General features: G+C 42.1%; 47 protein-coding genes and 1 pseudogene (1 of these 48 only partly in view). 8 read left to right on the forward strand and 40 right to left on the reverse strand.

Translation table 11 applies throughout. From position 1 onward, the window contains the following. On the forward strand, positions 1 to 904 hold the 3' portion of the coding sequence (locus tag R7P64_RS19875; RefSeq protein ID WP_318123870.1) for an ABC transporter permease. The gene continues 263 nt to the left of window position 1, outside the view; 904 of the gene's 1167 nt are visible here — the last part of the coding sequence; its start codon lies beyond the left edge, outside the window; it ends in the stop codon at positions 902 to 904. After that, positions 901 to 2052, forward strand: a complete 1152-nt coding sequence (locus R7P64_RS19880; RefSeq protein ID WP_033906182.1) for an ABC transporter permease — start codon at positions 901 to 903, stop codon at positions 2050 to 2052. Before R7P64_RS19875 ends, R7P64_RS19880 begins: the two co-directional genes overlap by 4 nt. 286 nt (positions 2053 to 2338) lie before the next feature. On the opposite strand, the gene R7P64_RS19885 is transcribed toward R7P64_RS19880, so the two are convergent. The 6 genes from R7P64_RS19885 to aspT form a co-directional block, all read right to left on the reverse strand. Continuing rightward, the gene (locus R7P64_RS19885) at positions 2339 to 3247 is read right to left on the reverse strand and encodes a LysR family transcriptional regulator (protein WP_318123871.1); all 909 of its coding nucleotides are present in this window, start codon (positions 3245 to 3247) and stop codon (positions 2339 to 2341) included. A 143-nt stretch (positions 3248 to 3390) separates the two neighbouring features. Further along, entirely contained in the window at positions 3391 to 3819 is a 429-nt protein-coding gene (locus tag R7P64_RS19890; RefSeq protein WP_047102715.1) for a hypothetical protein, read from the reverse strand. A 17-nt stretch (positions 3820 to 3836) separates the two neighbouring features. Then, positions 3837 to 5006 carry a patatin-like phospholipase family protein gene (locus R7P64_RS19895; RefSeq protein ID WP_017634571.1) on the reverse strand — a complete coding sequence of 390 codons (1170 nt, stop codon included), beginning with the start codon at positions 5004 to 5006 and terminating at the stop codon, positions 3837 to 3839. A 210-nt stretch (positions 5007 to 5216) separates the two neighbouring features. Further along, the gene (gene pdxY / locus R7P64_RS19900; protein WP_005377109.1) at positions 5217 to 6074 is read right to left on the reverse strand and encodes a pyridoxal kinase PdxY; all 858 of its coding nucleotides are present in this window, start codon (positions 6072 to 6074) and stop codon (positions 5217 to 5219) included. Positions 6075 to 6199: 125 nt separating this feature from the next. Further along, the gene (locus tag R7P64_RS19905; protein WP_258494810.1) at positions 6200 to 7795 is read right to left on the reverse strand and encodes a bifunctional aspartate transaminase/aspartate 4-decarboxylase; all 1596 of its coding nucleotides are present in this window, start codon (positions 7793 to 7795) and stop codon (positions 6200 to 6202) included. 95 nt (positions 7796 to 7890) lie between these two features. Continuing rightward, positions 7891 to 9606 carry an aspartate-alanine antiporter gene (gene aspT, locus R7P64_RS19910; RefSeq protein ID WP_318123873.1) on the reverse strand — a complete coding sequence of 572 codons (1716 nt, stop codon included), beginning with the start codon at positions 9604 to 9606 and terminating at the stop codon, positions 7891 to 7893. A gap of 426 nt (positions 9607 to 10032) precedes the next feature. On the opposite strand from aspT, the gene R7P64_RS19915 reads away from it, so the two are divergent. The 6 genes from R7P64_RS19915 to R7P64_RS19940 all read left to right on the forward strand — a co-directional run bounded on the left by R7P64_RS19915 (position 10033) and on the right by R7P64_RS19940 (position 18244). Continuing rightward, positions 10033 to 10245 (forward strand): DUF1656 domain-containing protein, encoded by a 213-nt coding sequence (locus R7P64_RS19915; RefSeq protein WP_005377106.1) that lies wholly within the window; start codon positions 10033 to 10035, stop codon positions 10243 to 10245. A gap of 10 nt (positions 10246 to 10255) precedes the next feature. Next, positions 10256 to 11119, forward strand: coding sequence for an HlyD family secretion protein (locus tag R7P64_RS19920; RefSeq protein WP_318123874.1), 864 nt, complete (start codon positions 10256 to 10258; stop codon positions 11117 to 11119). Positions 11120 to 11132: 13 nt separating this feature from the next. Continuing rightward, on the forward strand, positions 11133 to 12488 hold the full coding sequence (locus R7P64_RS19925) for an FUSC family protein (protein WP_318123876.1): 1356 nt from the start codon (positions 11133 to 11135) through the stop codon (positions 12486 to 12488). A 301-nt stretch (positions 12489 to 12789) separates the two neighbouring features. Then, positions 12790 to 14442 (forward strand): hypothetical protein, encoded by a 1653-nt coding sequence (locus tag R7P64_RS19930; RefSeq protein WP_318123878.1) that lies wholly within the window; start codon positions 12790 to 12792, stop codon positions 14440 to 14442. A 209-nt stretch (positions 14443 to 14651) separates the two neighbouring features. Next, entirely contained in the window at positions 14652 to 16691 is a 2040-nt protein-coding gene (locus tag R7P64_RS19935; RefSeq protein WP_318123880.1) for a carboxylesterase family protein, read from the forward strand. A gap of 101 nt (positions 16692 to 16792) precedes the next feature. After that, complete coding sequence (locus R7P64_RS19940; protein WP_213915351.1) at positions 16793 to 18244, forward strand: phospholipase D family protein; 1452 nt, start codon at positions 16793 to 16795, stop codon at positions 18242 to 18244. A 58-nt stretch (positions 18245 to 18302) separates the two neighbouring features. On the opposite strand, the pseudogene R7P64_RS19945 reads toward R7P64_RS19940, so the two are convergent. The 34 genes and pseudogenes from R7P64_RS19945 to R7P64_RS20115 form a co-directional block, all read right to left on the reverse strand. Then, a pseudogene (locus R7P64_RS19945) lies at positions 18303 to 19961 on the reverse strand (autotransporter assembly complex protein TamA). Positions 19962 to 20295: 334 nt separating this feature from the next. Next, on the reverse strand, positions 20296 to 20760 hold the full coding sequence (locus tag R7P64_RS19950) for a DUF2846 domain-containing protein (protein ID WP_005377099.1): 465 nt from the start codon (positions 20758 to 20760) through the stop codon (positions 20296 to 20298). Between the two features lie 169 nt (positions 20761 to 20929). Continuing rightward, a complete protein-coding gene (locus R7P64_RS19955) occupies positions 20930 to 21556 on the reverse strand; it encodes a LysE family translocator (RefSeq protein ID WP_033907480.1) in 627 nt (208 codons plus the stop codon). Between the two features lie 327 nt (positions 21557 to 21883). After that, on the reverse strand, positions 21884 to 22510 hold the full coding sequence (locus R7P64_RS19960; protein WP_005387183.1) for a LysE family translocator: 627 nt from the start codon (positions 22508 to 22510) through the stop codon (positions 21884 to 21886). 129 nt (positions 22511 to 22639) lie between these two features. After that, positions 22640 to 22993, reverse strand: a complete 354-nt coding sequence (locus R7P64_RS19965) for a DUF1428 domain-containing protein (protein WP_017821465.1) — start codon at positions 22991 to 22993, stop codon at positions 22640 to 22642. Between the two features lie 97 nt (positions 22994 to 23090). Further along, positions 23091 to 23696 carry a hypothetical protein gene (locus R7P64_RS19970; RefSeq protein WP_170893431.1) on the reverse strand — a complete coding sequence of 202 codons (606 nt, stop codon included), beginning with the start codon at positions 23694 to 23696 and terminating at the stop codon, positions 23091 to 23093. An 81-nt stretch (positions 23697 to 23777) separates the two neighbouring features. After that, complete coding sequence (locus tag R7P64_RS19975; RefSeq protein WP_031781322.1) at positions 23778 to 24074, reverse strand: antibiotic biosynthesis monooxygenase family protein; 297 nt, start codon at positions 24072 to 24074, stop codon at positions 23778 to 23780. Positions 24075 to 24217: 143 nt separating this feature from the next. Beyond that, positions 24218 to 24505 (reverse strand): putative quinol monooxygenase, encoded by a 288-nt coding sequence (locus R7P64_RS19980; RefSeq protein WP_158173947.1) that lies wholly within the window; start codon positions 24503 to 24505, stop codon positions 24218 to 24220. Between the two features lie 137 nt (positions 24506 to 24642). Continuing rightward, entirely contained in the window at positions 24643 to 25284 is a 642-nt protein-coding gene (locus tag R7P64_RS19985; RefSeq protein ID WP_005377082.1) for an alanine--tRNA ligase-related protein, read from the reverse strand. 142 nt (positions 25285 to 25426) lie between these two features. Beyond that, a complete protein-coding gene (locus tag R7P64_RS19990; RefSeq protein WP_025768089.1) occupies positions 25427 to 25972 on the reverse strand; it encodes a GNAT family N-acetyltransferase in 546 nt (181 codons plus the stop codon). Positions 25973 to 26224: 252 nt separating this feature from the next. Then, complete coding sequence (locus R7P64_RS19995) at positions 26225 to 26788, reverse strand: sugar O-acetyltransferase (protein ID WP_053306980.1); 564 nt, start codon at positions 26786 to 26788, stop codon at positions 26225 to 26227. 143 nt (positions 26789 to 26931) lie between these two features. Continuing rightward, positions 26932 to 27345, reverse strand: coding sequence for an RDD family protein (locus R7P64_RS20000; protein WP_021707760.1), 414 nt, complete (start codon positions 27343 to 27345; stop codon positions 26932 to 26934). 141 nt (positions 27346 to 27486) lie between these two features. Then, complete coding sequence (locus R7P64_RS20005) at positions 27487 to 28095, reverse strand: pyridoxamine 5'-phosphate oxidase family protein (RefSeq protein WP_005389306.1); 609 nt, start codon at positions 28093 to 28095, stop codon at positions 27487 to 27489. Positions 28096 to 28238: 143 nt separating this feature from the next. Next, positions 28239 to 28640: a DUF2007 domain-containing protein gene (locus tag R7P64_RS20010; RefSeq protein ID WP_137282082.1), complete on the reverse strand. Its 402-nt coding sequence runs from the start codon at positions 28638 to 28640 to the stop codon at positions 28239 to 28241. Positions 28641 to 29200: 560 nt separating this feature from the next. Beyond that, on the reverse strand, positions 29201 to 29566 hold the full coding sequence (locus tag R7P64_RS20015) for a T6SS amidase immunity protein Tai4 family protein (RefSeq protein ID WP_053306977.1): 366 nt from the start codon (positions 29564 to 29566) through the stop codon (positions 29201 to 29203). Positions 29567 to 29718: 152 nt separating this feature from the next. After that, on the reverse strand, positions 29719 to 30240 hold the full coding sequence (locus R7P64_RS20020; protein WP_137282083.1) for a GNAT family N-acetyltransferase: 522 nt from the start codon (positions 30238 to 30240) through the stop codon (positions 29719 to 29721). A gap of 177 nt (positions 30241 to 30417) precedes the next feature. Then, complete coding sequence (locus R7P64_RS20025) at positions 30418 to 30684, reverse strand: hypothetical protein (RefSeq protein ID WP_213886816.1); 267 nt, start codon at positions 30682 to 30684, stop codon at positions 30418 to 30420. Positions 30685 to 30861: 177 nt separating this feature from the next. Continuing rightward, a complete protein-coding gene (locus R7P64_RS20030) occupies positions 30862 to 31167 on the reverse strand; it encodes a hypothetical protein (RefSeq protein WP_064368480.1) in 306 nt (101 codons plus the stop codon). A gap of 137 nt (positions 31168 to 31304) precedes the next feature. Beyond that, a complete protein-coding gene (locus R7P64_RS20040; protein WP_213886815.1) occupies positions 31305 to 31703 on the reverse strand; it encodes a DUF6232 family protein in 399 nt (132 codons plus the stop codon). A 136-nt stretch (positions 31704 to 31839) separates the two neighbouring features. Beyond that, positions 31840 to 32439 (reverse strand): glutathione S-transferase family protein, encoded by a 600-nt coding sequence (locus tag R7P64_RS20045; protein ID WP_213886814.1) that lies wholly within the window; start codon positions 32437 to 32439, stop codon positions 31840 to 31842. A 148-nt stretch (positions 32440 to 32587) separates the two neighbouring features. After that, entirely contained in the window at positions 32588 to 32884 is a 297-nt protein-coding gene (locus R7P64_RS20050) for a hypothetical protein (protein ID WP_213887012.1), read from the reverse strand. Between the two features lie 1282 nt (positions 32885 to 34166). Further along, a complete protein-coding gene (locus tag R7P64_RS20055) occupies positions 34167 to 34454 on the reverse strand; it encodes a type II toxin-antitoxin system RelE/ParE family toxin (protein WP_137282146.1) in 288 nt (95 codons plus the stop codon). After that, positions 34451 to 34732, reverse strand: coding sequence for a type II toxin-antitoxin system Phd/YefM family antitoxin (locus R7P64_RS20060; protein ID WP_000086647.1), 282 nt, complete (start codon positions 34730 to 34732; stop codon positions 34451 to 34453). The genes R7P64_RS20055 and R7P64_RS20060 overlap by 4 nt, the downstream gene beginning before the upstream one ends. A gap of 168 nt (positions 34733 to 34900) precedes the next feature. Beyond that, positions 34901 to 35389 (reverse strand): hypothetical protein, encoded by a 489-nt coding sequence (locus R7P64_RS20065; protein ID WP_213987458.1) that lies wholly within the window; start codon positions 35387 to 35389, stop codon positions 34901 to 34903. A 151-nt stretch (positions 35390 to 35540) separates the two neighbouring features. After that, a complete protein-coding gene (locus R7P64_RS20070; RefSeq protein WP_005386969.1) occupies positions 35541 to 35972 on the reverse strand; it encodes a T6SS immunity protein Tdi1 domain-containing protein in 432 nt (143 codons plus the stop codon). A 169-nt stretch (positions 35973 to 36141) separates the two neighbouring features. Then, a complete protein-coding gene (locus R7P64_RS20075) occupies positions 36142 to 36552 on the reverse strand; it encodes a hypothetical protein (RefSeq protein WP_241750515.1) in 411 nt (136 codons plus the stop codon). A gap of 156 nt (positions 36553 to 36708) precedes the next feature. Continuing rightward, positions 36709 to 37242, reverse strand: a complete 534-nt coding sequence (locus tag R7P64_RS20080) for a DUF6817 domain-containing protein (protein WP_213912355.1) — start codon at positions 37240 to 37242, stop codon at positions 36709 to 36711. Positions 37243 to 37385: 143 nt separating this feature from the next. Then, positions 37386 to 37922 (reverse strand): nucleotidyltransferase family protein, encoded by a 537-nt coding sequence (locus R7P64_RS20085; RefSeq protein ID WP_213912354.1) that lies wholly within the window; start codon positions 37920 to 37922, stop codon positions 37386 to 37388. A 143-nt stretch (positions 37923 to 38065) separates the two neighbouring features. Continuing rightward, the gene (locus R7P64_RS20090) at positions 38066 to 38350 is read right to left on the reverse strand and encodes a MazG nucleotide pyrophosphohydrolase domain-containing protein (protein WP_017449629.1); all 285 of its coding nucleotides are present in this window, start codon (positions 38348 to 38350) and stop codon (positions 38066 to 38068) included. A gap of 214 nt (positions 38351 to 38564) precedes the next feature. Beyond that, positions 38565 to 39008: a hypothetical protein gene (locus R7P64_RS20095; protein WP_025613234.1), complete on the reverse strand. Its 444-nt coding sequence runs from the start codon at positions 39006 to 39008 to the stop codon at positions 38565 to 38567. Between the two features lie 298 nt (positions 39009 to 39306). Further along, entirely contained in the window at positions 39307 to 39546 is a 240-nt protein-coding gene (locus R7P64_RS20100) for a hypothetical protein (protein ID WP_318123893.1), read from the reverse strand. A gap of 751 nt (positions 39547 to 40297) precedes the next feature. Continuing rightward, complete coding sequence (locus R7P64_RS20105; protein ID WP_258478922.1) at positions 40298 to 40918, reverse strand: hypothetical protein; 621 nt, start codon at positions 40916 to 40918, stop codon at positions 40298 to 40300. 717 nt (positions 40919 to 41635) lie between these two features. Continuing rightward, positions 41636 to 42118 carry a tetratricopeptide repeat protein gene (locus tag R7P64_RS20110; protein ID WP_050907311.1) on the reverse strand — a complete coding sequence of 161 codons (483 nt, stop codon included), beginning with the start codon at positions 42116 to 42118 and terminating at the stop codon, positions 41636 to 41638. A 147-nt stretch (positions 42119 to 42265) separates the two neighbouring features. After that, a complete protein-coding gene (locus R7P64_RS20115) occupies positions 42266 to 42862 on the reverse strand; it encodes a DJ-1/PfpI family protein (RefSeq protein ID WP_318123896.1) in 597 nt (198 codons plus the stop codon). Between the last annotated feature and the right edge of the window lie 93 nt (positions 42863 to 42955).

The following is a 42955-nucleotide window of genomic DNA, read 5'->3' on the forward strand; positions in this document are numbered from 1 at the left end:
AGGCGATATCTACGCTTACGCGGTCATCCCATCTAAGTTCGACCAAGATATTCTCCAGCACCGCCAACCTCAACTTTCTGTCTTTTACAACAGTCAGTACATTTTGGTAGCGAAACTGATCAACTCTGCCGTTGCGCAAGCACAAGGCTATTTCGACGCTCAGGTTGAAGTAATGGGCAACTTGGCTAAGGGTAACACCACAACGTTAGCAGCGGCTGGACAGGCTGTACCCGTGTCGACACAAATAACCGCATTATTTAACCGTAACAATAACTACGCACAATTTTTGGTAACGGCTATCGTGCCAGCCATTTGGCAAATATGTATTGTAGTAAGCACTATTTTGATTCTTGCCGCGCACTTTCGCATTTATGGTGGAAAGAATAGCTTTGCATTTTTGGGCGAAAAGCCATACGCCAGGCTCACTACCTTATTAAGTCAGTACATTCCGGTCTTTATGGCGCAAGGTGCGTTGTTCTTGTACTGGTTTTATTCCGTGCTTGATTGGCCAATGGAAGGCAGTTTTGTGGTTATGCTACTAGCACAATTGGCGACGGTTATCGCCTGTATCATTATGGGAGCGTTGTTCTTCTTCTTGTCGATGGATCCTGCACGTGCGATGAGTTTTGCTGGCGCGTTTACGGCTCCAAGTTTCGCGTTCATGGGAATTACATTCCCAGTTTCTGAGATGAACACGCTCGCTTATGCATGGCGTTCATTATTGCCGATTACCCATTACATTGAAGTACAAGTGAGTCAAGCAAGCTATGGAGCATCGGCCGCACAATCTTTAAGCTCGCTATGGCCTATGATTGGTTATGTTGTGCCCCTGCTCATTACCGCAGCCTTGATGGGTAAACATCGAACAGCTTCATCAACACGCCAAGCGAAGGAGGCGGTATGACATTGTGGCAACTGATTAAAGCGGAACTTAAGGCCGTTCTAACCAATCCAGTCGTTACGTTGACCGTGTTTGGTGGTGTCGTATTTTACTCGTTTTTATACCCTTTGCCTTATGCACAACAAACGCCTCGTGAACAACCAATCGCGATTGTTAATTTAGATGGTAGTCAGACGAGTTTAAAGCTGGAACGTATGGTTGATGCCACCCCACAAGTCAACGTAGTCACTCGACTTCATACGATTGCCGATGCAAAGCAAGCATTTTTACAACGAGAGATCACCGGTTTTTTAGTCATACCAGAACACTTTTACAAAGACCTAATGCTAGGTAAAAGCCCGACTCTGGCCTACGCTGCGGACGCCTCGTATTTTCTCGTGTACGGAACCGTGGTAGAAGGATTGGCCCAAGCGGGAGGCACATTAGGGGCCCAAGTGAAAGTCAGTAAAATGGTGATAGATGGTGTGCCCATGAGTATGGCTAGCCATAATTACTCTGCTATTAAGCTTAATATGAAACCAACGTTCAACCCAACCATGGGTTACATCGAATACGTAGTGCCGGCAGTATTTGTTCTGATTTTACAACAAACGTTGATCATGGCGGTTGGATTACAAACGGGAACACAGCGTCATGGTCGTGGCTATTGGTCACAAGTATCAACGGGATCGCTGCTGCTTGTGAGAACGTTAGTATTTGTGGCAATTTATTATTTACTCGGCGCCTATTATTTTGGTTTTAGCTTCGAACGTTTAAACGTAAACCATATCGCCAATGCGGGCGAATTGCTGGCTATGTTGTTCCCGTTCTTTTTAGGTTGTTGCGGACTAGGCTTCTGGCTAGGTTACTTATTACCTCGGCGTGAACTTGTCACCTTAGTCGTCTTAGTGAGCTCTATGCCACTCATTTTCTTGGCTGGTTTTATTTGGCCAATTGAAGCCATACCTACTCCCTTATTATGGATTGCTGATTTAAGCCCAAGCACTTGGGCGATAAAAGCTTTCTTAGCGCTAAACCAAATGGGGGCAACCTGGCAACAAGTCGCTCCACATTGGACGGCGCTTTGGGCACTCACCGTGCTTTGGGGTAGCGTTGCGTACTGGATTGCTAAGCGAAGTAACAAGCCTGTTGTAACAGAGAGCTTGGGGTGACAGCTGACATTTTTTATTACTATAAAAAAAGCCGGGTAACTAAACCCGGCTGAAAATCTGCGTCCTTGCAGCGGACATATGGTAAAAACACTTTTTGCTCTGGGCTTACCCATTGAGCGAGGTTAGATTAAGCCAAAAACTATGGACTCCATACTCTCATATAGAGGGTTATATCCTTCCAATAGACATTAGCTCTTCGCTAGAACGATAACGTTTTTCAGACACAAAAAACAAGACTCACATTGAGTCTTGTTGTTGATAGGGATGAGCAGGATACATGTCGCCGCTAAGTCATATCACGGATTATTTTCTCTCGGTATTCTGTAACGACCTTCATGATTGAATTTTTTACATCACCGACTTGCTTAGAGGGTTGGCACCATAGGCCAAAACCAAACTTAAAACCTTCCAATAATTCAGAAGCTTCCACTGGCTCTATATGATTATTAGAAAACTCCGAATGGGCAAACGTTCTGGGGAGAATCGCCCATCCTAAACCTGCTTCAACCATTTTCACTACAAGGGCCAATTGGTCGACCTCTTCATGGTTCGAACTTACGATGACTTTTTCGCCCATTCCCTCTTCAATAAGAGACCGCAGTACAAATTGTTTACTATTCCTCAAGGCTGTCAATACTCGATCTGGTGCCACAAAAGCGAGTTCACCACCTTTCTGGACGAAAGGAACAAATTCAAAATGACCTAAAAACGTCGCATCCAAACTATGTATTGCTCGACTATCATGTACATTGACAATACCGAATTGATACTCACCATTCTGTAAACCCTCTTTAATTTCGTTGCGATTACGAACAAGAAAGTTAACTCGCATCATCGGAAAATCTGCTGCTAATTGAATACGAAGCAATACAAGAAAACGGTGTGGTATAGCGCTTGAATAGGCGATACTAACATTCTCTAACCCACCGTAAGCCAGACTTAATGCGACTTTATCGAAAGTACGTGCTTGTTCGATGGTTTGCTTAGCATAGTGGTAAAGAAGATGACCATCTTCTGTCGGTTCTACCGAGCGCCCCACTCGCTCAAACAGGTTGACCGCCAGTTGATCTTCAAGATTGGTAATCACCTGCCCTATTGTAGTTCGGTGCTTATTGAGTTTGACCGCCGCCTTACTAAACGAAAGCTGTTCATAAACGGTTACGAACGCGAGAAGTTGTTCAAAACTAAAATTCATAGGTTGTGCTTACTTTTTAGAGTTATCTAATTAAATTACCACAAGATCGTAGAATTGCTACTTGGTAACGGTAACAATCTGCGTTTGAATTCCTTCTCGACAACACAAAAAAAACCTACTAGCGTCAGTAGGTTTTCTCTAACTTAGTTGTACTCAACGACACGAGCTAAATAGTTGAATTCTCCTGAGTCACCATGGTAATCACGGTAGACATCGACACTGAAATATTTAGGTTGATCAGCGTAAATGTGGTCAACGACTTTTTGCTCAAGTGACTCCAACGTTTCACCGACCTGAGAGTACACGAACTGCTTGTTCACTTTTTCCAATTTACGTTGTTTCGCTTCTTTGTGTGACACATAGTTGTTGATCTCTTCCCACTTTCCCACGAACTCGACCGCCACGTAACTCGAGTTCTCGTCAATCATAATAAAGGCTGCACCTTCTTCTTTGATTGCAGACAGTTGCTGCATATCACTATCCACTTTTTGCTGGTCAAGATGGGCTCCACTTTGGGCGAATGCAGTCGCGGAAGCGGTAAGCATCATGAGTGTAAGAACGGCTTTTTTCATTGTATCGTTTTCCTGTATTAAGGGAGTTCAGTTACCCAAAGTTGCCCTTGGGTGGCTTTTTTGAATCCATATTCGTAAATCGTCAGCAAGTAGCGGTGATCGAACATATCTTTCGTTACTTTGGCGTATCTGAAATCTTGATCAATGTAGGTAAACTGCATCTCGATATCGTTGATTTCACTGATGTATTTCATTCGATAGAGATCACCACGAGTTTGCGCTAGCGTAAGGCTTGAGACACTCTTCGATACCAAGTCCAAACCTTTGTCTTTTAGTGGACGATACGGCGCTTTTAACGCACCATTGCGAATCACATCCAACTGAGGCGCTTTTTCTAACCCCAAAGCATCTGAGATTTGTTGATAGTTGAAGTTAGACGGATTAAAGAACACCTGCGCTGCGAGACCGCCATCTACGTGTAACTCCTCAAGTGTTTCTCCATCATGTTCAACATCGATAAATTGTGGAGGGAAAACACCAGGGATCGATGCGCTCGCAGCAAGCACCTTGTAAATAAGTTCAGATTTGTCCGCTAAATCACTGTTCGCAATCGCACCAATATTCCAAATCACCAGTTCGCCTGAATCAAAATGGGTACTGCCAATAAAGAGGCGTTTACCATTGCGGTGTTGCTGCGCCATCGCCTCGATCATGGGCTCAGGGTAAGCGTCTGCGATGAAATCATAGAGGTTCTCACCATCGGTAAACGCGTCCTTAAACAGGGTATTTAAGAAGTTCTTCTTACCCAAAATATTCTTATCATTGATGTTGAGCATGACTTCTTTCATCTTTGGCATCGCATCACCGCCAATGAAAACAAAAGGAGCGATTAGGGCACCCGCACTGACTCCAGTAATGATGGCATAATCTTTTAGCTCCCCCTTTTCCTGTAGCCCCATCAAAACGCCGGCCCCGTATGCGCCGTTTACGCCACCACCCGATAAGGCCAAAATATTGAGCTGTTCACCCTCTACTTTGATCGGTGTGGTTTGATTGTGCGCTGAGTAGAGAAAATCCGGCGCTTCATTGGCCCACATTCGAAGTGGCTCATTTGGTGTCGAACTCGCGATCTCGACATCTTTATAGTTGCTTTGAGAAACACGAACATCCAGCGTATGAGGTGAACTACAAGCTACTATCAGCAGCGAAAGTGCAACCGTCACACCAGAGGAAATTAAACGATTCATAATCAGTCTCATTTAATGTTCTCTGGCGTATGACCAGAGACTCAGTTTGAAGTTAATTGGGTCAAAATGAAGTCCGTTTCGTTGTTTGGAGTTACTATAGCTAGGCACGACTAAACCCCATAATCGCGATTGTAGGATGCTATCCATCAAAGCAATTATGCCAAGTTTCTATATGCTAACTTTACGCTTCTCCGTTAATTAGGTACTGCGCTAAGCAATTTTCACGACGTTGAACTCATGCGTCGGTTCGACAAATTCGTATTGGGCATTGATCGTCTGTAGCTCCCATGTGCCATAGCCTTTGGTGATCTCCAATACACCGTAAACGGCGTTATGTGTATGACGAAAGGCTGCGACAGGAGACATCTTCTTCACCAAACAAGAGGTAAAAATCGCAGAAATTAAATCACCGACACCGACTGGCTGCATAGCAAATTCAACACTAGGGCGTTGGGCCAAATAGCTTGCTTTCGGCGTCGCTAAAATCATACTGAAGGCGTCATCTGTTAGTGCATGCAGGTGTTTCACCAATACCATTTTCGGTCCCAGCTCTAGGGCTTTTTTACATGCAGTGACCGCATCATAAAGAGAGTCAATTTTCACACCTGTTAACTCGCTCAGTTCAAACTGGTTAGGAACAATCACATCAGCGATGGGCAACAAGCTATGGCTTATCGCTTCTTTGACACCGTCTGCCACAATGCAACCTTTGTCTGGATCACCCATAACTGGATCACACACATAAAGCGCGCTGTGGTTACGCGATTTGACTAAACTTACCGCTTCGGCCACCGCTCGACATTGCTCTGCGCTGCCTTGATAACCGGACAGTATCGCGCCACATTCGCCTAACTTCTCAATGTTATCTAAGCCTCTCATTAGAGAATGAATTTCATCTGCCCCAAACTTCTGTCCAGTCCAACCTTGCTGGTACTGAGTGTGATTTGAAAACTGAACCGTGTGAATTGGCCATACTTCGAGGCCCATTCTCTGCATTGGGAAGACTGCAGAACTGTTTCCGGCGTGGCCATAAACCACATGAGATTGAATAGAAATAATGCTTTTCATAAGTCACTCTTAATAGGGAAGTTTGTTAGCTTGGCGACTAAATAAACACAATGCCGCGCACTGTGCTTATTTGGTCGGAATAGCCTCGACAACGCCGAGGCTTATTCTTAATCAGGCTGGATTCATTAGCCTTGGAACTCAGCGAAGTACTCATCCAACACTTTGCGTGTTGCACGACCGATAAGCTCGTATTCGTGGTGAGTAAGGTTTGCTAGCGAAACTCGAACTGATGCATGCACTACATCGAAGCCTTGGCCTGGAAGCAGGATAACGCCGGTTTCATGTGCAAGGCGGAACAGGAAGTCTTTGCCCTTCTCGCTCGCTTTGAACCATTCAACGAATGCTGGTCCGTACAATTTGCCGCCCAGAGTGTCGAGCTCAAGCAGTGTGTAGTAGTCCACACGATCTTTGTTTTCTTCAATTTCTACACCCATGTTTTTGTACAGAGTTTTGTAACGCTCGCGAATGATGCGTTTACATGCTTCTTTGTAGTTTTTCTCTGAATCCATCAGACAATTCAATGAGAACAGCGCCATTTGAACTTGTTGAGGAAGCGACAAACCTGCTGTGTGGTTAAGCGCTACGCTGCGGCTGTCGGCAACGATACGGTCAATAAACTTGATCTCACGAGGTTCCGGAGTCAGCGTTTTGTAACGATCGTCCAACTCAAGTTGACGCACTTCAGGAAGGCTACGCATTGCATCGTCAAACACGTTGTTGTGTTGAATCGCAATCGAGCCTAAACGCCAGCCTGTTGCACCGAAGTACTTAGAGAACGAATACACACAAAGCGTGTTGTATGGCAGTTTTGCAAACAGTGAGACAAAATCGTCCGCGAATGTGCCGTATACATCGTCAGTCACAATGAACAGGTCGCTGCGTTCGTTGTTCACAAAATTTGATAGGTTATCCAGAGTCTCATCCGAGAACTTCACAGACGCTGGATTTGCTGGGTTAACAACACAAAGCAGTTTGATGTCTGTATTTGCAAGCTTTTCGATTTCAGCCATCGGCAGTTGCCATGTTGTCTCATCCAGACGTAGCTCAACGATTTCCAGTTCGTATTCACTAAGCTCTGGGATCTCTAGGTACGGCGTAAAGATTGGAGTGATTAGCGCAACCTTGTCACCTTTCTTTAATAGACCGTTGTTGAACATAGTTTGGAAGGTGTACGTCATAGACGCCGTACCGCCTTCAGTTGCAAACAGATCGAAGTCTGTTGTCATTGGCATTGGGCCGTACATCTCTTCTGCAATGTATTGCTTCACAACGGTTTCGATGTTCGTCAACATACGTGGTGGCACTGGGTAGTTACATGCAAGGTATGCGTTAACCAGTTCATTCAAGAATGCTTGTTTCTCTAGACCCAAACGGTCTTTTGCGTAGCTCAGCGACTTTTCCAAGAACTGTACGCCTTGGTCTTGTTTATTCTTGCTTGCAAACGTATCGAAGCGTTCAACAATGCCCACACCATCTGGAATGCCACCGAAACCACCATCTAGGTATGAATAAGTGCGCTCGGCTTCCAATATTGCGAACTCACCCAAACGAATGAACGCTTTACGTGGTAGTGTCGCAAGAAAATTAGGATTACCACGACCTGCATCTAATAACGCGCGGTCAGGAACAGTTTGTGCCACTTCAATAAGTTTATCTTTTAATTCAAATGGGCTTAAATCTGCAAATTTTGAAAAATCAATTGTTGTATTTTGCGTAGTCATAATATTTACCTGAACTTATTATTTAGTGAAATTTGGATAATACTTTCCCTACCGCCTATTTAATAAGGCGATAAGAATGTTCGAATTTATTTAAATTACATGCCGGCGTTTAAAGTAATAATGCCGACAATAATAGGACCCCATAGGGTGAGCAGTACATTGGCGACAGCATAAGTCACGGTGAATGAGAATACTGGCGTTGCGTTACCTGTTTTTTCCATTAAAGCCGCGAATGCTGGGTTCGCACTTCGTCCACCTGTAACACAGCCAAGTGCTTCAACTGGATTCTTAATCTTCAATACAAAATATGAGAAGAAGAACGAAATAATCTGAGGGATAATCGTTACACCCATGCCAAGGAACAACAGAGACATACCGTGTTCTTTGATGGTGTCGACCGCTTGAGGCCCAGCCTCAAGGCCAACAATGCCCACAAATGCTGCCAAACCGAAATCTCGAATAAAGTTCGCGGCACCCACAGGAAACTGAGCAACATGCGGATTGCGGCTACGCAACCAACCGACAATCAAACCTGAGATCAAACAACCTGCACCAGAACCGATAGTGACGGGAATACCAGCAATCTTAAAACTGATTAGACCAATTAATAGGCCAACCACCATGCCCATACCAAGCACGACTAAGTCAGTCACGTTTGCTGAGCCCATTCGCTGACCAATGTTTTTCTCAACGCGATTGATGTCTTTTGCGGTACCTGTAAGCTGGATGACGTCGTTTTTCTTCACCACAAGATCCGGCGTCATTTCAATTGAGTTGCCTTCACGAATATAGTCTGTCACATAAATACCGCGCATAGAGCCTTGGTTCGAAGCCTCTTTAATCTCTTGCAGAGACTTACCAATCAGTTTGCGGTTGTCTGCGATCAATTGACGGTTTTCTTCAATAACTTCATAGCCTTCTGGAAGTGCAATCTCGTTGTCAGCCAAACCATCTTGCAGCTGATGTACTGCATTACGGCGACCTGTTACAACAATGACATCCCCTTCTTTCAGTGCTGTGAATTTGTCCACGTCTAGCACTTTGCCATCGCGTTGAATCAATTCAATACAAGCAGCTATAGCGTGTTGGTTTAACTGGGCTAAGGTTTTGCCTGCTAGCCCACCATCTTTGCTCACTTTAAATGCTCGTGTAACCAGCGCTGTGACAGCGTTGAACTCACCCGGCGCTAAATCACGCTTACCATTTGAATTTTTCTCTTCTAGCGCAATCGCTTCTGCTCGGATATCCCACTTCATCAGTGTTGGGAATACCCATGTCACCATCAGAATTGGACCAAGCGAACCAAAGATGTACGTAACTGCGTAGCCTACTGCGACGTTGGTCTGCATTAGGTGCTTCGCTTCTTCTGTCACACCACCAAGACGTGCGATCGCATCACCCGCTGTACCGATGATTGCCGATTGAGTCAAACCACCAGCTGCAAGGCCTGCTGCCGTACCTCTGTCTAGATCAAACATCCAAGCTGCTGCTAGTACACAAAGCAGGCCAGACACCGTCATCACTACAGCAGAAAGTAGAATGTTGATGGTTCTAAAGTTCAATGCTTTGAAGAACTGCGCACCACCTTGATACCCTACTGCATAAATAAAGAGCGCAAAGAAAATGCTTTTTACGCCGGGATCAATATGAACACCAAATTGCCCAATAATTACACCCATTAATAATGTTCCGGCAACACCGCCAAGAACAAATCGACCAATGGTAATTTTACCAACCATATAACCGAGAGAGAGCGTAATAAAGAGAGCAACAAATGGTGCCATGTCAAAAAGATTAGAAATAATTTCCATGACAATTTTACTCTTACTAATAAATATAAAACTCAAATAATCTAACGAATAATCTGTCACTCATATTTGTTGGATTATTTAATTTAAAAAGCATCTCGTTTGCTTCGAAGCGAATATTAGGAACAAAACCTCACAACTCGTAATCCCATTTGAAGGATGAAACCATCACTTCGCATATTCAAAAGCAAAAATCGATCAATAATTGTCGAAAATTTAATAACTTAGCGTTCTGCAATGAACACCAGATAAATCGCAAAATAATTTTATTTTTGTTTTCACGCTTCAAAAAGCGGTTTGGTTGCATCATTCCCTCTATATAGCGCATAACACCTTTCGTTTGATGGATTAGATCCTCCAAAAGCGATTATCACGGATGCCATCATTTGCCTTATCTTTCCATTCATCAAGTTAATAGAGAAAAACACCATGAACTCAATGCCACATGAACTTGTGTGGGGCGAAGTTTACTTCCCACCCTTGTTGCTGGTTATTGCATTGGCTTACATGCTCACAATTTTGGTCGGAACCGTTGCTACAAAACTGGGACTCCACAAATACGTTGCATTTCCTGCACTCGCAGAGCTAAGCCTAATTGTGATTTTTACTGGCGTTATTGGTCGATTCATTACGATATTTTGAGGCAAATTCCGTGATAAAACGTTATCTCATCACACTGCTACTACTGTGTTCCGCTGGCACCGTGATTTTCAGCTACTACCAATCATACTCTGACAACCCTTGGACTAGAGATGGCCAAGTTAGCGCGCACATCGTTTCTATAACCCCCCGCGTAACAGGACAAATCATCCAAGTCTACGTTGAAGACAATTCGCAAGTGAAACAAGGCGATTTGCTGTTTGAGATTGACCCAAGCATCTATAAAGCGGCGTACCACAAAGCGCTAGCAGCTCAAAAGCAAGCCATTGCATTACTAGCAAAGGCCAAAAATGAAGAGCAGCGCGCACTTAAGTTAGAAAAGCGCACACCTGGCGCCGTACCTGTACTGACATTGAATAACCTAGACAATGCGGTGGAGACAGCCGTTGCCAGCGTAGAACTCGCGAAAGCCAATGTTGAAGAAGCCAAGCTAAACCTTGATTACACAAAAGTTTATGCGCCAACGAATGGTTATATCACTAATTTGAACTTACGCGTCGGCTCTCAAGTCGTCGCTAACTCCCCAGTCGTGGCTTTGATTGATGAAGACAGCTTTTGGATCGAAGGATATTTCAAAGAAACGGATTTAGTTGGCGTTGATCCACAAGATAAAGCCTACGTGACCTTAATGATGCACAATGAAGCTGTGCTGGAAGGCAAAATCAAAAGCATTGGCTACGGCATTGCGAAGCAAGATGGTAGTACTGGTAACGATCTTTTGCCCAATGTGAACCCTAACTTTCAGTGGATACGCTTAGCTCAACGCATTCCAATTAAAGTTAAATTAGATCACTTACCGAAAGATTTTCAACTACGTGTTGGTATGACGGCCTCTATCAAAATCATCAAACAATAATGCGGTGGAATGTATGTTTAATGCCTCAACCAAAGAAGCAATCAAAGCTGCGCTGTCTATCGTTATCGCGATCTGCCTTGCCTTATGGTTTCAATGGGAGAAACCGTATTGGGCAGCGATCGCAGTCGCGGTAATGGCATTAAATGAAAGCTTCGCTCACTCAATAAATAAAGGTCATAATCGCTTATTAGGAACCCTCCTTGGCATCGGTTATGCCTTTTTCCTCATCACGACGTTTTCTCAAGATCGCTTTTTGTTTCTCACCTTCTTCACCTTGTTTTTAGGTGCGTGCATTTTTATGTCGAGCGACGAAAAGTATGGTTATGTGTTCTCTATCGGTTTTGCTGTGTGCTCCATCATCGCATGTATGGGAGGATTTGATAGTCAAGCAACGTTCCACTTCGCTGTTCTTCGCATGCAAGAGACGATTCTTGGTGTGATCACGTTTTCTGTTGTGTACCGATTAGTCTGGCCAGTCAGTACAGAACAAAACTTCATTCAACGTTTTGAGACCAGCAGAGAGGCGATGCTTAACGCTATGAAATCGCCCAATGATATAGATATTGAAGCTCTTGAGACCAACAGCGCCAACATAGAAAAGTTGTTCCAACTGGTCGGTTTACCACTTACTGGCAGCTACCACTTGAAAGAACATCGTCAGCTATGGCGTGCGCGTTTAAATGAGATGGCACAAATCCAAGACCGATTGCTAGAACAAGCAGATAAATCGCAAAGTCGTGACATCGATTGGCCAACGCTAACGCAGCAACTTCAAAGCTTTGATATTAAAAATCCAAGTACGTCGCTCATTGGTCACGTTGCTTATGTTATGCAAAGAGAGAAAAACACGGTTTGGCATCACGAGCATAGAACGTTTATCCAGCATTTGAATGAAGACGGTAGAAAGGTACTGCAAGGTGTCTCCATGTTCGTCACTTCTTTGTTGTTCTGGATTTATCTACCCGTACCCGGAGGTTTCATTTTTCCGATGCTAGCAGGCGTGTTCTCTTCAATCGTTCCTACTATGCCACCAAGCATTATTAAAGATGCATTTTTTGGTGTGATAGGCACTGGCACGGTGATTCTATTGCAATACATTTTCATAATGCCAATGATGACCGAGCTTTGGCAGCTTGGGCTATTCTACTTCATCAACATCATCGTAATTTGGAAGGTATTTTCCACACCAAAACTGATGGTACACAGAATTCTAGGTATTAACTTATTGGTTGTTTTGACATCGGGTGCGCTCAACTTAACCCCAGCGTATCGAATTGAAACGCCATTGCTGATGCTGGTAAACATTATGATCATTTTGATGATTGCCAAGTTGTTTACCGATCTGTTCCGTGTTCGCGTTACAGCCTAAGCGTCACCTCCGTTCTTGAAACTAAAGCCCCGCATTGCTTTTGCTCTGCGGGGCTTTTTGCTTTGTTCACTGCCCTATTCCTGCCTCACCCTTAAAGCGAGGATAGTATCCATCAAAAGCGATTAACGGGATTTCTCTACCCACCATAAAATCCTCTCATTGATTTACGAAATGCAATTAAAAACACGGCATTCACAACATCAATCACAGCAAACACATCTATCTAACTGAACAAGAAGTTCAGTGACACATTAACTGTCTGAGTCTCGAAGGTTTGAGGCTATTCAGAGTGGAAATCGTCATGAGTTTTTTTGAAATACGCGCTAGCAAGACATCTTCTCTTACTGTTCTAGCGAGCGCACTAATGCTTACTACCCCCACTTTTAGCTTCGCCGCAGAAGAGACAACTTACAACGAAGTCATGGAACAAGGTCGCCAACTCTTCGACAAATACGGTATCAGCCATGATTTACCAAAACTGGCCATCAGCTCTCTAGTTCAAGGCGAGCATTTGGTCGAGCATGCCCACCGAAGTGTTAAAATCGGTGATAGCGTTCGCGATTCGTCCGTCTACTTGGTTAAGAACACCGATAACAAAGGCAACATTGATCTGCGTATCAAGTACAACCCTGAACAACTCGATGAAAATGAAAAAGTACTTGATGAGATCGAAGCTTTCACACGAACAGAATACCGCCTTCGAAACTACGCGGAGAGTTTTGATCCGTCATCAGTAAGAGCCAAAGAGGATCAGAATGGTAATGTGATCATCAGTTTTAATTACTCAAAATACGGTCTTCCTCAAGATATCGCCTACTTCCGCTTTTTAAGCGTTGATATTGAGTTGGTTAATGGTGAACCGAAACGTATGGTCATTACCAACGATAAACCGTTCACACATCACAACTACCAAGTGGATTCTTACGATCAAGAGATCCTCTTCCAGAAATTAACACCAGGCAAAATTGCGATTGCCAGTAAAAACACCAAGATAGTTGGTTCAAAGAAAAATGAACCACTCGAAATGATGAGCAGCGTAAAACCGGTAGCGATTTATGAAGATAAGATTGGCGTGCAAGTACTAGACGAAAAACGCTTGAATGAGGTCTCTGATCCACGCATGCAAGAAGCCAGTGTTAAGCTAGACCGAGTTTTTCCTTTAATGGGTGATATGGTTCGTCGTCAAGGTATCGATTTGCCTCTGCCGTTTGGTGTGTCGCTAGCGTATCGAAATCAAGATATGAATATTCCATTTAATGATTTCACGATTGAAGGCATCGGCCTTAATGAACTGTTTGATCCAGAAGACAGTGTCGGCATCGTGAGTGCTGAGAGCATGACGCTTCGTGGCGATGTAAACATCCTGCCATTTTGGAATGTATTTGGTTACATCGGAAAAGTTAATGTCGATGCCAATGTTGATGCCGCCTACACGGGTGAAGGTGGCCAGTACATAAAAGATAAGCTGAACGATAAACTGCCAGGATTAGGTGATAAGTTTTGCGATGGTTTATCTGCACTTTGTAGTCGCGGACGCCTAGACGTGCCGCTGCATTTGGAATATGACCTTCGTGGTATAGGTACAACCCTTTCGGTTGGCTATAAAGAATTCTTTGCTTCTGTCACTGGTACCTATTCGCAAACTCGCTTAAAGGGCTTAGATGATTGGGGCGATGGTATTGTTACTGTACAGCCGATGTTGGGTTATCAACTTGTCGATTATCGCACGCAGTTTTTTGTCGGAGCAGAATATCAAGGACTGGACGCTCGAATGGACGGGCATGTAAAAAGTGGTGATATCGAATTCGATTACGACATTGGTGTAGATCTTAATCAATGGGCGTTTTTGACTGGTTTCAATAAGCAAATCGGCAAAAACTACAACCTGACCTTTCTCTATAACAAAGGGGAAACTCGAGAGTCAGTAACCTTAAATCTTGGTTACCGTTTCTAGCTCTCATAAAGAGCCCGCCCCTAGACTATGGTAGGACTGCATCCTACAAAGGCGATTACTGAAACTGTCGCCGATGTCCTACCATTTGAGCCATCAATACAACAAGCCATCCAACCATTCACGGATTAATGCCAAAGCGTCAGGACGTCGCTTGTTAGATGCCGTTTAACATTTTCGGTGTACGCACCAAATGACTTTTGGACATAACAATGACTTTACTCAATCGCTCAACTTTAGCCATTACCATCACTCTTGCCTTAGCAGCTTGCAGTGATGACTCTGGTAAACCTAGCGTTCCTAACGGCCCGAAGCCACTACAACCCTTACCACCAGAGCAAATCGCTTTGGAAATTGGCGATGCAACCATTCAAGCGACCAAAGAGTCCCTTGTCATCACGCCTCTTGCTGCGGATGAAAAACTAGAAGCGGTAGAGGCGTTCAAAGGTATCCAATTTGCGCAAGCAGACCGCTTTCAGCACAGCATTGCGATCCCACTTGAAGGCGATATTGATGCGACTCAGTTCGGTGATGCGTGCCCGCAGTTAAAAACCACGGCACAAACGCAATCAGAAGATTGTTTGAACCTAAACATTTGGCGACCAGCAGGGACAGAAGCGTACGCAGATTTGCCAGTGTATGTCTTTATTCACGGTGGAGACTTTGAATACGGCGCGGGCTCAGAACCGCTGATTCATGGTGATATGGTGGTTGCACAAGGTGCTGACGATGGTAACCCGTTTATTGCAGTTACTTTTAACTATCGCTTGGGCTTGTTGGGCAGTGTTTGGGTCGATGGTTTGGACAACCCAGAGGGCGGTAACTTTGGCCTAGGCGATCAAAAACACGCGCTTGAATGGGTTCAACAAAACATAGAGGCATTCGGCGGCAATCCGCAAAACGTGACACTCATGGGTCAAGGTGCGGGTGCCATGTCTGTGGGAATTTTACAGCAATCAAAAGGCGATGCTGCAATCGCAGGTGAGCACTTTCAACGTGCCATCATGCAAAGCAACGCTTACGGCTTTGAATATAAAAGTTACGATGTTGCCAAGAGCCAAAGACCAGAGCAAAGCGTTGAAGATCTTGCGTTACTGCCACTTGAAGAGGTTATGAAGGTACAGAGCGAGATGCTTGACCCTATTCAACGTCTTAAGAACTGGGTACTGACCGCCGCGAATATTCCGGTTATAAGCCCAACACGCGACAACAGCCCATTAGCTACGTTGATGCCATTTTCGCCTTACATCGAGCATCGCCCACCAGCGTTTCTAGTGAAAGAAGTACCGGGCTATCACTTTACTGAACAAGCGATTGAGAGTGAATGGATCGTACCGACGGTAATTGGCTCAAACAGTGCAGAAAGCAATACTCTGGGCATGCTGCCGAGCCTGACATTTTTGATCCCAACTATTATTGAAATCTTGAGCCAAGAAGCGCCAGAAATCATTGAAAGTGGTGACGAAACCTTAATCGTCGAATACATGGTTGAGTGGCTAGAATCGGAAACGAACTTAAACCGTTTACGTGCTGAATATCGTTCATTACTCAGCGATTCAGCTTCAATTGAACTCGATCTTTCTGACTTATTTGAACTGCTACCTAGCACCGCTTATGAGGCGATGACTAAGTTGTTCTTCGGTTTGGGGAACTCCGATTCAACCACGGAGTTACTTGCTCTGACTGACTTCTTCCCTAACGATGAAAGCGAACTGAATGGCGCGGCCAAAAACATGCAGCAATTCAAAACCACGTTGCATGATTTGCTCTTCACGGGTCCAAACCGTCATAAAGTTTCAACGGAAGAAGCAACAGGAGCAACGCCAAGCTTCTACTACTTTGACTACAAACCTGGATTCAACGTATGGACTTACAACACCAAAGGTGTAAATGGCGATCTCGACGTTGGTGATTTACTCAAAAGCATCAGTTGTATTGTGGGCGCTTGTAATGCATCGGAATTACCATTTGTGTTTAACAAGGCATTAAAGCTTGATGGTTCAAGTGTTCGCCCAGGTAGCAAAGACAAAGCGATGATGAACGAGCTCTCTCGTATGTGGTTTAGCGAACGTTTATTTGAGGACTTCCAATACAACAGCGCGACTGACCGAGTATTGCTGATCGATAACGATGGCGGTATTCAGTCCACACAAGACTGGGACAATGCTCATCACTCAGGCATCGATCCAAAACTGCGCCAAGGTCGCCTCAACGGTCTCGAGGAACTTGGGTTAATTCTTAGCCACATGTAACTTCATCTTCAGCCACTAAAAACTCGTTACCGAATACCTAAAAGCCAGTTCGCTGGCTTTTTTCATCCTCATTCCTTGAACATCATTAGGAAGGTTTACTCATGTTTCCTAACGCCCTTCGCGCTCTGCTACTCTTTATCTTCAGCGTGCTATTGGTTGGCTGTGCCCAGCCCTACCCTCAAGTTGAACCGGATTTTGAAGCCAATTGGCAAACTACTCAGCATCAAGCCGAAGTTTACTTAATTCCTACCGCTCCAGAAGCCTTTGCTCGTCGCGTTGAACTGGTAAGAAACGCTCAGCAAAGCATCGATATGACTTATTTTTCTTGGGAAAGTGACACGCTTGGTTTGATGCTACTCAATGAACTCAAACAAGCAGCAGATCGAGGCGTGCAAGTTCGACTCACTCTCGATGATTTATTGGTGTTTAACGAAAAATGGCTTGCTGATCTCAGCGCTCACGACAACATTAAAATCCGTTTATTCAATCCGTTTGATTCACGTAAGTCAGGTTGGATTGGTCGCGCCGTCAACTTCTCTACTCATCAGCAACGTTTGGACAATCGTCTACACGAGAAGTACTTCAACGTCGACCATCAATGGATGATTCTAGGTGGACGTAACATTGGCGACGACTATTTTGGTTACAGCCGCAAAGCCAACTTCTTTGATATAGATGTCTTGTTCAAAGGCAGCATTATTCGAGCGTTCGACCAGAACTACCAACAACTTTGGGACAGCGAGCATGTCACGCCAATAGAAAACATCGTTAACGTTACCCCAAACTATTCCGCGTTTACTAAAGCGCTTAATAAAGGTGAGAAAGACAAAAGCACCATTCAGGCGGAAGTTGAAAAACAAGTTAAGCAACTGACTAGTCCCAACTTCATCACTGCGCAAGTCACCCCCGTTTTCGACTCATTAAACAAGTTAAAAAACAACAAACCCTACTTTAGAAAACGGGCAGAACACCAAGTTTGGCAACAAATAACCACTGCGTCCAAAGCAGTGATATCAACGCCTTACGTGGTACCGAGTGATGGTGAATTTGCCTTTATTGATACCTTGATGGAGCAAAAAGCGGACATCACGTTAATGACGAACTCGTCTGCATCTAATGATTCTGGCTTTATTCCGGCTTATTACGAGGAGCACCGCCAAACCTTGTTGAATAAGGGCGTTCATATACTTGAGTATAAAAACCAAGCGAAAAATGATGACCATTACTTCCATGCGGATACTTATTATCACAACAAGACGGTGATACTCGATGATCGGCTGACTTATATCGGCTCATCAAACTTCGACCCAAGATCGGATTTCCTCAATGTGGAATTTGGTGTGTTGGTCCAAAGCGAAGCCTTTGCAGAACATGTCATGCACTACTTAACCCGACAACAAGATGAACTGTTTTGGCGAGTATCTCGAGATGGACAAGGCCAAACTCAGTGGCAATCAATGAATGAAACCCATACTAAGAATCCAAACTATGGTGGATGGCATAACGCGCCTAACTGGATATTCAAGAAACTGAATGGTGAGTTCGAACTCTAAACAATCAAGGCTTAAAAAGGCTCTCTATCTGCAAGGATGAGAGCCTTTTTAATGCCCGCTAAAACTGCGTGCCTAGCGAAAAGTGAACGCGGAATTGGTCTCCTTGCGGAGCATCTAAACCGTAAGCAAAATCCACTTTGACGGGCACGTATTTTGAGCTCCATATCAAACTCAACCCTGTACCGCTTTTCCAATCCACCCTATCGTTGAAGGCATCACCGACATCATAAAATGCCCCAAGCCACAATTATCGGTAGACCTGATATTGATATTCCAGCCCAGCAGTAAACATGTAACGAGCACCGGTTAAATCGCCATTTTCATCTCTCGGAGAGATAGACTCATAACCATAACCCCGAAGATTGCCATCACCTCCCGCAAAGAAACGTAATGATGATGGAATATCGCTCAAAGTGTCAGCGACATTAATGCCAACATTAGAACGAAAGTGAAACTTGTGTTTTTCACTAATGTCCCAAGACAGAACACTATTGCCCTCAATACGCAGCAAACGAGAATCGGAGAAAAAATTAGGGTCTGAGTATTCCAATGAGTAAACGTGATGGTGCCTTACTTCTAATTGATCGTTCTTGCGATCAAGCAGTGAAAATGTCACCCCCGGTAATAACAACTGTGATTCGTTATTCTCCGACGCTTGTTGATAACTTTCTTGCAAATAACGAACGTGCATGGTGCTTTGCCAATCACTGTCTAACTGCCAGTGTTTTTCAAACGATAAATCATTAGAAAAACTCGATGTGTCTCGATAGTCGACATGCTTAGATTCAAACTGAATCCCGTAGTAATCCGTTAGAACATTTTGGGTGGGAATTTTGTAACCAAGTAATAGCGATTGTTCCGGTTTGGAAGCGTACGCTTGTGCCTCAAAACTGTGTCCACGTGCGTTATACCAAGGCTTGGTCCAGTTTAGCGAAGCGCGCAACCCCAAGTCTGTCGAATACCCTCCACCGACTTGCACAATATTGCGTGAATTCGGCTCTGCGAGTACTTCTATCGGCACCTTATAGCCATCGAATACCTCCTCGAAATCCGCTTTCACAATCACACTGCGAAACCAATCAGTACTGGAGAGATCGGCCTGATATTGACTCAATTTCACAGTGTCAAAATCGTCGCCCCACTCAAATGTTCTCATCGCTTCTATTCGAGCCGTTTCGATACCCGACGTAAGGACAGAGAGCTCTCCAAATTGGTAACGAGAACCACTAGAGAAATGCAGATTCACATGGGCTTGATTCAAACTTGGAATGACTTCCAAAGACGATTCGATAAAACGTCCATCTAAGTAACCTTTTTGCTGAGCCAATGAAATCAAGTTTCGTTTTAGCGTGTCGTACTCAGAATGAAGCAACGGCTGTCCTTGTTTAAGTTGAGCTTGATTAATTAGTTCGATGAAATCTTGATCGTTACTGGCCTCTCCCGACACAGCAATATTAGATTTTTTGACCAACATAACCTCCCCCGCGTCAACCTCAAGCGTGATGAGATCATTATCTGATCTCTGAACATTGAGCTCGGAATGATAGTAGCCATAAGGGTTTAACGCATTATTAACCATCTGCGTTAGTCGATTTGAGGTAATGTTTGAAACAGAGAGTTTCGTTAGTGGTGTAAGGTGACTTTCAAGATTTTTCTCTAATATTGGTGTTAGCCCTTTGATTTTAAATTGCGCTCCGAGTGCATGATGTAAAGGCATAGAAGCTAAAACTGATATACCTATTATTTGTTTAATGAGAGGAGACACACCGCTACCTAGTTTAGCAATACACTCGACAAGGTTAATGATGGAATGGCATATCAGTTAATCGCGTTTGTAGGATTGCTCCCTACGAAATCCTCTCGAAAATTCACGTTTCACAAGTAGATACTTTGAACGATAAATTGGCTCAAGCTAGGAGGTGGCAAATCATGCGGTCTGAAATAGGTATACTGTTTGCCAAAAATACAAAACCCAACGCTGAATGGATCTCATCAAGCGTTGGGTTACATTGATAATGTGTTTTTAATCTAAAAAGCGTCTGTTAGTAAAACTAGATCGAAGAACAGTTTCCTTTTTCTGCCATGTCGACTTTTAGTACTTCTGCTTTACCTTTGCTTTCGTCCACGAGTTCTACGCCCGCACCACCAACAAATACACCCATTTTAATGTATTGATTAACGAAATAATTACGGCCCTCTTCCGTTAAGATAGTTAAGTGATTTTCCGAAAACTCAGACTCTGTACTTACTTGATGTTCTTTATTGCCTTCGACCTCATGGTAGAAGAATACACCAGGAGCGGTTTCACCAATACATTCCCCATCGACGTAAACATACTTTTTAAGCGCTGCTCCGACAAAAGCATCTTCTCGGTAAATGTAAATCCCTGCGTTCCCCTTTTGAGGTGCTTCAAATGATTTCATTTGATTTGATACTGTCGAATCAACAGTAGGAACAGAAGCACAACCTGACAAACCCAAAAGGAATGCGGAACACAGAATTACTTTATTTTTCATGTTATTAACCTAGCTACGATAAAATCGCGCCAACCATACTATAAATAAATACGTTCACTTATTGGTATTTTTGAAATTTGTGATTCAACCTATGCAATAGCACTCATTTAACGTATGGATTGAGCAAACATTAGCCATATAATAATCACGAGAATAAAATGCCCTGTATCTAACGATCACTAAATGCCACTTTACTCGCTAGACTGATAAGTAGAATACCTGAAACACCTTCAAGAGTTCTTGAATAACGCTGAGAGTGTGGACGACTAAATACCCAATTACCCACAGAGGCGTACAAAACGTTACATGTCGTCGCAAGTACGCTGAACAGCAAACCAAGTACTAATAATTGCATTGATGTTGAGCTTGCAGACGTATCAATAAATTGAGGCAGAAACGAGAGAAAGAATAGCGCTACTTTTGGATTCAAGACGCTGACGATAACCCCCTGAACAAACACATTTTTATTATTATCAACATTTTTGTTTTCAACGATTTTACTTTCTCCACGCCACATAGACAGTAATGACTGAACACCTAAATAAACTAGGTAAGCGGCCCCTAACCATTTAACAACGCTAAAAGCCAAAGATGAACTCAGAATTATTGCTGACAAACCTAAACATGCCGCTAGTGTATGAAAAAAGTAACCAATACCAAGCCCCAGAGCCGCTTTCAGCCCAGCAGATAATTTACCTTTCATTGTATTGGAAACAATATAAATTACATCAGGTCCAGGAATCATGTTGATAGCGAGACAAGCGACAACAAATAATAATAGTGAGTTTGAATCCATTCTTTTCTCCAAATTAACGTCTTGCGGGATAACATTTCATCGAACTACAAGTAATGCAACGTCCAGGTTTCAATTGGTTATATTTAGTATTAACAACACGTTACTAATACTACAGCACTGCGCGAAGAGCACAATCATGAACAGTGATACGAATTAAATTATGGGCCTTTGTTAGCCCTTTGAATGATAATATTTAGCATCGTTTGGTTGTAAGCTTTTTCTAGCCAGCAGCTCTTATGGAAGTTAACAAATCGGCTACTTAGTATACTTAATAGACCGTCAAATCAGATAGATTATCTATTCTTATTTCTTCAAGCCTTTTTTGCTTCATTTTCCTGCCTCACTAAGCAGCAACTTAATACTTGCCACACCAAAAAATAACGCGAACACGCCTTCAAAAACTGCTTTGAATCTGAGATAGGTTTGCCTGACCTTTTTATACGCGAAAAGAAAAGCATAGCCAAAGAAAACCAAAGCACTAACCAGCCCTACAACAAAAATGACCGACAACAATTCCAACGGACTGGCCGTAGGAGGAACCCCTATCGAATAAAGCGCACCAAAAAACAGAATAGCCTTTGGGTTAGTTAAGTGAATTAACACTCCGGTTAAGTAGTTACCCTTCTCTGTCGTTACGTATGTTTTGGGTAACTTTAGCTGCTCGATGTTGCAGGCAGAATGTACGGACTTTAAAGCCAAATATAAAAGATAAAATGCCCCACAATATCTAAGAATTTCAAAAAGCCAAACATTGCTATAGAGTATGGTTGCGAGACCAAAAGCGGCTGAGGTTGACCAAAATAAAGACCCCGTTAAAACACCTGCAGCCAAATACCCTCCAAAGCGCCGACCGTGGTTCATTGACGTGCCTGCTATCGCAAGAGTTGCAGGTCCAGGGCTAGCGATGGCAGCGATAGCTGATACGACAATCAGTGAATAATTTATCTCTTCCATTTTTACTCTAAGCCTCCAAATGGAGTTTTATCAACACTTATCGCGGAATACTCTATTGAACGTACATCAGAAGCGTAATACTGATTAAAACACCAAGTGTCACGAATCGAGTTGAGATTCTTTGGTATTTTACTGCTCCAAAATAACATCAAATCCGCCATAAATGAGACGCTTTCCATCAAAGGGCATTGGGTTATTATCTGGACTCATTCGAGGATCACCCATGATCCGCTGCCACCCTGAGTCCCGAACTTCTTTTGAAGGCCAGACTACCCACGAAAACACAACGGTTTCGTTGCTTTCAGCGTTAACTGCCATGGGAAATGATGTGATCTCACCATCTGGTACTTCACTCCCCCACGTCTCAACAACCTTTAAGGCCCCAAACTCCCTGAACATTTCTGCTGCTATTTTTGCGTGTGCGATATACTTTTCTTTATTCGCTGTCGGCACTGCAGCGACAAACCCATCAATGTATGACATAAGTAAACTCCTTTCATTGGAGTTATAACCATAGCTCAATAAAAAGAATGCACATGATGCCAAACCATAGAAGCAGGTACGTAATACAGCTTGAGAGCTACATTCCTAGCTTGGACTTTATATGCATATTTGAAAGGTATGTGTTTGGATCAAGCTTGGTTAGCATATTTATAATCTCCAAAACACTCGAATACTCAATACGTTCCTCTTCAGCATGCCCGATCCCACCTATTGTAAAGTGAGTAAAGCGGTAATCACGATAAACGTTTTGCAGCTGGCTAGAAATATCTTTGAGTAATCTTTTACTGAGGGCGAATGCAGGGTATTCACTACTTTCTGAAAGCTCTGCTGTAGAGCCAATAGATACAATATTGCATTTATCGTTAAGTGAACCTAAAGCGTTAAGCTCATTGACTAAATTAAGATACCCAATCGGACCAACATTCATAAACTCAATCAGTTCGTTTGTTGTCAATTCTGAAGACTCTCCCCACATCGACGCCAAATAAACTATGATGTCAAACTCTACACCTTTGAAGCACGTATAATCTGGTTTTTTACCGGGATCAACGTCAATACAAACAGAGGCGACTCCCCCCTTAACTAGCTTTGATCTAGAAATCGCATAAATTTCTGTACCCTGTAAGTTCGTAGCCAAGAACCTTCCTAGCCCTTTACTACCTCCAACGATTAAAATCTGCATAACCCTATTCCTTGATTAAGGTTGTCTTTCATATTGTCCGTCAAACTGTTCATTAGGCATCACTTTAACGTTTCTATTGCCCTACTTAGTTCTATCTTCAATTTCATCGAATGGTTCAACTGAAATACGCTCTGCAATTTCACTCATCTTCTTCATTTTTTCTGGGTTACTAGTTCCCCAAAACCGCTCCCAGTCTTCACGTGTTCGCCACTTGGCAATAGTTAAAACCTTTTCCGGTACATCGTAAGAACGAAGCATAAAACTACCAAGCGCCCCATCTACTGACTCATGAATTGAATCTGTCGTCGAACGCCATATATTTTGAAACTCATCCATTTTTTCACTTGGCACACGCCATTCATACACAACTCTAAACATAACACTTCCATTAAAATTTCTAGATTTAATACGGCAAAGTATCAAGAACACTAAGCCAGGTTAATAGATGAATAAAGCAACATAGTAGAGCGTAGAGCAATCTAAAAAACAAAGCGTAAACGCTCTAAATCACTCCGATTCGATTAGTCATGCACACATTCAAAGATTTCGTATTGCCGTTTAACATTGGCTGTTACTTTTCCCCAATGTGAGGCTTGAACTCTTTCCTGATGTTGTTTAAAAGAGGCTTTGTCGACGAACTCCTCATAGACATCAAAACGAAACGGATTAGTCGAGCTTTGAGTCACAAGAAAAGTAAGGCAGCCCGACTCTTCTAACGTGAGCCTTTTGTGAATTATTAACTCATGTTTTACTAATTCTAAATCCTTTTCCGGAACTAAAATAAAGCCTTTCAATGTTACTTTCGACATATCATCCTCTCACCCCTGTAACCTTTTGTTCAGAAGTAGCCAACACGCCCTCAATCTCAACCTTCATATCGCAAATGTGAATCTCACCATGAATTAAATGCCACGTGTTAGGAATCTATTTCTAATGCCCTATCGACTTACGAGCATAAGGTTATCTCTACCCTTTCTTTGCCTTTACCGATGTTCTTGCGTTTTAATTGAATTTGGCCGACTTCTGATGTGCGCTTTAAGTGAGTGCCACCGCAAGGCACTTGCGCAAACCCATCCACTCTCCAATACCTTCTTTCACTCTCTTGATCGGAAAAGTCACTAATAATAACTGAATCAGAGTTAATCAAATCTTGCACATCAGTTTCAATTTCTTTCAATAGCGGGCCAATACTTTCAGACCACTCGAAATCTATGCGACTCTTATTTTCAGAAATATGCGCGCCTATCTTAACAATGCCTTCCCGACGCTGATAAAACATCTCGAGCACCACTTCAGCCGCAAAGTGTAGCTTCATTAAGGCATATCTACGCTTCCAATCAATATTCGTAGTTACAATGTCACCAAGAGTAAAATTTGGAGAGGATTCCAATGTGTAAATAAGTCGAACACCTAACTTTTGAGCAATCAAAACCGGAATACCATTAATCGTTCCTTTATCACTCTCTTGGCCTCCAGACTCTGCAAAGAAGATAGTCTGGTCCAATTCAACCTTATTTCCGTCTACATTGGTCACTCTTGAGTTAAGTTCTGTTTGGTAGGGATTAACCCAAAATAATTTCTCGCTCATGCTGCTATCCTTGCAGTAAGTCCTATCCGTGATAGTACATTCAGTGACCACCAAGTCAATTCAAGAAACCTCGCCGTCAAGTGTAAGGCTGTGTATTGAGTACGAGCAGGCTAGATCTATTAGATGCTTTTAAGGCTGGGTACTAAACGCTGTCCAGGGGTTTAGCTAACAACCCGTAAATTGCTGAATCTGAGACTACTCCATTCACTTCCCAACGCTGCCTAAGGAAACCTTCCTTTATAAAACCTAACCGTTCCAAGACTTTACCTGAAGAAGCATTGTCTGGATCTATCTCAGCCTCGATTCGACGTAAATTCAGTGTTTTGAATGCGTGTTCGATTAATGCAGTTCCCGCCTCTAATACAATGCCTTTACCCCAGAAATGACGACTAACGCCAAAGCCAATTTCTGCGCGCCTAGACTCTTTCACGTGATTAAACAGCATTATCTTACCCAGAAGTTGGCCATTGCTCTTTAGGAAGATGCCTAGTGTCACTTCTGTATTGCTATTCATGGCCTGTGTACTCTTGGCTATAAATGTCCGCGCTTCTTCAATTGAAACCCAAGGGCCAGAGTTCCAATATTTCATGACCTCATGGTCTGAGAAGATGTCAAACAATTCGCTTGCATCATCTTCAACTAGCTCTCTTAGAATTAATCGTTCCGTTTCAATCTTTGTTACTAACATTTTGGGGTCAGCCTTTTGGTTTGTTATTGGTGACGAAAATCCAATAAAAGTATGAGACACTAATACAAATGATTTCGTATGAGACTTTTAAACAAGCTCAACGCACGGCAAAAGCGCCACGTGTAACGATTCTATATTGAAGCAAATTTTAGACATTCAAGTGCGTCAACAAGTAACCGCTGAACGCATCAAAGCTTGGGGTGAGTTGATCATAAGTCCTAAACTCAGGCTCAAAATAGTCCATATACTTTATTATCGCTTAGTGACGATTTCCTTCAGTACTCTGGCTGGGTTGCCACCAACAACGACATTGTCTCCAAAACTCTTTGTAACGACTGCGCCAGAGGCTACCACCACGTTGTTCCCAAGTGTTACGCCAGGGTTGATTACGGCATGGCCACCTATCCAACAATTGTCACCAATGTTTATGGGCTTTGCTAGCTCTAAACCACTGTTCCTCTCGATAGGATCTAAGGGATGAGTCGCAGTATAAATTCCAACTTGAGGCCCAAGTAAACAGTTATCACCAAACTTAACTTCCGCAACATCCAAAATCACACAACCAAAATTAGCGTAGAAATTATCTCCAACGTGAATGTTGGATCCGTAGTCGCAATTGAAAGAAGATTCAACATGAATATCGTCACCTGTTGTGCCGAACAAGTGCTTAGTTATTTCAACTCGCTTTTGTTTATGCTCAACAGAGGTAGCATTCAATTTTTCAGTTAGTAACCTAGCGCTCAACCTTAACTTTAATAACTCTTCATCACTTGGGTCATAAAGCTCACCTGCTAACATTTTCTCTTTTTCTGACATAAAACTTGGACTCCAATACCAATTTTCTTACAACGCTACATTAAGTATGTGAGTAACGCTACCACCTAAGCAAGGCTGCTCCACCACGAAAACAAAGCCCGACTTGAACGCAAGTCCTCAGCGCTATCAATTTTTTCAACAAACTAGTGCACTACCACCACCGTTCTCACTAACTTATCACCGAGCCGTTGCCTCTTTTTACCAAGAATGAAAATTGAGTCAATAAAACCTAAGAATGGAGTAATAACATTTCGAAAGAGCGACTGAAAAATATTGCACTTTTTACCCGTTCTTGCACTTATAACTGCAATGCCCAAAAGTTTTTTACCCACACTTTGACCATTTGGTAAACAATCAGAAAAAAGGTAATACGATACAGTCGCAGTTACTGCTGTAGCGCGCACAAGCTCTTTTTCAATACCGATTTCTAAGCCGACCCATAAAACGAGAGTAAAAATGCTAAAACTGACAAAAAGATCAATCATTTGTCCAACACACCTAACTCCCGGACTAGCCAAAACGTAATTTTCTAGAGTAAATTTTTCTGCATTTTTCATTTTAAAATTTGGACTAACAATTGTTTATTTGTGAACTAACGCTATTGAGACAGTAACATCCCCACTAAACCTAATCCATACTTCCGCAGAGCACGGTCGAACCTGATTTTGCTATCTTTTCAATATATTACCAAGCTCGTTCTAAAGGCTAGATTGGTAATACTTCAACATCTCTTCTTGATTAAGCGCTTTACTTTCTAACTTTTGTTGATCTTTAAAGATTTGAGCTAATGAAGGGAGAATTGAGCGATTTACTTTATAGTCATCAGACCAAAGTTTCCCTCTCATCACCGCTTTCGCACAATGAAAGTACATACTCTCTATGACTATTTTGATAACAACCTTAGGATCTTTACTTCCATCGGGGCAAGCAGATATCAAGTTGGCGTCGGTGTGAATACTTGCGATTCCTTTAATACGGAGCACTTCATCAATACCATTTACCATCAATAACAACCCTACCTTGGGGTTACTAATGATATTTTTTAGACTATCTATACGATTGTTCCCCGAGCTATCAGGGAGCAACAATGTTGATTCATCTAAAACTTTTACGAAGCCAGGCTCCCCTCCTTTAGGAGAGAGATCGATATACCCTTGTGAATCAGCGGTACTTAGAACTGCAAAATGGCAATTATTAATTAATGTAATCGCATGAACATCCAGCACAGGCAGCGCTTTATTTTTAGCTCTCGCACTTGGCTCTGCGTAAATTTCTTTTAACTGCTCTATTGTTTTAATTTCACTCATTCAATGTTGTTCCTTCACTATCGTATAATGCTTTGCTTGTAAGCAAGCAGTAACTCTGACTTCTTGTATAGGCACTAGACCTAACTCATCGTAAAAATACTACGAGTACAAGTTATCTCTTTAATGCCTTGTTACCTAAAGATTTAAAGTTTTTCACTAAACTCCCCACACTGCTTACACTTATAACCATGCTTGTAAAAAAACAGTGGAAAACCCAGTAAAATAAAAACTAAGAAAGCTGGGCGTTTACCTTTTGTAAATACAAATAGATCTTTACTACTACATTTAGGGCAAACGTCTTTTTCTTCATCAACGTCAACTTCATTTCCCAATGATTCTGAGAAATCGCTACTAAGTATTTGTTTCGCATCTTCTGCATCACTTTCGGCCACCATCAGACGGACGCCGCCTATTGCATTTGAATAAAGCCACTGAGTATTTACCGTGTGCTCGTCAGCGATGTAACTTTCTATTCCGACACTATCTAGGCTTGCTCTCGCAATATGAGCTTCATGAGGAAAAGAAAACCTTGCTACTACAATCACATATTACTCCTTGTGGGAAAACGTGCTCGTAACGTATAAGAAACGCTAATTGGAAATGCCATGTATGGTACGCTAGCCTGAACCGTTTGTTGTACCTAATCACCCAACCACAACTATTGAAACTACATCGACATCAAAACCATATGAAAAAATAACGGCAAACAAACAGCCACATGAGCCATGTCGGTGCTTGATACATTTTTCAACTTTATCACGAGCACGACCATAACCCACACTGTAGCGGACGCTAAGCCTAGATAATTATCTAAGTCATTGTAATAATCATACTTATCAAGGAAAGATAGAAAATTACTCTCTTTAGTTTCCACCGCCTTTCTAAGCACCTCATTTGCAATTGAGCAATAGTATTTCGAGAAACTCAGGAGAGTAAACTGAACGAGTGTTGCTACTATTAAAAATATCTTCATATTTACATCACCGCATAATGCCCCGCTAAGAGATGAGTAATTCAATACAGAAGCCACTAAAAATCATCTTAATCACTCAACGTATTGCGCCGTAAAAATACCACACGTTGCGAATCAACTTTGAGCAGTTTGTTATAACTCTGATTTCGCATTAATGTATAGCTTATGAACATCGTCTGAATTAGAAAAGTCTATACAGTAGGCCAATTTGATCACGTTACCATTTTTTGATTTGTAAATAGCCATATCATATTTTTCCAATAGCTCGCTAACCCCAAAGAATGACTCCAAAGGAAGCTCGGAAAACTCTCTGTAGCCTTGCATCGCCGTTATCGCATCTTTCGCAACAGCTGATCCTTTGTAATTAGTCGCAATGCAAGATGAGAGAGCGAAGTTTTTAAACAGTTGCTCATCGCTTTGAATACTTAGTGGATTCGCGGCCTCTCCTACACTACAAAGAGCAATACTTATGCTGGTTACTAGTACTCTACATTTCATAAATTAAACCTTTTGCTTCCTAAGAGTTGCAGCACATTATTAAGGAGTGAGTATCACAATACAAAACTGCCCCACATCACTTAAATCAACTCATAGTGAAAATGCCATGTGTAACCACTCTTGTTGTGAACCAATTATTAGCCCACTACAGACTAATACATATACCCTAACCAATCTATATGACCAAAAGCCCAAGTTTTGCCGCTGATAGGTTTAACATATAAATCATCTAGTTGCTCTACAGCAACACCGTAATTTTTATGTTCGTGAACTCGCAACCAAGAACTTAGAGAGTTAAGGCGCTGATAACCATTAGCCAGATAAAAACGCTCCAAATCGGAGACTAAAATGATGAAGTCGACATCTTTAGTGGACGCATACTCGCTGAGTTGAGACAACATTGTTGTGCCAATACCTTGTCTTTGAACTGTGCTCTCGACGCAAAAGTCACTCACACCTAATACTTTATAAATTTCATCACCAACGCGAACAACTCTGTAGTCTAATCCCATGTAACCAACTAACTGATCACCTTCGTAATTCAGAACTCTCATATGCGGGAGTTGCTTATAGTAAGAGCGAGTAACTTGGTGTTCAGGAAACGACTTGTTTCTAAGAGCTTCAATTGCATTATGCTGCGCTTTAGATAACTCGATTTCTGGGTAAATATCCATATTTGACCTTTGAGTATTAATGACCTTTTGGAGTTGAGCAACGCAATACCGAACCTTCCGCATACCGATTTAATCACTGAGCTCAACGCACAGTTAAAATGCCACGCGTTGCGAATCACTCTTAAACAGTTTGTTAGCAATTTAACTAAACGAAGCCCCAAAACCATCAAAGGTACATTAAAACTCCCAACCTTTTGTAACCATAAAGTCTAACCATTGAGCAAGGATGTCTTTGGTTACCGTTGTCGGGTGAGAATATCCTTCAACAAACCATGAACGGTTAATAAACCCCTCACTTCTGATCAATGACTCATAGTTTTCGAGAGCATCGTTTAGTTGAATGGCTGATGCTTTATTTGGACATAAGTAACTAAATTCTAGAACTAACTCTGTTTCGTTGGTGATTCCGTTACTTATTAATGAATCCCAAGTCTCGCTGAGCATGTTCAGTTGATTTTCTAAATTCTATTGATAACCACTCAACTCCAATTTCTCCCTGATTGCTAACGCCCTGTTAAGGTGTGAGCAACGCATTACCGAAGCGAACGCCTACCACCTTAAACACTAAAGTCAACGCATAGCAAAAATGCCACGCGTTGCGAATCCCTCTTGAACAGTTTGTTAGGCAAATTTTACCTTCGCTACTTTCAATATGTACACAATAATAGCGCCCAATAGTGCCCAAGGCATTGCAAACCACCAATAGTATGGTTCCTGACTATCAGCAAGGTAGTAATTAAAAACTATAATTACACTCACAATTGTCGAAATGACATATGCTCCACCTAAAGCCATACAGATATCTGAGTGATGTTTAGAAAGTTCAAATTCACGCAGTTGAAATACGACAATGAAAAACACAAAAGGGCTAAAAAGACAAACTGCAATGTGTAGAAATGAAAGAAGAATTAACCACCCAAGTGTCATATGTTTTCCTTTTATTTGTCTAACGCTCTGTTAAGGGGTGAGGCACGCAATACCGAAGACTCCGCATACCACCTTAAACACTAAAACCAACGCATGGTAAAAATGCCACGCGTGCCGAATCACTCTTGAACAATTTGTTATACGAATTTCTTCAGTGTCAACACTTGCTGTTCAAATAACTCACAATCTGACTTTGAGTATGACTTGGCGACATTTACCCATTGAACGCCCGTTTCATCTATGTGGCGAAACTCGACTTGAAGTGCATATTTAGAGCAACGAAGAAGAGCAAAGACCAAACCTACAACCGTCAGACTAAGAACTAAAACTAGTAGCCATTGTGGTACCTCTTCCAACCTTGGAATAACTAACCAAACTGCCCCTGAAAAAACACACACCCAGAATAAAACTTGACCTAAGTTATCAAGAAAACTTAACTTTTTAACCCTAACATTGTTTATCTTAGACAAAGGATATGAGTCTTTCTTAAACCTGAACTCTTTTGAATCCAAGCTAAAATCAGTACTTTTGTACATAATTTCCCTCTATTCGTATAACGCCTTGTTAAGGTGTGAGGCACGCAATACCGATGCTTCCGCATACATCCTTAATCACTACAAACCGACGCATAGTAAAAATGCCACGCGTGCCGAATCACTCTTAAATTGTTTGTTATGCTTGTGGTTCTGAAACCACGGCATTGTTATTTGCCCTTATGTACATCAAATGCTTGTCGTAAAAGCCGTTTCTCGCACAACCATGTTGCAACGCTTTTTTGTAGATTGAAGCCACAAATATATCGGCGACGCTAAAGTCGTTACCCACTGCAAATTCTGATTCACAACAGATCGATGTACTTAACTTCTCTAAGCACCGCATAATCCAGTCCCCACGAAGTTTGCGCTTTGACGTATCATCTAGCTCTGGACGCATGAACCTTAATACTGTCCTGTTTTGGGGAGAGTGAATACTGGAGTTTACGTACTCACAAACTCTGCGGATGTGCGTTTTTTCATTGAGGCTTTTTCCAAATAATCCTGGATTAGGAAAGCGTTCTTCCAAATACTCAATAATTGCCATTGATTCAGAAAATACCGAACCATCGATACAAAGAGATGGGACATAGCCAAAAGGATTTACATCTAGGTATGTTGTTGTTAGTTCGTCAGAGCTGATCTCAATTCTATCGTAATGTATCCCCTTAAAATTGAGCACCCATTCCACCCTTTCAGAGCTATTCGAACCTTTTGCGCTATACAGCGAAACTTCCATATATCCTCCTGAAAAGCATAACGCCCTGTTAAGGGGTGAGCAACGCAATACCGAAGCCGCTGCATACCACCTTAATCACTTAAACCAACGCACAGTAAAAATGCCACGCGTTGCGAATCCCTCTTGAACAGATTGTTATGTTTGTAGCCTAAGCCAATCGATTGTACTCACATATAATAGTTTTGAGGCTGCTACCAAATGGTACGTGCCAAACTGGATTACCTTGATCATCACTTGGTTCGGAATCGACTAACTTAGTGATAAAATTTTGTAGCCTAAGCTTAACTTCACCTGTAACTTTGACTCGATACGCTTCCCTTTGTACCTCAATCCAAAGGCTTCCTGATTTTATCTTTTTGTGCATCAACCTATATCGCTCACCGACATTTATCTTGGTTTGAATATTGTCCTTCGAACTCAGAGCTGATTGGATATTTGGATTCATTTAATTCCTCCCGAAAACATAACGCCTTGCTAAGGTGTGAGTAACGCAATACAAAAGCTACCGCACAGCGCCTTAATCACCATAAGCCACCGCATAGTAAAAATGCAACGCGTTACGAATCACTCTTAAGCAATTTGTTAGTACATGCGCTACTTCTATTTATGCGCTCCAAGATATTGAAAACTGAGATGATATGAAAGGCTTTGAACACTGAAGTGAGACGGGTAGCTACAAAACTTAAACTCGATTTAGAAACGAGAGTTGGCTAGAAGAAAAGCGCACTGAACTCCCCCTACTTTCACTCACTTCAAATTAGGAAAGGATTCGATCCTCGCACTCCGACGGCAGCACCAATTGCAACCAAGATTCACTCAGAAGCCGCCACAAAAATAAAGAAACGCCAAAGAAATAGACTAAGAGTTAGAAACCGTAAACGGTGAAGTCAAAGCAAGCACAACACATATAGTGCCACCGGAAAGAACGTGAAAGGTACAAACTGAAAGGTGTAAACACGAACGCCAAAACAGATAAACACCAAAACTTATGACCTTTGATGTCAAACCCGTACTAACGCCGTGTTAAGGGGTGAGACAACGCTACCGCCAAAGCGGATATGACCGCCTTAATCACTAAAACTGATTTGAGGTGAAAATGCCACGCGTTGACGAATCCCTCTTAAACACTTTGTTATGTTTTACCACAACTGACTCGCTTACATGGCAAAGAACTCTATTGCATAAAGAATTGTTTAACTTGCGTCACACGACTTTGTGGAATAATCCGACAAAAGTGATAAATACAAAACTTGTAATTCCCACGAGTTTTATTGAGGCAACTTTGATAACTTTCAGCGAATGACGGCATCCCTTTCAAAACAGCGAAAGACAAAATTTAAATTGCCGAAAGCCCCGCTGCCGATTTGCTAATTGGGGAATAGAACCAAAGCGACTTTAAACCAGACCAATTACCAACACGCAGACGCGATTTCAGATTGAAGCAACCCACGAACTTTGAAGCGTGATTATGTTTGAGGGATTCATGAACTTTGGACAGACAATATTGAATTGCTGAGATAACCCGAACGAATTGCCAAAGAGGCCAAAGAAATAAGCGCCAAGAAACCTTTTATTTCTTCTGAATAGAAGTGAAACATAACGCCCTGTTAAGGTGTGAGCAGCGCAATACCGATGCTTCCGCATACCACCTTAAACGCTAAACACAACGCATAGTAAAAATACCAAGCGTTGCGAATCACTCTTAAACAGTTTGTTATAACACAGTATTACACGTCATCTTCCGATAAAATTTGACGACAATTACGAACTGTTAGTACGCGGATTTCGTGACTTAAACTGTAGATAATACGATAGTTTCCAAAGATGATTTCGCGATAGTTCGTGTGGGGCATTTCAGGAACAAACCGCCCCATTTCAGGCATACTTCCAAGTAGTTCAGTTTTATCAAAAACTTCATTTACCCACCTCTCTGCCGCAAGTGGATTATCTAAAGAAATAAACTCCGCGGCATCACCTAGTTTCTGAAGTGCTAATGGAGACCAGACTACTTTCATTTCTTAATGCGCCCAAGTACTTGAGCACGCGCGTCATCATTGGAAACACCGAGACCAGAAGCTAACTGAGCTTCTGCTGTGCGCATTTCTTCCAGTAATTCGATTTTCTCTTGCATTGCTTCATATTCAGCAACATCGAGAACAACAGCAACACCTTTGCCACGTTGCGTAATAACCAATGGACGACGAGTCTCATTGATTTGTTTGATGTATGAAGCTACACCGGCACGAAACTCAGACAAAGGCTGAATATCTTGATCGAAATGAATACGACTCATATTGAACTCCCATTAGTACAAAATAACGTACAAATAATAGTTCAACTAAGCCTTTTGAGCAAGAAGTTGATTCTGTGTTATAACGCCGCATTAAGGTGTGAGCGCCGCTTGGCTATACTTGAGCGAAGCGAAAGCGCCAAGCGTTGCGAATCACTCTTAAATGCTTTGTTATGTTTGTGGTTCCGTATGTTCTACCCTTGGTTCATAAGTTTTGCAGAAATTTTCATAAGACTTTTCCCGCATGGTTCTAGCAGGATTAACATCTTCTAGTTTGTAGTGCTGCAACAATCGATCAATGCGCTTTTCAAGGGAGTTTAAGTAAACTTCTTGCTTCGCTACTTTTTCTGATGTTTTTTCCCAGTGTTCCTTTTGATGAAACCAAAGCTCTGGAGTAACTTCTCTTTCATTTAAGTAAAACCGTTGCTCTTCACCCGAGCCCAGAACTCGAAAAGGCAATATATCAGCACAGTCGAGCCAAGATTTTTCGAGAACGTATTCTGCAACTACCTTTCGCGCTTTTTTGGTGAATACTAACTTATTAATCACCCACCATAAAATGGAATCTCGAACCACCATTAATAATGGAGCAACAACATATGTAAGCACACCTAAGCTCATAATTTTCAACAAAGATGACCATGCCAATTCTACTTCCATAGTTCTCCTGACTTTATAATTCCGCTTGCAAACATAACGCCCTGTTAAGGTGTGAGCAACGCAATACCGATGCTCCCGCATGCCACCTTAAACACTAGACGCAACGCATAGCAAAAATGCCACGCGTTGCGAATCACTCTTAAACAGTTTGTTATGTGTTTGCGTGCTGAAGTTGAAAATGCAACTGAGACATTAGTGATTGATATACTTTCATAGTAAATACTTGCAAATTTTCCATACAAAACTCACCACCAATAATTGGATGTAGATTCCAACCTAAGCATTCGTCTTGTTTTGGTTGTAGCCCGTGTTCGAGCGCCAAGTCATACCAACTAGTTAAAAAGACATTATCACACCAATCTTGTGATTTATTCATTTTATTGTACTCATGAAAGTCCGAAGCAATTGTTTCATAGGTACCATCTAAAACCGATAACAATGAAATTGAGCCATCCACTTCACCAAATAGCCAGTCACCCATGATGGTTAGATACAAAGGTTTCCCTGTAGGATTAAGCAACCATTTCCACTGAGGTAACAAGGTATCTATTTCTACGTCCGAGACTTCCCAAATAAACTGCATTTTTATCTTTCTCACTCTGTTTAGAAACCCATTGACACATAACGCCTTGCTAAGGTGTGAGTAACGCAATACAAAAGTTACCGCACAGCGCCTTAATCACCATAAGCCACCGCAAAGCAAAAATGCCACGCGTTACGAATCACTCTTAAGCAATTTGTTAGTAGCAATTTCATGCACGAGCGCTTTGATAACGTAACCCCATAGAAAACGCCTGCTCCTCAGTAATAACTTCTTTCTTCTTTAGCAACCCAATGATCGAGCTTGGCTTTCTTGCTACCTCTTGAGCTATGACATCTATGGATGTATTTGTATGATATTGACTTATAACGTACTCGACTGTTTCATCTGTCCAAGGCAAGCCATAATTCTTCGGCAAACCTTTGGAAATATTCTCTTGCTGCTTTTCTTCGAGGGACTTTTTCTGCTTTTTCTGAATTGGTTTATTACGGAGCACATAAAATAGTGAACGAATAACATCTGGATGATTATAAGGTGAATCTTCTGGGAAATACTCCCCCGTGTTCGGATCGATACCATTAGCTAAAGCATCAATGATTGAATATACCTTTTCTTGGTCCATATTTATATCCTCAAATGTTGAAAGCTAAAAATTGCTACTAACGCCGCGTTAAGTGGTGAGCAACGCTACCACCCTACCTAAACCATTGTGCCGTAAACACTAAAGCTGATTCAAACCGAAAATGCCAAGCGTTGTGAATCCGTCTTAAACGCTTTGTTATGCGAAATTCGATAATGCTGATTTGTAAGCTTTTTTGGCCTCGGCACTTAAGTAACTGTCCATGCCTTGAAATAGCTCAAATAGTTCAGCACCATACTTGAGCTTGAACTCGTCACTGCTAAATACAAGCTCTAGCTCGTTAGCAACAGTTAACTCACAAAACAATTTCACCATTGCACTGTCAAGCTTGAAGGTTGAACCTGTAAATCTGTCTTTAAATTGGATTTCTGGCGCTTTGCCGAATTGAGGCAATACATAGTCTCGATCGCATGAGCAATACAAGTAAACTAGAGCTTCCTCGTCACTACCAATAATTCGTGCTATTTCTTGGCGCTGACTTAGCGAAACCATATTTTCATCGAAACCCGCTGTTCCATAAGCAGCGTGAAAGAGCTCTGCAACTTGAAGTAATTCGCTACTACCCCAGTTCATTAGAACTTCTTGAGTCCCTTTTAAGTGCGCTTCCAATGAACCGTTTAGGTGCTGAAAGTCACCCGCACCAAGTTCTTGAAGAATTTCAAATTTATCCATAAATCTCAATTTCCTTTAGGTCGCATAACGCCGCGTTAAGTAGTGAGCGACGCCTACACCTAACTTAAACCACCGCACCGTAAACACAAAACTCAATTTGAACCGAGAATGCCATGCGTTGCGAATCTGCCTTAAACGCTTTGTTATGGCGCAATTCTCAAAGATGGCCACCGAACTAGCCACCCTTTTGAACTTACACGATTTTCAAAGGTTTCTCGTAACCTTTTAGGATTATGTGTGACCCAGTAACTAAATAGGGATTCAAAGCCAAAAGCAGCAATACACTCATACTTATTTGACCCTACTTGGCGAACAGCAACCGCTGTTTCTTTTTCTGGCCAGTAACTCATTGCATCCAACGAGCTTTGATAGGGTTCATCACCATTACGCTCATTCATTGTCGCTTGATTACGCACTTGCCAGTTAAGTTTGGGTATGCGGGCTTTAAGAAGCTCTTCGTAATCCAAGTGGGCACTGGAGTTAGATTCTATCGGATCAAAGTAGATCACATCGACATCATTTAAAGGCGTCGGTTCATTGAAATTATGCAATGAATCCCAAACTAAGTTTCGAACAAAACCTGCAGCAATATAGCATTGGGGCAAGCCTAGTTGGGACACATGTGCAAGTGCCTCAACTCTTATTGGATCTTGTTTAATTAATTCTACGATTTTGTCCATTTTCGCCCTGCGCCATAACGCCTTGTTAAGGGGTGAAGCACGCAACACCGATGCTACCGCATACCACCTTAATCACTTAAACCAACGCATAGTAAAAATGCCACGCGTGCTGAATCCCTCTTGAACAATTTGTTATACGCGTCCTATCGGTTGTACTTAACCTTATTCAAAACTTCTTTTAGTTCATGCGTTTTCTCAAGGTTTACATCATGAATATTGGCTAAAGCACAAACATAGTACAAGACGTCATATAACTCTTCTGCGATTGAACCTTTGAGTTCATCTAGCGTTGGTTGCCCACGTTTACCTTTGCGAATTGATTCCGATAATTCGCCAACTTCTTCGATTAGTTTCAAAAAATAGTGTTCAGATTGCTCTGGCGCATAATCGAATTCTTTTATATGACTTTGTAACTCAGATAACTTCATAACATCCTTTTTGTATCATTTTTCATAAAGCGTATAACGCCGCATTAAGGTGTGAGCAACGCTGCCACCTACACTAAATCGTTGCGCCGTAAACACGAAACCCAACCTTGAACTGAAAATGCCAAGCGTTGAGAATCACGCTTAAATGCTTTGTTATGTTTGTTGAATTAACAGCCGCATTATCTATTAGAAACGACATCTTATTTTTAGTTTCTTACCACTCACAGTAGTTTTTAGAATTGGGCTTGTCCGGATCAAGAATTTGAACACAGAAGTTGTTTGACAGTTTATATTCACCGATAGCTGCTCTTACAGCATCCGATGTAACAGCAGATGAAAAATCAAACAAAAATGGTAAAATATCTCTACTTTTATCCCATTCTTTAGACAAATCTTCCGCAACATCTAAACCCAAATTCCAATGCCCTTCATTCATGCTGGAAAAATCATATAACTCCCATGCTGCAATATCATCCAATGATGCGGAATCTCCAGATTCATAGAAAGAGACTTCTATCTTAGAGTGCCACGGAAACACCCCAATATCGATCAGATCAATTTCTTTATCTGACAACCTTTCAAGGTTTGAACGAAAATATTCGAGAAGGGCTTTCTCTATTTTTTTTATACAATATTCCATTTTTTCCTCGGAGAACATAACGCCCGCTTAAGTGGTGGGCAACATTACCACGAAACTTACTTATTGCACCGTAAACACAAAAGCTAAGTCAACCAAAACCGCCGAGCGTTGCGAATCCGTCTTGAAGCGTTTGTTAGGAGATTCTTCTCGACATGCTATAAAACCTATCATCAGAGTTATCAACCACAAAACCAACTCTTTCATAAAGATGGAAAGCTGGGCTGATTTTAAATACACGTAACCTAAGTCGACTAGCGCCTGATTCAATGGCCAACCTTTCGCATTCAGAAAGTGCTAACGCACCAATGCCTTTATTTTAGTATTTCTCGCTGACTTGCAAATCGCGGACATAACAACCGTCGTTATCAAATGCCAAACGAATTGCTCCAACGACCTCACCATTGAACAGGATATCGAAATTGGTTAAATCTTGAATTTGTTCTTCGATTTTTGAGCAATCCCAATCAACAGAATAGTGCTCGTAGTATGAGCGCATATTTACGTAAGTAATCTTAGCCGAAGCTGATAAATCTTCTGTTTGTTGATACGAAACCATTGAATCTCCTAACGCCCTGCTAAGGGGTGAGCAACGCAATACCGAAGCCGCCGCAAACCACCTTAATCACTAAATTCAACGCATAGTAAAAATGCCACGCGTTGCGAATCCCTCTTGAGCAGTTTGTTAGTCGCGAGGCACCGAGCGACAATTTTAAGCCGAACTAAACTTTGCGAACAACAAACTTTATGTGCTTTGATGCATTTAAGTCAGGCGTAGTCTCAAAGCGACTACTCAATGAAACCACTTAGAACAAACAACGCCGTAGAAAACGGACTGACAACACCAAAAAGCGCTTTTGGAAAACCAATCTCACAGTACGGACTTTCAACAAAGTCACTGAAACCACGTGGAACATACAGCACCAGAGAAAACGCCCTTTCAGCAAGTAAAAAAAGCTTTTAAACCAACAGACTCACCGAGCAGATTTGCAACCAAAAACAGATTTTCGATTGCCCCGCGCTATCACCAACAAAGAACGAAACAACCGCTTGGAAAATAGCAATGCATTGATTTAGAACCGATGAAACAGAGCTTCGACCGTCGAAGATGGAACTATGAATCAAACAACCAGTAGCCAATTTGTGAGCTTAGAAACATGATTTTGACTGCTAGCTTTTTCTGGCGACTAACGCCCTGTTAAGGTGTGAGCAACGCAATACCGATGCCGCCGCATGCCACCTTAAACACCAAACGCAACGCATAGTAAAAATGCCACGCGTTGCGAATCACTCTTAAACAGATTGTTAGCTTACTTTTTTCTCGATATATATACTCTCAGCCAATCCTCAAACAATTTAATGGCGGAGTTTATCTCAGGAGTAAATTTATCGTGTTTAGAGTCGTCTCCCAAGTGGTAAAGTATAGAGCGTTCATTAGCTTGTTCTTCTTTATTTTTCCAGTTTCCCTCTTCGGGGTGCTTGTATCTATGAAGCATATCTTGAATCGCCATAAGCAATTCACCTCTACAACGCCTTAACGGTACAATTTTATCCTGATGCTCAGAGCCCCATTCAACCAGAGCCTCTAAATTAAGTTCTTCTAATTCAGAAAATGCAGCATCCATTTTTTTCCACCGTTCTTGGTATACATGGGAGTTTCCCTCATACCGGCTTTCAGATTTCAAGTGCCCTGAATGGGTCGTTAGTTCTTCAGGGTATTCGTACCCCATAATCGCAGGGTTTCTAACATGCTTGAAAGCTTCGCGAACCTTATAGACGGAACGAAGAACGTCTTTTGCAAGCTGATATTCTGATTTACCTTTTAACTCTCTTTGCCAAGTACTTAGCCCACGATAGGCTATAAACGCAGCACCAAATGCTGAACCTGCGACCACAATGTCTTTTATTATCGGTAACCACGTACTACTCACTTAGAAATCCTCACTTGAAAAATGCGTGGTAAGCTAACGCCCAATTAAGGGGTGAGTAACGCAACACAGATGCCGCTGCAAACCACCTTAATCACTAAAATTAACGCATAGTAAAAATGCCACGCGTTACGAATCCCTCTTGAATTGTTTGTTAGTACGCTGCCCGCAAAGCCTTTGGTACATACCAATACATTGAAATATAGCACGAAGCTGTTGGCTTAAAACCATGAAGCTAAACGGAAAACAGCCAAACTGAAAACTAACTTCAAGACGTAAGTTGGCTAGAAGAAAAACATGCTTCACTGCCCTTTTCACTGTTTTCAAATTAGCAAAGAATACGGGCTTCAAACTTGAACAGCTGCGACAAAGAAACGCTTGTTTTTCCGAAAATTTCTCAGCGCCAAAGAAACCACGCCAGAGAAATAGCCCGAAAGTTAGAAACCGTAAACGATAAACCCAAAGCGAAAACTTCACATCTAGTGCCACCGGAGCGAACCTGAAAGGCACATTTGATCAGATGTAAAGCGAGGAAAAGAAACCAATAAAAACAGAAACTTTTAGCCTTTGATGCCAACCCAGTACTAACGCCCTGTTAAGGTGTGAGCAACGCATTACCGATGCCGCCGCATACCACCTTAATCACTTAAGCCAACGCATAGTGAAAATGCCACGTGTTGCGAATCACTCTTAAACAGTTTGTTATAAGCGTGTTTCGTTTTACCACTTTCTATCTAAATCTTCTGCGTATAAAGAAATAGCTCGCTGATACTCTTTAATTGCATCACTGTTCGTGGTTGATACTAAAAGTTCGAGTAGTAATGATGTTGCTTCTTTATGGCGTCCCAAGTTGTAGAGACACATGGCATAGAAAGGCTGAACTTCAATGGAACTAGGGTACTCTCTTAGAGTTTGTTCAAAGTAGCTTAAAGCCTCCGAATACATGCCAAGGCTTCGATAGGTACTCGCTAGCCCAAACAAAGCATCAAACCTTTCTACCGACGATAAAAGACCTGAAAGAGATGACAGATAATGAGTAATCGCTTCTTGCTCTTTACCTTCGTTGTCGTATGACCAAGCAATTTGCAAGTGAGCTTTAGCAGAACAAGTTTCATCGTTTAGCAGCGTTTTTAGCAAAGCTCTCGATTCTTGATACTTACCCTGTTTCCGCAATTCAATTGCTTGTTTTATGATACTTTCCATAATTTTCCTCGAAGCTTATAACGCCGCATTAAGGGGTGAACAACGCCACCACCCAAACTAAACCATTGTGCCGTAAACACTTAAGCTAATTCAAACCAAAACTGCCAAGCGTTGTGAATCCCTCTTGAATGCTTTGTTAGGCAAATTTTATAGGTACGCACCTACTACTGACATACAGTGCTTAACCATACTTTCCTTTTCACCAACTGGCGCGACATAATGAATTGCCGATTCAGCGTCGGCCTTACCCGATAACTTGCTAATCACCCATGCTGCCAAGTACTTTGACGACAAACAACCACCCGCTGTCGCAAGATTTCCTTTAGCATAAAAAGGCTGCTCTAAAACAGTAACTCCTGATTCGATTACCCAAGGTTTCGTTGTTAAATCTGTACAAGCTGGTACTTGATGCAGTAAACCAAGTACTGACATGAGCAACGTACCTGAACATTGCCCACCAATTAATTGAGTTTCAGGATTAAGCTGTAGCCTTGAAAGTATATCTCTGTCTTGAGCGATATCACGCGTTAGTGAACCGCTGCCAAATAATACGACGTTGGCTTGATTAGCAAACTCAAGAGGTTGTTGCGATTGTATTGTAACTCCGTTCATTGAAGTGACATATTGAGATGGACTCGTTATTTGCACATTCCAACCGGCGTCTTTCATGCGGTTCAAAATGACCGCTGCTATAAATGAATCCAGTTCATTAAATCCGTCAAAAGTTAGTACTGCAATGTCCATATTTACTCCTATTTGCCTAACGCCCTGTTAAGGTGTGAGCAACGCAATACAAAAGCCACCGCATACCACCTTAAACACCAAAACCAACGCATA

It is taken from the genome of Vibrio sp. 2304, from assembly GCF_033339475.1.
GTDB classification, from domain to species: Bacteria; Pseudomonadota; Gammaproteobacteria; order Enterobacterales; family Vibrionaceae; genus Vibrio; species Vibrio alginolyticus.

Excerpts from the sequence above, each read along its gene's own strand:
- R7P64_RS20065 (WP_213987458.1), bottom strand. The coding sequence starts at position 35,389 with ATGGAAGTAGAATTGGCATGGTCATCTTTGTTGAAAATTATGAGCTTA.
- R7P64_RS20045 (WP_213886814.1), bottom strand. The coding sequence starts at position 32,439 with ATGGAAGTTTCGCTGTATAGCGCAAAAGGTTCGAATAGCTCTGAAAGG.
- R7P64_RS20025 (WP_213886816.1), bottom strand. The coding sequence starts at position 30,684 with ATGCTCAGCGAGACTTGGGATTCATTAATAAGTAACGGAATCACCAAC.
- R7P64_RS20050 (WP_213887012.1), bottom strand. The coding sequence starts at position 32,884 with ATGAATCCAAATATCCAATCAGCTCTGAGTTCGAAGGACAATATTCAA.
- R7P64_RS20000 (WP_021707760.1), bottom strand. The coding sequence starts at position 27,345 with ATGAAAAATGCAGAAAAATTTACTCTAGAAAATTACGTTTTGGCTAGT.
- R7P64_RS19885 (WP_318123871.1), bottom strand. The coding sequence starts at position 3,247 with ATGAATTTTAGTTTTGAACAACTTCTCGCGTTCGTAACCGTTTATGAA.
- R7P64_RS20100 (WP_318123893.1), bottom strand. The coding sequence starts at position 39,546 with ATGGTTTCGTATCAACAAACAGAAGATTTATCAGCTTCGGCTAAGATT.
- R7P64_RS20055 (WP_137282146.1), bottom strand. The coding sequence starts at position 34,454 with ATGAAAGTAGTCTGGTCTCCATTAGCACTTCAGAAACTAGGTGATGCC.
- R7P64_RS19905 (WP_258494810.1), bottom strand. The coding sequence starts at position 7,795 with ATGACTACGCAAAATACAACAATTGATTTTTCAAAATTTGCAGATTTA.
- R7P64_RS20060 (WP_000086647.1), bottom strand. The coding sequence starts at position 34,732 with ATGAGTCGTATTCATTTCGATCAAGATATTCAGCCTTTGTCTGAGTTT.
- R7P64_RS19965 (WP_017821465.1), bottom strand. The coding sequence starts at position 22,993 with ATGTCATACATTGATGGGTTTGTCGCTGCAGTGCCGACAGCGAATAAA.
- R7P64_RS20090 (WP_017449629.1), bottom strand. The coding sequence starts at position 38,350 with ATGAAGTTATCTGAGTTACAAAGTCATATAAAAGAATTCGATTATGCG.
- R7P64_RS19915 (WP_005377106.1), top strand. The coding sequence starts at position 10,033 with ATGAACTCAATGCCACATGAACTTGTGTGGGGCGAAGTTTACTTCCCA.
- R7P64_RS19950 (WP_005377099.1), bottom strand. The coding sequence starts at position 20,760 with ATGAAAAATAAAGTAATTCTGTGTTCCGCATTCCTTTTGGGTTTGTCA.
- R7P64_RS20015 (WP_053306977.1), bottom strand. The coding sequence starts at position 29,566 with ATGAAATGTAGAGTACTAGTAACCAGCATAAGTATTGCTCTTTGTAGT.
- R7P64_RS19890 (WP_047102715.1), bottom strand. The coding sequence starts at position 3,819 with ATGAAAAAAGCCGTTCTTACACTCATGATGCTTACCGCTTCCGCGACT.
- R7P64_RS19895 (WP_017634571.1), bottom strand. The coding sequence starts at position 5,006 with ATGAATCGTTTAATTTCCTCTGGTGTGACGGTTGCACTTTCGCTGCTG.
- R7P64_RS19985 (WP_005377082.1), bottom strand. The coding sequence starts at position 25,284 with ATGAGCGAGAAATTATTTTGGGTTAATCCCTACCAAACAGAACTTAAC.
- R7P64_RS19980 (WP_158173947.1), bottom strand. The coding sequence starts at position 24,505 with ATGTCGAAAGTAACATTGAAAGGCTTTATTTTAGTTCCGGAAAAGGAT.
- R7P64_RS20110 (WP_050907311.1), bottom strand. The coding sequence starts at position 42,118 with ATGGAAAGTATCATAAAACAAGCAATTGAATTGCGGAAACAGGGTAAG.
- R7P64_RS20005 (WP_005389306.1), bottom strand. The coding sequence starts at position 28,095 with ATGAGTGAAATTAAAACAATAGAGCAGTTAAAAGAAATTTACGCAGAG.
- R7P64_RS19925 (WP_318123876.1), top strand. The coding sequence starts at position 11,133 with ATGTTTAATGCCTCAACCAAAGAAGCAATCAAAGCTGCGCTGTCTATC.
- R7P64_RS19955 (WP_033907480.1), bottom strand. The coding sequence starts at position 21,556 with ATGGATTCAAACTCACTATTATTATTTGTTGTCGCTTGTCTCGCTATC.
- R7P64_RS19960 (WP_005387183.1), bottom strand. The coding sequence starts at position 22,510 with ATGGAAGAGATAAATTATTCACTGATTGTCGTATCAGCTATCGCTGCC.
- R7P64_RS19995 (WP_053306980.1), bottom strand. The coding sequence starts at position 26,788 with ATGTCAGAAAAAGAGAAAATGTTAGCAGGTGAGCTTTATGACCCAAGT.
- R7P64_RS19970 (WP_170893431.1), bottom strand. The coding sequence starts at position 23,696 with ATGCAGATTTTAATCGTTGGAGGTAGTAAAGGGCTAGGAAGGTTCTTG.
- R7P64_RS19880 (WP_033906182.1), top strand. The coding sequence starts at position 901 with ATGACATTGTGGCAACTGATTAAAGCGGAACTTAAGGCCGTTCTAACC.
- R7P64_RS20020 (WP_137282083.1), bottom strand. The coding sequence starts at position 30,240 with ATGGATATTTACCCAGAAATCGAGTTATCTAAAGCGCAGCATAATGCA.
- R7P64_RS19990 (WP_025768089.1), bottom strand. The coding sequence starts at position 25,972 with ATGTTAGTAACAAAGATTGAAACGGAACGATTAATTCTAAGAGAGCTA.
- R7P64_RS19940 (WP_213915351.1), top strand. The coding sequence starts at position 16,793 with ATGTTTCCTAACGCCCTTCGCGCTCTGCTACTCTTTATCTTCAGCGTG.
- R7P64_RS20040 (WP_213886815.1), bottom strand. The coding sequence starts at position 31,703 with ATGTACAAAAGTACTGATTTTAGCTTGGATTCAAAAGAGTTCAGGTTT.
- R7P64_RS20085 (WP_213912354.1), bottom strand. The coding sequence starts at position 37,922 with ATGGACAAAATCGTAGAATTAATTAAACAAGATCCAATAAGAGTTGAG.
- R7P64_RS20070 (WP_005386969.1), bottom strand. The coding sequence starts at position 35,972 with ATGCAGTTTATTTGGGAAGTCTCGGACGTAGAAATAGATACCTTGTTA.
- R7P64_RS20115 (WP_318123896.1), bottom strand. The coding sequence starts at position 42,862 with ATGGACATTGCAGTACTAACTTTTGACGGATTTAATGAACTGGATTCA.
- pdxY (WP_005377109.1), bottom strand. The coding sequence starts at position 6,074 with ATGAAAAGCATTATTTCTATTCAATCTCATGTGGTTTATGGCCACGCC.
- R7P64_RS20095 (WP_025613234.1), bottom strand. The coding sequence starts at position 39,008 with ATGTTCTCCGAGGAAAAAATGGAATATTGTATAAAAAAAATAGAGAAA.
- R7P64_RS20075 (WP_241750515.1), bottom strand. The coding sequence starts at position 36,552 with ATGGACCAAGAAAAGGTATATTCAATCATTGATGCTTTAGCTAATGGT.
- R7P64_RS20030 (WP_064368480.1), bottom strand. The coding sequence starts at position 31,167 with ATGACACTTGGGTGGTTAATTCTTCTTTCATTTCTACACATTGCAGTT.
- R7P64_RS20080 (WP_213912355.1), bottom strand. The coding sequence starts at position 37,242 with ATGGATAAATTTGAAATTCTTCAAGAACTTGGTGCGGGTGACTTTCAG.
- aspT (WP_318123873.1), bottom strand. The coding sequence starts at position 9,606 with ATGGAAATTATTTCTAATCTTTTTGACATGGCACCATTTGTTGCTCTC.
- R7P64_RS19930 (WP_318123878.1), top strand. The coding sequence starts at position 12,790 with ATGAGTTTTTTTGAAATACGCGCTAGCAAGACATCTTCTCTTACTGTT.
- R7P64_RS19975 (WP_031781322.1), bottom strand. The coding sequence starts at position 24,074 with ATGTTTAGAGTTGTGTATGAATGGCGTGTGCCAAGTGAAAAAATGGAT.
- R7P64_RS19935 (WP_318123880.1), top strand. The coding sequence starts at position 14,652 with ATGACTTTACTCAATCGCTCAACTTTAGCCATTACCATCACTCTTGCC.